47 protein-coding genes and 1 pseudogene (2 of these 48 cut by a window edge) are annotated in these 57,671 nt (G+C 40.4%); 18 read left to right on the forward strand and 30 right to left on the reverse strand.

All coding sequences use genetic code 11. The features are described 5' to 3' along the window. The 6 genes from dnaN to ALPR1_RS19060 form a co-directional block, all read right to left on the reverse strand. A protein-coding gene (gene dnaN / locus ALPR1_RS19035) for a DNA polymerase III subunit beta (RefSeq protein WP_008203126.1) crosses the window boundary here: on the reverse strand, positions 1-311 show its 5' portion. Its footprint begins 814 nt before the window's first position; 311 of the gene's 1,125 nt are visible here — the first part of the coding sequence; the start codon lies at positions 309-311; its stop codon lies off the left edge, out of view. 120 nt (positions 312-431) lie between these two features. Further along, positions 432-2,120 (reverse strand): gliding motility-associated ABC transporter substrate-binding protein GldG, encoded by a 1,689-nt coding sequence (gene gldG, locus ALPR1_RS19040; RefSeq protein WP_008203128.1) that lies wholly within the window; start codon positions 2,118-2,120, stop codon positions 432-434. Beyond that, positions 2,117-2,836, reverse strand: coding sequence for a gliding motility-associated ABC transporter permease subunit GldF (gldF, locus tag ALPR1_RS19045; protein WP_008203130.1), 720 nt, complete (start codon positions 2,834-2,836; stop codon positions 2,117-2,119). Before gldF ends, gldG begins: the two co-directional genes overlap by 4 nt. Beyond that, positions 2,833-3,738 (reverse strand): gliding motility-associated ABC transporter ATP-binding subunit GldA, encoded by a 906-nt coding sequence (gene gldA / locus ALPR1_RS19050; RefSeq protein ID WP_008203132.1) that lies wholly within the window; start codon positions 3,736-3,738, stop codon positions 2,833-2,835. The genes gldF and gldA overlap by 4 nt, the downstream gene beginning before the upstream one ends. Before the next feature lie 134 nt (positions 3,739-3,872). Beyond that, entirely contained in the window at positions 3,873-4,397 is a 525-nt protein-coding gene (locus tag ALPR1_RS19055) for a TlpA family protein disulfide reductase (RefSeq protein WP_008203133.1), read from the reverse strand. Positions 4,398-4,686: 289 nt separating this feature from the next. After that, entirely contained in the window at positions 4,687-5,385 is a 699-nt protein-coding gene (locus tag ALPR1_RS19060; RefSeq protein ID WP_008203134.1) for an SDR family oxidoreductase, read from the reverse strand. A gap of 146 nt (positions 5,386-5,531) precedes the next feature. On the opposite strand from ALPR1_RS19060, the gene ALPR1_RS19065 reads away from it, so the two are divergent. Continuing rightward, entirely contained in the window at positions 5,532-6,815 is a 1,284-nt protein-coding gene (locus ALPR1_RS19065) for an amidohydrolase (RefSeq protein ID WP_008203135.1), read from the forward strand. Between the two features lie 50 nt (positions 6,816-6,865). Here ALPR1_RS19065 and ALPR1_RS19070 read toward each other — a convergent pair whose 3' ends face one another. Next, positions 6,866-7,684 carry a purine-nucleoside phosphorylase gene (locus ALPR1_RS19070; RefSeq protein WP_008203136.1) on the reverse strand — a complete coding sequence of 273 codons (819 nt, stop codon included), beginning with the start codon at positions 7,682-7,684 and terminating at the stop codon, positions 6,866-6,868. Between the two features lie 94 nt (positions 7,685-7,778). Here ALPR1_RS19070 and ALPR1_RS19075 point away from each other — a divergent pair, with 94 nt between their 5' ends. Further along, the gene (locus ALPR1_RS19075) at positions 7,779-8,303 is read left to right on the forward strand and encodes an NADPH-dependent FMN reductase (RefSeq protein ID WP_008203137.1); all 525 of its coding nucleotides are present in this window, start codon (positions 7,779-7,781) and stop codon (positions 8,301-8,303) included. A gap of 3 nt (positions 8,304-8,306) precedes the next feature. Here ALPR1_RS19075 and ftsZ read toward each other — a convergent pair whose 3' ends face one another. From ftsZ to ALPR1_RS19150, 15 genes and pseudogenes are all read right to left on the reverse strand, one after another. Further along, positions 8,307-9,992, reverse strand: coding sequence for a cell division protein FtsZ (gene ftsZ / locus ALPR1_RS19080; protein ID WP_040303917.1), 1,686 nt, complete (start codon positions 9,990-9,992; stop codon positions 8,307-8,309). 106 nt (positions 9,993-10,098) lie between these two features. Then, positions 10,099-11,408 (reverse strand): annotated as a pseudogene (gene ftsA, locus ALPR1_RS19085) (cell division protein FtsA). Between the two features lie 10 nt (positions 11,409-11,418). Next, the gene (locus tag ALPR1_RS19090) at positions 11,419-12,177 is read right to left on the reverse strand and encodes a cell division protein FtsQ/DivIB (protein WP_008203140.1); all 759 of its coding nucleotides are present in this window, start codon (positions 12,175-12,177) and stop codon (positions 11,419-11,421) included. Further along, positions 12,174-13,586, reverse strand: a complete 1,413-nt coding sequence (murC, locus tag ALPR1_RS19095) for a UDP-N-acetylmuramate--L-alanine ligase (protein WP_008203142.1) — start codon at positions 13,584-13,586, stop codon at positions 12,174-12,176. The genes ALPR1_RS19090 and murC overlap by 4 nt, the downstream gene beginning before the upstream one ends. Beyond that, positions 13,583-14,665 carry an undecaprenyldiphospho-muramoylpentapeptide beta-N-acetylglucosaminyltransferase gene (gene murG / locus ALPR1_RS19100; protein ID WP_008203144.1) on the reverse strand — a complete coding sequence of 361 codons (1,083 nt, stop codon included), beginning with the start codon at positions 14,663-14,665 and terminating at the stop codon, positions 13,583-13,585. The genes murC and murG overlap by 4 nt, the downstream gene beginning before the upstream one ends. 28 nt (positions 14,666-14,693) lie before the next feature. Further along, the gene (locus ALPR1_RS19105) at positions 14,694-15,860 is read right to left on the reverse strand and encodes an FtsW/RodA/SpoVE family cell cycle protein (protein ID WP_008203145.1); all 1,167 of its coding nucleotides are present in this window, start codon (positions 15,858-15,860) and stop codon (positions 14,694-14,696) included. Further along, positions 15,857-17,209 carry a UDP-N-acetylmuramoyl-L-alanine--D-glutamate ligase gene (murD, locus tag ALPR1_RS19110; protein WP_008203147.1) on the reverse strand — a complete coding sequence of 451 codons (1,353 nt, stop codon included), beginning with the start codon at positions 17,207-17,209 and terminating at the stop codon, positions 15,857-15,859. Before murD ends, ALPR1_RS19105 begins: the two co-directional genes overlap by 4 nt. Positions 17,210-17,216: 7 nt before the next feature. Next, positions 17,217-18,428, reverse strand: a complete 1,212-nt coding sequence (gene mraY / locus ALPR1_RS19115) for a phospho-N-acetylmuramoyl-pentapeptide-transferase (protein WP_040303030.1) — start codon at positions 18,426-18,428, stop codon at positions 17,217-17,219. A 2-nt stretch (positions 18,429-18,430) separates the two neighbouring features. Then, entirely contained in the window at positions 18,431-19,894 is a 1,464-nt protein-coding gene (locus ALPR1_RS19120) for a UDP-N-acetylmuramoyl-L-alanyl-D-glutamate--2,6-diaminopimelate ligase (protein ID WP_008203151.1), read from the reverse strand. Then, complete coding sequence (locus tag ALPR1_RS19125; RefSeq protein WP_008203153.1) at positions 19,895-22,006, reverse strand: penicillin-binding protein; 2,112 nt, start codon at positions 22,004-22,006, stop codon at positions 19,895-19,897. Further along, the gene (locus tag ALPR1_RS19130) at positions 22,003-22,392 is read right to left on the reverse strand and encodes an FtsL-like putative cell division protein (protein ID WP_008203155.1); all 390 of its coding nucleotides are present in this window, start codon (positions 22,390-22,392) and stop codon (positions 22,003-22,005) included. The genes ALPR1_RS19125 and ALPR1_RS19130 overlap by 4 nt, the downstream gene beginning before the upstream one ends. Continuing rightward, positions 22,389-23,300: a 16S rRNA (cytosine(1402)-N(4))-methyltransferase RsmH gene (gene rsmH, locus ALPR1_RS19135; RefSeq protein WP_008203157.1), complete on the reverse strand. Its 912-nt coding sequence runs from the start codon at positions 23,298-23,300 to the stop codon at positions 22,389-22,391. The genes ALPR1_RS19130 and rsmH overlap by 4 nt, the downstream gene beginning before the upstream one ends. A gap of 4 nt (positions 23,301-23,304) precedes the next feature. After that, entirely contained in the window at positions 23,305-23,739 is a 435-nt protein-coding gene (gene mraZ / locus ALPR1_RS19140; protein ID WP_008203159.1) for a division/cell wall cluster transcriptional repressor MraZ, read from the reverse strand. 527 nt (positions 23,740-24,266) lie between these two features. Further along, positions 24,267-26,345, reverse strand: a complete 2,079-nt coding sequence (locus ALPR1_RS19145; RefSeq protein ID WP_008203160.1) for a M56 family metallopeptidase — start codon at positions 26,343-26,345, stop codon at positions 24,267-24,269. Beyond that, positions 26,345-26,734, reverse strand: a complete 390-nt coding sequence (locus ALPR1_RS19150; protein WP_008203161.1) for a BlaI/MecI/CopY family transcriptional regulator — start codon at positions 26,732-26,734, stop codon at positions 26,345-26,347. The genes ALPR1_RS19145 and ALPR1_RS19150 overlap by 1 nt, the downstream gene beginning before the upstream one ends. 215 nt (positions 26,735-26,949) lie before the next feature. Between ALPR1_RS19150 and ALPR1_RS19155 the strand changes: the two genes are divergently transcribed. The 3 genes from ALPR1_RS19155 to ALPR1_RS19165 are packed head-to-tail and all read left to right on the forward strand — an operon-like array spanning position 26,950 to position 29,848. Beyond that, positions 26,950-28,059 carry an alkene reductase gene (locus ALPR1_RS19155; RefSeq protein ID WP_008203162.1) on the forward strand — a complete coding sequence of 370 codons (1,110 nt, stop codon included), beginning with the start codon at positions 26,950-26,952 and terminating at the stop codon, positions 28,057-28,059. Between the two features lie 45 nt (positions 28,060-28,104). Beyond that, positions 28,105-28,893 (forward strand): NRDE family protein, encoded by a 789-nt coding sequence (locus ALPR1_RS19160; protein ID WP_008203163.1) that lies wholly within the window; start codon positions 28,105-28,107, stop codon positions 28,891-28,893. Beyond that, positions 28,874-29,848, forward strand: coding sequence for a YpdA family putative bacillithiol disulfide reductase (locus tag ALPR1_RS19165; protein WP_008203164.1), 975 nt, complete (start codon positions 28,874-28,876; stop codon positions 29,846-29,848). Before ALPR1_RS19160 ends, ALPR1_RS19165 begins: the two co-directional genes overlap by 20 nt. A gap of 7 nt (positions 29,849-29,855) precedes the next feature. Here ALPR1_RS19165 and ALPR1_RS19170 read toward each other — a convergent pair whose 3' ends face one another. Next, a complete protein-coding gene (locus ALPR1_RS19170; protein WP_008203166.1) occupies positions 29,856-31,043 on the reverse strand; it encodes a hypothetical protein in 1,188 nt (395 codons plus the stop codon). Positions 31,044-31,158: 115 nt separating this feature from the next. Between ALPR1_RS19170 and ALPR1_RS19175 the strand changes: the two genes are divergently transcribed. Continuing rightward, the gene (locus ALPR1_RS19175) at positions 31,159-31,896 is read left to right on the forward strand and encodes an RluA family pseudouridine synthase (protein ID WP_008203168.1); all 738 of its coding nucleotides are present in this window, start codon (positions 31,159-31,161) and stop codon (positions 31,894-31,896) included. Positions 31,897-31,913: 17 nt separating this feature from the next. Then, positions 31,914-32,411: a SixA phosphatase family protein gene (locus ALPR1_RS19180; RefSeq protein ID WP_008203170.1), complete on the forward strand. Its 498-nt coding sequence runs from the start codon at positions 31,914-31,916 to the stop codon at positions 32,409-32,411. On the opposite strand, the gene ALPR1_RS19185 is transcribed toward ALPR1_RS19180, so the two are convergent. Next, positions 32,408-33,169: a DeoR/GlpR family DNA-binding transcription regulator gene (locus tag ALPR1_RS19185; RefSeq protein WP_008203172.1), complete on the reverse strand. Its 762-nt coding sequence runs from the start codon at positions 33,167-33,169 to the stop codon at positions 32,408-32,410. The genes ALPR1_RS19180 and ALPR1_RS19185 overlap by 4 nt on opposite strands. Positions 33,170-33,294: 125 nt before the next feature. On the opposite strand from ALPR1_RS19185, the gene ALPR1_RS19190 reads away from it, so the two are divergent. The 3 genes from ALPR1_RS19190 (at position 33,295) to ALPR1_RS19200 (ending at position 37,167) form a co-directional block, all read left to right on the forward strand. Next, positions 33,295-34,860, forward strand: coding sequence for a glycerol-3-phosphate dehydrogenase/oxidase (locus tag ALPR1_RS19190; protein ID WP_008203173.1), 1,566 nt, complete (start codon positions 33,295-33,297; stop codon positions 34,858-34,860). A gap of 73 nt (positions 34,861-34,933) precedes the next feature. Beyond that, the gene (gene glpK, locus ALPR1_RS19195) at positions 34,934-36,436 is read left to right on the forward strand and encodes a glycerol kinase GlpK (protein WP_008203174.1); all 1,503 of its coding nucleotides are present in this window, start codon (positions 34,934-34,936) and stop codon (positions 36,434-36,436) included. Beyond that, positions 36,433-37,167 carry an MIP/aquaporin family protein gene (locus ALPR1_RS19200; protein ID WP_008203175.1) on the forward strand — a complete coding sequence of 245 codons (735 nt, stop codon included), beginning with the start codon at positions 36,433-36,435 and terminating at the stop codon, positions 37,165-37,167. Before glpK ends, ALPR1_RS19200 begins: the two co-directional genes overlap by 4 nt. 58 nt (positions 37,168-37,225) lie before the next feature. Here ALPR1_RS19200 and ALPR1_RS19205 read toward each other — a convergent pair whose 3' ends face one another. Beyond that, positions 37,226-38,365, reverse strand: a complete 1,140-nt coding sequence (locus tag ALPR1_RS19205) for an acyl-CoA dehydrogenase family protein (protein WP_008203176.1) — start codon at positions 38,363-38,365, stop codon at positions 37,226-37,228. Between the two features lie 496 nt (positions 38,366-38,861). On the opposite strand from ALPR1_RS19205, the gene ALPR1_RS19210 reads away from it, so the two are divergent. Then, complete coding sequence (locus ALPR1_RS19210) at positions 38,862-40,253, forward strand: alpha/beta hydrolase family protein (protein WP_008203177.1); 1,392 nt, start codon at positions 38,862-38,864, stop codon at positions 40,251-40,253. A 71-nt stretch (positions 40,254-40,324) separates the two neighbouring features. Here the strand turns inward: ALPR1_RS19210 and ALPR1_RS19215 are convergent, their stop codons facing one another. Beyond that, positions 40,325-43,357, reverse strand: a complete 3,033-nt coding sequence (locus ALPR1_RS19215; protein ID WP_153231841.1) for a hypothetical protein — start codon at positions 43,355-43,357, stop codon at positions 40,325-40,327. A gap of 184 nt (positions 43,358-43,541) precedes the next feature. Here ALPR1_RS19215 and ALPR1_RS19220 point away from each other — a divergent pair, with 184 nt between their 5' ends. Further along, positions 43,542-45,335: a heparinase II/III domain-containing protein gene (locus ALPR1_RS19220; RefSeq protein ID WP_008203179.1), complete on the forward strand. Its 1,794-nt coding sequence runs from the start codon at positions 43,542-43,544 to the stop codon at positions 45,333-45,335. Here ALPR1_RS19220 and ALPR1_RS19225 read toward each other — a convergent pair. Next, positions 45,328-46,029, reverse strand: coding sequence for a class I SAM-dependent methyltransferase (locus tag ALPR1_RS19225; protein ID WP_008203180.1), 702 nt, complete (start codon positions 46,027-46,029; stop codon positions 45,328-45,330). The two genes, ALPR1_RS19220 and ALPR1_RS19225, sit on opposite strands and share 8 nt — an antisense overlap. 204 nt (positions 46,030-46,233) lie before the next feature. Between ALPR1_RS19225 and ALPR1_RS19230 the strand changes: the two genes are divergently transcribed. The 6 genes from ALPR1_RS19230 to ALPR1_RS21040 all read left to right on the forward strand — a co-directional run bounded on the left by ALPR1_RS19230 (position 46,234) and on the right by ALPR1_RS21040 (position 53,170). Then, positions 46,234-46,815 (forward strand): RNA polymerase sigma-70 factor, encoded by a 582-nt coding sequence (locus ALPR1_RS19230; RefSeq protein WP_008203182.1) that lies wholly within the window; start codon positions 46,234-46,236, stop codon positions 46,813-46,815. Next, a complete protein-coding gene (locus tag ALPR1_RS19235) occupies positions 46,812-47,786 on the forward strand; it encodes a FecR family protein (RefSeq protein ID WP_008203184.1) in 975 nt (324 codons plus the stop codon). Before ALPR1_RS19230 ends, ALPR1_RS19235 begins: the two co-directional genes overlap by 4 nt. 9 nt (positions 47,787-47,795) lie before the next feature. Continuing rightward, positions 47,796-49,475 carry a hypothetical protein gene (locus tag ALPR1_RS19240; protein ID WP_008203187.1) on the forward strand — a complete coding sequence of 560 codons (1,680 nt, stop codon included), beginning with the start codon at positions 47,796-47,798 and terminating at the stop codon, positions 49,473-49,475. Between the two features lie 78 nt (positions 49,476-49,553). Continuing rightward, complete coding sequence (locus ALPR1_RS19245; RefSeq protein WP_008203189.1) at positions 49,554-50,747, forward strand: hypothetical protein; 1,194 nt, start codon at positions 49,554-49,556, stop codon at positions 50,745-50,747. A 75-nt stretch (positions 50,748-50,822) separates the two neighbouring features. Then, positions 50,823-52,850 carry a TonB-dependent receptor gene (locus tag ALPR1_RS19250; protein WP_237701598.1) on the forward strand — a complete coding sequence of 676 codons (2,028 nt, stop codon included), beginning with the start codon at positions 50,823-50,825 and terminating at the stop codon, positions 52,848-52,850. A 53-nt stretch (positions 52,851-52,903) separates the two neighbouring features. Continuing rightward, a complete protein-coding gene (locus ALPR1_RS21040; RefSeq protein WP_237701599.1) occupies positions 52,904-53,170 on the forward strand; it encodes a hypothetical protein in 267 nt (88 codons plus the stop codon). Between the two features lie 57 nt (positions 53,171-53,227). Here the strand turns inward: ALPR1_RS21040 and ALPR1_RS19255 are convergent, their stop codons facing one another. The 3 genes from ALPR1_RS19255 to ALPR1_RS19265 all read right to left on the reverse strand — a co-directional run. After that, positions 53,228-54,769, reverse strand: coding sequence for a long-chain-fatty-acid--CoA ligase (locus ALPR1_RS19255; RefSeq protein ID WP_008203190.1), 1,542 nt, complete (start codon positions 54,767-54,769; stop codon positions 53,228-53,230). A 98-nt stretch (positions 54,770-54,867) separates the two neighbouring features. Next, positions 54,868-56,985 (reverse strand): outer membrane protein assembly factor BamB family protein, encoded by a 2,118-nt coding sequence (locus ALPR1_RS19260; protein ID WP_008203192.1) that lies wholly within the window; start codon positions 56,983-56,985, stop codon positions 54,868-54,870. A gap of 69 nt (positions 56,986-57,054) precedes the next feature. Continuing rightward, positions 57,055-57,671 carry the 3' portion of an NAD(P)-binding domain-containing protein gene (locus ALPR1_RS19265; RefSeq protein WP_008203194.1) on the reverse strand. The gene runs 208 nt beyond the window's last position, so the window shows 617 of its 825 coding nt (coding positions 209-825); its start codon lies off the right edge, out of view — the gene reads right to left on this strand; the stop codon is at positions 57,055-57,057.

Below are 57,671 nucleotides of genomic sequence, written 5' to 3' on the forward strand. Positions count from 1 at the left end.
CCATTATCAGAACTGATCTCTACCGCGTAGGTATCGTGGTCTATACTAAAGGTAACTGGCTGCTCAGGAAGGTTTTTTAGTGTTTCAATCAAAATCCTAGCAGGAACCGCAATATTTCCATCTTCCTTGGCCTCCACTGCGATTTCGGTAATCATCGAAGTTTGAAGATCAGAAGCAGTAATGGTCAACACACTTTCCTGAATTTCAAAAAGGAAGTTTTCCAAAATTGGAACAACTGGGTTGGTAGTAACCACACCGTTGATCGCCGAAAGCTGCTTAAGTAAAGCAGAAGAGGAAACAATAAATTTCATATCGAAGGGCTTATTAATTTAAAATTTTGCAATGGGGGTAAATTTATAAATAAAATCGATTCAGAACTGACCCAAACTAGAAAGTCTCGAAATTATTATCAACAAATGCTGCTTTTTTACCTAGTTTGATTTCTTAGCGTAATTTTGTTTACGAATCCACCACACTGAAGTACCTATCAAAAGTAATATCAGAACCGGCACAACCACGTTGACAATTTGCCAAAATGTCCTTTGTTGAGCTACTTTCACCTTATTCAAAGGTCGAATTTGAAAAGTCCTGGTACGCGAAGCTATGATCCCTTCCGGATCTACCAAGTATTTCACCATATTCCTTAATAAAAGCTTATTTGCAAAGGTCATTTGACTAAATGGATCTTCTCCCAAAATTAGGGGACTGCCATCTACCAAATTTCTTTGGCTCTGAAAAACATCACCATCCCCAAAAACGACCACTTTCCCATTTCCGGTTTCTTTAAAATCTGCTTTATCAAATCCCTCAGGCAAAAATCGGTTTTTATACAATGAGGTAAATTCACCCTCTAGCAAGTATGCCAAGGGAAGATTTCTCAGAGAAAAACTCTCTACTGGAGGTTCTTGCTCCATATCACTAAAAGCAACTCTGACTGGTGCAGGCAAAATCCTTGAATTGTCAGATGTGAATATCAAAGGTGTCTTTTTAACACCCTCCGCCATCACGGTATCTAAACTACTGGCGAACCTAAAACTCACCACATCCAGTCCCTTGGTAATGGGATGCTGCTGCATGACACCCGCTTGAATGAAGAATGGCCATGGTAAAGGAACCATTTGATCTTGGTTTCCAAAATTACCCGCCATCACTGGGAAATATCCGAAATTCAAATCTTGAATTAAATCTTTATTAATCCGGATTCCATATTTAAACAAAAGGTTTTCAAGTCCTGAATCTACCGGCATTGCAAAGGTTCCTTCCCCTCCGGCTTGTTCCATATCCACTGCCACTCCATCTACCATCACTACCAAATTCCCGCCATTCATGACGTATTGATCCAAAAGGTATACTTCTCTATCGGAGTAAATCTCACGAGGCCCCTCTATAAAAATCAGTTTAAAATTAGCCAAATCAGCTGGGGTCTTTGCCTGCTCCAATGGTACCTTAAACAGTTCGAATTCTCCATCTAGCGCCTCCACCAAGCCGTAGCCTTCATCTTCAGCCATTTCACCATGCCCCATGATCATCGCCACAGCCGATTCCTCTGGATTGATCAGCTTCTTGATAGCATTACTCAATTCAAACTCCAGATTTTCAATAGACTGGTTTAAAATCTGATCAGGCCCCATTCCCCTTTCTCCTTTTAGAATCAAAGCTCCAGTTTCATATTCATCATCACTCACCAAAATCCCCGGGAAAATAAGTTGGGATTGCTGACCGGAATTCTGATTGACAAATAAATTGGTAGGGTTAATCCCATAAGTAGTCAAAGAAGTTATGAACTCTTGCTGCTGGGACTCTTCCACGCTTAAAGGATCAAAGTAAGAAAAGCTTATTTTCTCGGGACTATAGGCGTTGAATGTCCTTACTGTTTCTTCGATTGATTTCTGTAAACGACGCATTCCCCCCTGAAAATTTTCACCTACCAAAAGAATATCGACATGGATAGGTTTATCAAGAGATTTTAGGACTTCTTCTGTTGCAGGGTGTAGGGAATATCTTTTTTCCTCTGTCAAGTCTACTCGAAACCTTAAGAATAGAGCCAACAAGGAGATCACTATCATTCCAAGAAGTAGAATCCCCCAAGCCTTGAGTGTATGTATTGCCGGGTTTTTCATTTATTTCTCAAAGTCAAAACGCTCAAGCCCAAAAACAGCCAATTCATTCCAAGCATAAAAAATACATCTCCAGAGTCTATCACTCCCCTACTAAGGTTGATATAGTGAAAACTCAAGCTCAGCTCTTCCACCCAATAAGCGACATTGCCTACCTGTAAATCCGCCAATGCCGAGAACCCAAAGTATAAAACAAAACAAAGAAACACTCCTAGTACGAATGCCAATACTTGCTGGGAAGTCAGGGAGCTAGCAAATAAGCCTACTGAAGCAAACACAGACCCTATCATCAATAATCCTATCCAAGAACCAAAAAAACCTGCTTGATCAAGATTCCCTACAGGATCCCCTAATTGAATGATGGTAAAAAAGTATAAAAGCGTTGGGATCACTGCTAAAATGACCAAAAACAGTAAGGCCAAATATTTTACCAGAATGATTTGAATAAGTGATAATGGAGAGGTTCTAAGGAGTTCCCAAGTACCACTTTTCCTTTCTTCAGCGATGGATCGCATGGCGATAGCTGGCACCAAAAAGGTAAAAACGTAAGGAGTATAAGTAAATAAAGGCTCTAGATCTGCATAGCCATAATCCAAGACCGAACTCTCCGGAAATACCCAGACGATCAATCCTATGGCCACTAAAAACAAAGCTAAAATTAAATAGCCCAGCAAGCTGCCAAAAAACGCATTGATCTCCTTTAGGAATAAGCTTTTCATCGGGTGATATCTCTGAAAATTTGTTCCAAATTCTTTTTGTTCTGATTCATACTGATCAAGTTCAACCCTTTTTGCTGGATGATTTTCATCGCTTCTTTCCTAGTCTCATTGGGATCTTCACACGATATGATCAAGGAGCTACTCCCTTTTTTTCCAAATGAAATTTCACCCAAAGTCTCAAACCAGCTTAGCTCTAAAGCCTCTTCCGTTTCTATCAGCAATTGAACTTTTTGCTCTGCGATGCTCAGGTTTTCCAAGGCATCCGAAGCAAGGATCTTGCCTTTGTTGATGATGACCACATCCTGGCAAATCGCCTCTACCTCCTGCATGATATGCGTAGATAGGATCATGGTTTTATCTACCGCAATTTCAGCAATAAGATTTCTGATTTCCACCAATTGATTGGGATCTAAACCCGTAGTAGGCTCATCTAAAATCACCACTTTAGGATCATGGATTAAAGCTTTGGCTAAGCCCACTCTTTGACGATAACCTTTGGAAAGCTGTCCAATTTTCTTGTGCTGCTCAGGCCTCAGCCCTACTTTCTCCAACAACTCCTTAACGCGTTGGTTTTTGAGCTGCCCTGACATTCCATAAATCCCTGCTGAAAACTCCAAAAATTCACGAACATACATATCCAGATACAATGGATTATGCTCTGGCAAATACCCTATGAAAGGACTTACTTTTTTAGGAGCCTGCAAAGCATCTTCACCCATCACTTGTACGGAACCGCCATCTGCAGCAAGATAGCCAGTTATGATCTTCATGGTGGTAGATTTACCCGCCCCATTAGGACCTAAAAAGCCTAAAATCCTTCCTGGATTTGCTTCAAAAGTCACCTCGTCCAGCGCTTTTTGTGTTCCGTAAAGTTTGGTCAATTGGGATACTCGGAGTGACATGGGGATAAATTAGGCTAACAAAAGTACGGAAAAATTACAGTTTCGTTCAACCTACTCATCTAGCTTAATTGATTGCTTCCAGGTGAACATAATGCGAAATATTAGTTTTTTTCCATCTAATAAATTTCCAAAACTCAGATACCCCTTGCTAAATTCTCCAGCAGTAAATCAATTTTTGTGATTCCAACATACTCAGTCATTAATTCCTTTTTGGTGTTATAACAGAAAATGGAAGGAACACTTCGAATCTGAAGGTAACTAGCCACATTCATATCCGCATCCAACAAAAAATGGACATTTGATCGATCTTTAATTTCAAGTTCATTCACAAAATTTATCATTTCAGATTTTGGCTGAACAGTCGTGAAAATGAGATTATAGTCTTTAAACTCATCAATCCTTTTTGAAATCTCACCTAGCTCATCTTGACATAAATGGCAAGTCGAATTGAAATAAATAAAAAGTGTGGGTTTGTCACCAGCTAATTGGTGAATGGAACTTACTTTCCCATTAATATCATACAAATTATAATCAGGCAGCAGTTTTGGTGTTCTGACTTTTGTCACTTCTTCCATTTTTTCTGGCTGAAACGAATATCCCAAATAGGCTGTAGACCCTAATAACAAAGTGATCAAAATGATCAGATTCGATTTTTTCATAGTACGATATTAGTAAGAATAAGGGTCAATTTAACCACTATACTTACTGAAAACAATCTAAAAAGAGATTGATAGGTTTATAGCCAACTTGATTTAACCCTAAAAAAAGAGGCTGCCAGATCAACCTATCATTTGTTAGTCAAAGCAGCCATGGTCAGAATAGAGATCGAAAGCTTGAAAAAGCCAATCAAACCACAATCTTTTTCCTGCCTTCAGCAAGGCAAACTCTCCAAGTAACAAATAGGATTTTTAGACAGCCTCTTCCTAAAATAGGTCGATTCAAGCTTAATTATTTCTTACCCTTCGGTCTCAAAGGTCTGCACTCTACATCTGCAACAAAATAATTGGGATGAGTCTCTAAAGTCTGAACCATGGTCGTTGCCACATCGATGGGTCTCATCATATTTTCATGGGCATCTACACCTGGGATTTCATCAAAGAAATTGGTCTGGATTGATCCTGGATAGATCGTAGATACTTTGATTCCAAAATCTCTCAACTCCATGTATAAGGAATGAGAAATTCCTCTGACTGCATGCTTGGTCCCTACATATCCAGCAAATTTATTTACCCCATTTAGCCCTGCAATAGAAGCAACATTCAAAATATGCCCTTCGTCTGCTGCTTTCATTCCTGGGATCAATCGTTTTGTCACATAGAATATCCCATGCACGTTTGTATCAAACATGGCTTTCCAATCTTCCGAAGAGAATGATTCTGTTGGCCCAGCCACTCCAAAACCAGCGTTGTTTACCAATATTCGAATATCAGTCCCCAACTGAGCAGTGGTTTTTTGAAATGCATTTTCCACTGAACTTTCATCGGCTACATTACAGGTGAAAAAGTGGAAATTTTTATGATCAAGATCGGGCTTATTTCTGCTCCAGCCAGCTACCGTGACACCTTTTTCCAACAATTGTTTTACCACTTCAAGTCCTACTCCTTTACTCACGCCAGTGACTACTGCTACTTTATTATTTAAATCCATAAGGTTCATTTTTATGATACCTCTATTAAAGCCTTTCATTCAAAAATAGTTCTGCCAAATGCCGATTTTTAAACAAAGGTTCCAGCAAGCCAACAAACCTCAGCATTTTTTCTAAATTTACTAGGTACTGAAATCAACCACTAATCATGAAAAAATTATTACTCCCGCTATTACTTATCTCGGGTACTGCTTTTGGGCAGAGCGAACTTAGGCCCGCGATCGACGAGAAAGCCAATGCCATTGAATCAAAAGTTGTCGAATGGAGACGCGATATTCACATGCACCCAGAATTGGGAAACCAGGAATTCAGAACCGCTAAAAAAGTAGCGGATCATCTACGTTCATTAGGAATAGAAGTAACCGAGGAAGTAGCAGTTACGGGTGTTGTGGGAGTATTGAAAGGTGGTAAACCTGGACCTACAGTAGCCTTAAGAGCTGATATGGATGCTCTTCCCGTCACCGAACGAAATGATCTACCTTTTAAATCTGTCAACACAGCTACCTACAATGGACAAGAAACCGGAGTGATGCATGCCTGTGGACATGACACTCATGTTGCCATTCTGATGGGAGTTGCTGAAGTTTTGGCAAGCATGAAGGATGACCTCGAAGGAAATGTAAAATTCTTCTTCCAGCCTGCAGAGGAAGGTGTTTATGGTCAGGGAATGGCCGGTGCCGAATTGATGGTAGCAGAGGGCGTAATGGAAGATGTGGACGCAGTTTTTGGCCTTCATATCGCATCTCAAATGGAAGTAGGTAAAATAGGCTATCGATCAGGCCCTGCCATGGCCGCTGTAGATAATCTAGAAATCACATTAAATGGAAGACAGGCGCATGGTGCTTCCCCATGGTCAAGCGTAGATCCGATTGTGACTTCCTCTCAAATCGTCATGGGATTACAAACTATCCTTTCCAGAAGTGTTAACATCACAGAAAATCCAGCTGTTGTTACTGTTGGAGCAATCCATGGTGGAATCAGACATAACATCATACCAGAAAAAGTAGAAATGATCGGGACGATTAGAACTTTTGGAGACGAACAACAGGCTTTGGTTCATAAAAGAATCACAGAGATTGTCACCAACATTGCAGAAAGTGCAGGAGCTACGGTAGATCTAAAAATAGAGAAACTCTACCCCTCAACAGTGAATGACCCAGCACTCACCGCAGAAATGATCCCAACCCTACAGGCAGCAGCAGGAGAGGAAAATATTATCTCTATGCCTCCAATTACAGGAGCTGAGGATTTTAGCTTTTTCCAAAGAGAAAAGCCAGGCTTGTTCATCAATCTTGGAGGCATGAAAAAAGGCGGTGATCCCACGACCACCCCCTCACACCATACCCCTGGATTCTACATTGATGAAGGAGGTTTTACTTTAGGTGTCAGAACCTTAAGCTATTTTGTCGTGGACTATATGGGCAAACAATAATTTAGAAAACTATAAAAAAACAGGTCAATGAAATTCATTGACCTGTTTTTTTACATCCTTTTGATAAGTTCAGCCATGATTTTAGCCATGATAGGTTCAGCCATAGCTGCTGCTTCTAATACTTCTGCGATTGTGACTTTTTTTATCTTTCCTTCTACACCCAAATCGGTAATAGCAGAAATTCCAAAAACTTCTAAATTCATTTGTCTGGCCACAATGACTTCTGGCACAGTACTCATTCCCACTGCATCTGCTCCGATTGTGCGCAGGTATTTATACTCTGCCGGTGTTTCTAGATTAGGCCCCTGAACTCCGGCATAAACCCCTGTATGAAACATAAACTGTTGCTCCACTGCAATTTTTTCTGCCAATTCGATTAACCGCGGAGAGTAGGCATCGCTCATATCCGGAAATCTTATTCCCAACTCCTCAATATGTTTACCGCGAAGTGGATTTTCAGGGAATAAGTCTATATGATCCTGTATGATCATTACTTCGCCCACATGCTGAGAGGGGTTCAGACCACCACATGCATTGGACACCAGTAAATTACTTACTCCCAGCATTTTCATCACTCTTACAGGAAAAGTAACTTCCTGCATTGTATACCCTTCATAATAATGAAAACGACCTTTCATCGCCATCACTTTTTTGGAACCAATTTTCCCAAAAATCAGCTTCCCAGAGTGGCTTTCAACAGTCGAAACCGGGAAATGTGGGATTTCGCTGTAGTCGATTTCAATATCTACTTGGATTTGCTCCCCTAGCTTGCCCAAGCCTGTTCCCAGAATAATTCCGATATTCACAGGCTCAGAATATAGGTTTCTTATAAATTGAGTCGCCTCTTTGATTTGGTTAATGTAATTCATGCGCTTAAAATTGAAGGAGAATAAAGATATAAAAATTGACCTTTGTAAGAACAATTAAAGCAAAAGCTTGTAGTAGAAGATAAATACCTCTGAAATGATCAAAATAATTGTAGGAACGAATAGAAAAAATTCAGTTTCGAAGGTAATAGCAGAATTATACCAAAGTATTTTAATTGAGAAAGGTGCAGACGTTGAAATTCTTGAATTAGAGAATTTGCCTAATGATTTTGTTGAAACGGCACTTTACGAAAACAATGGTAAGAATGAGGAGTATAACAATTTCCATGAACGATTAGAGAAAGGAAAAAAGTTTGTATTTATCGTTCCTGAGTATAACGGATCCTTCCCTGGAGTCCTGAAAACTTTTATTGATGGGATGACTTATCCCAATACTTTTAGAAACAAAAAAAGTGCCCTAGTGGGCATCTCTTCTGGAATCGGGGGAGGTGGCATCGCTTTGAGCCACCTCACCGATATATTCCATTATCTGGGAATGCATGTCCTCGCTCTCAAGCCGAAGCTCGCTAAAATAGAGCAAAATATGTCAGATAACCTGCTCACCAACAGGCTGTATATGGACTTGCTGCAAACCCAGGCAGACATGCTGCTTGAGTTTTAGGACTTAGTCCACATTATCATGCAGGAATCTGTTATTGCCTAAAATCTCATTATCATCGTTCAGATTATACTTACTGATATTCTCTTCTGAACTATGCTGAGGTTCATTCAACTTTACATTCTTTCTTTGATAAGCTGGAACGTCCATTTTTTCCTTCAACTCTTCTGGAGTAGGATTAAATGTTCTGTTACCTCTTAGCTTTTCAAATCTTTCGTGAGCTCTCTGAATAGCTTTTTGCTTCATTTGCTCATAGTAATCATTTGCATAAGCAGGAGCTGGAGCTTCTTCCTCTTCCTTCACTTCTGGTTCTTTTTGCTCTTCCTCTTCATAAAGATCATGAACGATCTTTTTGGGCTCTGGCTTCACAAATTCAAACTCAGCTTTCTCCTCTTGCTTTGACTTTTCTTCGAAGTTAAACTCAGGTTCTACTTCCTCAACTTTAGCCTCTGGCTTTGTTTCTTCAACCTTCGCTTCTGGCTTTACTTCTTGAGGCTTTTCAACTGGCTTTTTCTCGCTTGGAGTCGCTTTTGGGAAAGAGAAAACAAAGGTAGAACCATTGTCAACAGCTTCTTCTTTCACTTTTTCACTCTTACCTGACTCTAAATTAATAACAGTCTTTACGCTTTCTGGCTCTGGCGCTTTTTCTGCAACGCTAGGAGCAATCACTGGCTTAGGAAGTGGCGTCTTAATCTCATTTGACTTCGCTGCACCTTCTAATCTATCCATTGCAAAACCTGTAGCAATCACAGTAACACGGATACCTTTAGCCAATTCTGGATCAATACCCTGACCGAAGATCACTTCAGCATTATCACCTGCTTTCTCCTGGATATATTCAGTGATTTCACTCAACTCATCCATAGAAAGCTCTTCGTCCTCACCAGACATAATAGAAAGCAAGATTTTCTCTGCTCCTTTGATATCTACATTGTTCAATAATGGAGAAGAAATAGCTGCGCCCGCTGCACGGATAGCTCTGCCTTCACCTTCCTCGGTAGAGGAGCCCATTACTGCAGCACCAGCATCCTTCATCACGGTTTTCACATCTTCAAAATCGACGTTTACATCTTGATGAATCGTGATGATCTCAGCAATAGATTTTGCCGCTGTGGTCAAAATATCATCTGCTTTTCCGAAAGCTGTTCGGATAGCCAAATTGCCATAAATCTCTCTCAGCTTATCATTCAGAATCACCAAGACAGTGTCGCAATTTTCTCTTAACGCTTCAATTCCTTGCTGCGCCACATTCATTTTCTTTCTACCCTCAAACATAAACGGCGCAGTAACAATACCTACCGTTAAAATATTGAGTTCCTTGGCAATTTTTGCAATAATTGGTGCGGCACCTGTACCGGTTCCACCACCCATTCCAGCAGTGATAAATACCATTTTGGTATTATCTGCTAGAAGCTCACGAATCTCTTCCTGAGATTCAAGTGCTGCATTTTTACCTTGCTCAGGATTTGCTCCTGCTCCCAAACCTTCTGTGAGGTTGGCTCCCAATTGAAGTCTCAAAGGAACTGGACTGGATTTTAATGCTTGCGCATCCGTATTGACTACGACAAATTCCACATCCTTGATTCCCTGGCTAAACATGTGGTTTACGGCATTAGAACCGCCACCGCCTACGCCAATCACTTTGATAATCGACTTCTGATTCTTTGGAAGATCAAATCTGTAATCTTTCATGTTATCTGACATATTTATTTTATTGGTGAATTAGTTTCATTGTTTGTTAAAGGAAATTCTAGGGAAATAGGCGGCAAAGCCACTTATCTCCCCTCAATCATAAGCCCTAGTAGGTAATATCATCTCCGATATCATCTGTGATCAGGCCTTTCAGCTTTGCACCGATGCTTCGGAAAATATCTTTTGATATGATTTCTTTATTTTCATTTTTTAAAATCGGGCCTGAGTTTGCCACTCGCTTTTTGTAACCTTCTTCTCTGTCATCCAAAGACTTAAAGCCAGCAAGTACCAATCCCACGGAAGTAGCGTACATTGGAGATTTCACCTCCTCCACTACTGATTTACCCAAATGCTCATTTGGATATCCAATACGGGTATCTAATCCAGTCATGTATTCAAACAACTGGCTGATAAACTGCATTTGAGAACCACCACCGGTCAGGACAATTCCCCCAGCCAATTTTTTATAATGGCCTGATTGCATGATCTCATTCTGAACAATCTCAATAATCTCCTCCATCCTTGCTTCGATAATGGAAGCCAGATTCCGGATAGAAATTTCTTTTGGTGGTCGATTTCTCAAACCTGGAATAGACACGATCTCATTTGGATTGGCTTCATTGGCAATGGCCTTTCCAAATCTGGTTTTTAGTAATTCAGCTTGATTTTGCATCACCATACATCCCTCTTTGATATCTGCAGTAATGATGTTACCACCCAAAGGAATGACTGCGGTATGGCGAATAATATTTTCATAAAAAATCGCTATGTCTGTGGTACCACACCGATATCAACCAGGCAAACTCCAGCTTCTTTTTCCTCATCACTGAGAACAGAAAGCGAACTTGCCAATGGCTCGAGAATCAACTGCTTGGAAGTGAGGTCAGCTCTACGAACACATCGGTTAATATTATTAATAGCGGTTGTTTGTGCAGTGATGATGTGGAAATCCGCTTCTAAACGGGCTCCGGACATTCCTACCGGATCTTTGATTCCACCTTCATAATCCACAGTATAATCCTGAGGCATCACATGGATAATGCTATTCCCCGGAGGAACCACGATATTCTCCATGTCACTGGATAATCTTCGTACATCTTCCACAGTGATTTCATCATCCGTCGGAGACCTCATGATACTACCATGAACAATCTTACTTTGTATGTGCTGGCCAGCAATACCTACGATAACTTCTCCAATATCCACATCAGCCATTTCTGAGGCATCTTCAACTGCCTTTTGAATAGCGTGCACGGTTTTGTCGATGTTAGTAACTACACCACGGTTCACTCCGTCAGAGACAGCTTTCCCCATTCCGAGCACTTCGAGTTTGCCAAACTCATTTTTGCGGCCGATGATCGCACAGATTTTGGTTGTCCCAATATCCAGTCCGACGATTAGTCTATCATTTTCCATTCCCAAGCTATTATTCACAAACAATTTGATCTTTAAACTTTACACTGACCCGCTCATAGGCATTCCAGCCTTTTCGCGGTAATATTTCTTGATAGAAGACTTCTATATTTTTGAATTTCTCTTCAATATTTTTAGCGTCTCCAAATTCTATTACTTGTTTTCCTACCTGCTGCATCATCTTGATATCAGTTTTGGAATTCACTTCCAATTCAGGAATCTGGGCCGACCAAAACTTGTCTTTCACGATGAAATTGATCAAGTCCATCAACTCCGGCATTTTCTCCATCACCTCTCCTTTTTCCATCAATTCCTCAGCATAAGAACCCTGTAGGATCAATACTCTACTGGTATAGGAAGGAGAAGTAGGAATCACTTTTCCTTCAATAGTGATATATCCATCTGCAGCATGTGGTCTGGCTATCCTAGCGATAGGTTCATGTTGTTGAATAGTCAAATTCAAAATGCCTTTTTGCCCGATGGAAGCCTGAACAGACTTGATAAAAGGATGTCCTTTCAACCGATCTTCTAAGGCTTTCAACTTTACTTCCTCTAGCATCAATCCGGCTCTCAGTTCTGGAAATGCCGCTTTTACTATATCCAGAACCTCTTTTTCTTCCACGAAATAAACTCCACTCACTCCCTTGATCGTCACCTCAGTTCCCTGAAATGTTTTATACATGGTCTGCTTTTCGACAAAGCCAATGAATGCCACCAGCACAAGGCTAAGCAGGAGAAAAACAAGCGTTTTTTTGATCCTTAACTTTTTCATACGGCGTTCAATTTTTGTCTTGAATTCATCCACTCTGCTATTTTTGGAACCAGACGATCAATATCACCTGCACCTAGAGTCACCAATATTTCAGGATTGGACTTCGCTAAATAATCCATCAACCCTTCTTTGCTGACAATCACCTTTTCCTTTGCCTGAATATTTTCAAGAAGCATTTCTGATGAAACACCGGGGATTGGTAATTCTCTGGCTGGGTAGATATCCAATAACACTACCTCATCTGCTAAGGATAAACTTTCGGAAAAGCCCTCCGCAAAATCACGTGTTCTGGAATATAAATGAGGCTGGAAAATCACGGTCAGCTTACTTGCCGGATACATGGCAATCACGGAACTCAAACAAGCTCTGATTTCCTCAGGATGATGTGCATAATCATCGATATAGACCAGTTGCTCACGATTCACATGGATTTCAAACCTTCTTTTCACACCTTTAAAACTGCCTAAGCCTTTTTTCACTTGTTCATCACTCACTCCCTGCTCAATGGCAATCGCAATGGCTGCCAACGCATTTTCCACGTTATGAAAGCCCGGAATAAACAATTCCAAACCTTTGATTACTTTGTCTCCATCGACATAATCAAATAAGAAAGACCCTGCTTTCGCTTGTATATTTTCGGCTCTAATTCCTTCAGACCTCAGGCCATATTTCCTTGTCACTATTTTGGGTAAACGGCTTTCACCAAGTCTATCAGCTGCATTGAATTGTATAAAAAGCTTTCCTTTTTTATCAATCAGTTTGGTAAACTCTCCAAAGCCTTCCAGAATAGTATTTTCATCCCCATAGATATCCAGGTGGTCCGCGTCTGTACTTGTAATGATCGCTTCATTTGGATGTAGCCTCAGGAAGGATCTATCAAATTCATCCGCTTCCACCACGACGACGCTTTTTTCTTTGGACTTCTTGTCTCCCAGAATCAAATTGCTCTGGTAGTTTTGCGTAATTCCGCCCAAGAAAGCTGCTACTGGCTTACCACCATCTTTCAGCAGATGTGCGATTAAGGAAGAAGTGGTCGTTTTTCCATGGGTTCCCGCCACTGCAATGGTGTAGAAATTACGGGTCACCATTCCCAATACTTCAGATCTCTTTTTCAGAGAATATCCCTTGCTGGTGAAGTAATTGAGCTGAATACTTTCCTTCGGTAGTGCAGGAGTCCAAACGATGAGGCTATTCTTTTGAGCATCTTTCAAGTCAGCTGGAATAGATTCCAGGGTATCCTCAAAAGTCACAGGCATTCCCTCATTGATCAGAGCGTCTGTCAATGCGGAAGGTGTTCGGTCATATCCCGACACTGCATACCCCTCGTGCTGGAACCAACGAGCCAAGGCACTCATGCCTATGCCGCCAATTCCTAAGAAGTAAACCCTATGTATCCCTTCGAAACTCATGCAACCAGTTTTTCTATTTCTTTTCGAATGGCATTTGCCGCATCCGGCTTTGCCAATTGTTTCATATTTATTCCCAATGTCTCTACCGTTTGAGGGTTAGACATCAGTTCATCAATTTTCATCTTCAACTCCCCTACAGCATCTTTATCCTTCAAAAGCCACGCAGCCTCGTGATTGACATAGGCCATGGCGTTTTTTGTCTGATGATCCTCTGCCACATTGGGCGATGGAATGAAAATCACTGGCTTTCCAACCAAGGAAAGTTCAGACACTGATAAGGCACCTGCCCGAGAGACGATTACATCAGCCACAGCATAAGCCAAATCCATTTCGCGGATAAACTCTCTCAAATGAATATGGGGTAATCCAGCAGCTTCTGTTTTTTCCAGCATATCCTTGAAATAATATTTCCCGCACTGCCATAAAACCTGATAACCTTCCTTCTGAAGCTTCTTCATGTCTTTTAAAACTGCCTGGTTTAAGGTCCTTGCTCCCAAGGATCCTCCCAAAACCAAAATGGTCTTCTTCCCCTCTTCCAGTTTGAAGTGACTACATCCCTTCTCTCGTTTCCCATCTAAATCCAAAATATCCTTTCGAACAGGGTTACCTGTATAGGCGATTTTTTCTCCAGGGAAAAAGCGATCCATCTCAGGATAGGCCACACAAATTTTATTGGCCTTTTTAGCCAAAATCTTGTTGGTAAGACCAGCATAGGAATTTTGCTCCTGAACGAGTGTAGGTATCCCCTTACTTTGTGCGGCATATAAAACCGGACCACTAGCATACCCTCCTACTCCTACAACCACATCTGGTCTGAATTCCTTCACAATCTTTCTGGCTTTCAACAAGCTTTGCAGCAACTTGAAAGGGAATTTTAGATTTTCTAAAGTCAACTTTCTCTGCAATCCTGCCACAGGCAATCCCACAATTTGGTATCCCTCCTCTGGCACTTTTTGCATTTCCATTTTGCCTAAAGCACCGACAAATAGAATTTCGCTGTCTGGATAAGACTCTTTCCAGGCATTGGCAATGGCGATCGCTGGGTAGATATGTCCCCCAGTTCCTCCTCCACTGATCATGATGCGATATGTTCTCTTGGTTTCGATATTAGGCTGTTTTTAATCTTGATTTATTGAGCGTAGACACGCTACCAATTTCTTCGTCCTGATGATCACCTCGGCTGACAGACAGAATAATCCCTAATGAAATTCCTGTAAATACCAGTGAGGTTCCCCCCATACTGAGCAGTGGCAACGGTAAACCTGTAATGGGTCCTAATCCAACTGCCACGGCCATATTGACCAATGCTTGAATGACCAGAGCAAAACTCAAACCTGCCGAAAGCAATCCACCAAATGCTTTGTTGGAATTGGCTACGATGCGCATGCCTCGGTAGAGCAATGCCAAATACAAAAACAATACTCCTACTCCCCCTACTAATCCGTACTCTTCAATAATGATGGCATAGATAAAATCAGAATAGGGATGAGGAAGGGAATTTCTTTGTTCACTATTTCCAGGTCCTTTTCCTGTCACTCCCCCAGTAGCAATAGCGATATAGGATTGTTCTGCCTGAAAAGGCACTTCCTCCTTATCCATAAATGCCTCAATTCTGGAAAAGAATGTTTCTCCTCTTTGTCCTAAAAAGACCGCCGCAGTCAGCCCGAGCATCCCTACCATGACCACCATGGCGAGATATTTTACTGGAACTCTACCCACAAACATGATCAGTAGGCAGGTCATCAATAACAAAATGGCCGTAGACATATTGGCCAGGGCTATCAACAAACAGATGATCCCAATGGCTATAATGATAGGAACAAAGGTGTTTTTGAAGTCTTTGATATTATTCTGTTTTCGAGCTAGCATGGCCGCCAAGGCAGCAATCAAGGCTAGTTTTGCCAAATCGGAAGGCTGGAAAGCTTGGTTGATCACAGGTATAGTCAACCAGCGATTGGCCTCATTGATATTGGAGCCAAACAAATACGTCAACAATAAAAGTGGTATGGAAAGGTACATAGCCAAGCGAGCGTACAGCGCGTAATTTTTGTATGGAATTTTATGTGCAAACCACATCACTACCAAGGATACAAGCACCAAAAAAGAGTGACGGAATAAATACACTTCTGTATTTCCCCCAGCATATTTATAGGCCAGCGAACCTGTGGCAGAGTAAACTACCAGAATACTAAATAGCGACAGCAAGATTACAATCCCCCAAATAAGAGGATCGCCCTTGAAGTGCTCATCTATCCATGCTTTAAACTGATTCATGCGATGGTTTCTGGTTTTAATTCCTTTACTGCGGATCTAAACTGATCTCCGCGATCTTCATAATTCTTGAACAAGTCAAAGCTTGCACAGGCAGGTGATAGAAGAACTACATCGCCTGGAACGGCAAGTAATTGTCCCCAACGCACAGCCTCTTTGATGTCCTGTGTTTCTTTGATTTCACCGACTAAGGGATGAAAAGCCTTCTTCAACTTTTCATTGTCTTTTCCCAAGCAAATCAGACATTTTACTTTCTCCTCCACAATACTTTTCACTGTCTGATAATCATTTCCTTTATCCACGCCTCCAGCAATCCAAATCAGAGGATTTTGAAAGGCGTCCAAAGCGTATGCTGTTGCCTCCACATTGGTCCCTTTACTATCATTGATAAACTTCACCCCCTCAATTTCTCTCACTAACTCCATCCTGTGAGGGGCATTGGTAAAGCTGCCCAACGACTGTTGTATCGTATCCTTTTTGACTCCTACAAGCAAAGCAATCAAGCCTGCGCACAAAGCATTCTGGATATTATGCTCCCCTTGAAGTGACATGGCACTCAATGGAATTTGGACAACTTTATCATCCAATTGCCAGTGCAAAAACTCCCCATTTAAGCTGCCACCATTATTGATATTGGAAGTACTAGAAAACCAATAGGTCTTTGGTTTGACAGAAAGAGTCTTTAACCCTATTTCAGTCAAAGGGTCAGTCTGATTGAAAATCACCTGATCTTCATCACTCATATTTTTAAACAGCCCAAATTTTGACTGTATGTAATTATCTACTTTGTATTCATACCGATCCAAGTGATCAGGCGTGATATTGGTCAACAATGCCACCGCTGGTTTGAAGCATACAAACCCATCAATCTGAAAACTGCTACACTCTATCACCCACCAATCATGATCTCCTTCTAGTAACTGGGCGGCCCAGCTTTTCCCGACATTTCCTGCAAGTCCTACATCTAGGCCTGCATTTTTGAGCAAATGGTAGGTTAGCAAGGTGGTAGTCGTCTTTCCGTTGGTTCCGGTGATGGCAATCACTTTCCCTGAACTGTAGCGGAAAGCAAATTCCAATTCGTCTATGACCGGGATACCATTCTCCAAAGCTTTCTTGACGATGTTTACAGAATCTGGAATTCCTGGTGATTTGATGATCAAATCTGAATTCAGGATTTCCTCTTGAGAGTGCACTCCCTCTTCAAAGGAGATTTTCTCTTCTTTCAGCTTAGCTTTTCTTGAGTCAGAAATTTTACCAGCATCGGAAACCCAAACTGCATAGCCTTCCCGTTTTGCGAGCAATGCTGCTCCCAATCCGCTTTCTCCAGAACCTAGAATGGCTATACGTTTCATTTTCTTACTATCTCAATTTCAATGTTGCCAAGGTCATTACTGCCAGCAGTATCCCGACAATCCAAAAGCGAGTGACAATTTTCGCTTCCGGTATATTTTTTTTCTGATAATGGTGGTGAAGTGGAGACATCAAGAAAATCCGTCTTCCTTCCCCATATTTTCTTTTCGTGTATTTGAAGTATCCTACTTGGAGTACCACACTTGCATTTTCAACTACAAAAATCCCACACATCAATGGGATCAAAAGCTCCTTTCTAAGGGCCAAAGCCAAAACGGCAATTACCCCACCGAGCATCAAACTTCCTGTGTCCCCCATAAATACTTGAGCCGGGTAGGCATTGTACCATAAAAACCCTATGCAAGCACCAATAAAGGCAGCAGCAAAAATCACCAGCTCACCAGAGTTGGGGATGTACATGATGTTGAGGTATTGGGAGAAAATCGCATTACCACTGATATAGGCAAAAATCGCAATGGTTAAACCAATGATGGCGGAGGTTCCTGCTGCCAGTCCATCAATCCCATCAGTAATATTCGCACCGTTGGAAACCGCCGTAATAATGAAAATCACTACGAAAATGTAGAGTACCGGCGTCATGGCTTCTCCTAAGAAACCCAGAAGCGATTCATAATTCAGCTCATTGTTTTTAACAAATGGAATGGTCGTTTTCGCCACTTTCACATCCTTAAATGCAGGCGTTTCTACTACGCCCTCTTCAATAGAGACCGGATTCTGAAATTCACGAATTACCACATCTTCATTGAAGTAAAGGGTTGCTCCAACGATGATTCCTATTCCTATTTGGCCTACAATCTTAAAACGTCCAGCTAAGCCTTCTTTATTTTTTCTAAAAACCTTAATGTAATCATCCAAAAACCCGATTCCACCTAACCAAACAGTAGTAATCAAAAGAAGGATGATGTAGATATTATTAAGGTCCCCAAAGAGTAAGGTTGGAATCAAAATAGCCGCAATCATCATCAATCCTCCCATCGTAGGAGTACCTTTTTTCTGCTTCTGTCCTTCCAATCCTAGATCTCTAACAGTCTCTCCGATCTGCTTTCTTCTGATCCAGTTGATGATTTTATGCCCAAAGGTGATCGTAATGATCAAAGAAAAGAGCGCAGCCATCCCTGCCCGGAAAGAAATGAATCGAAACACTCCTGTTCCAGGGATATCCAAGACCTTATCTAAATATTCAAAAATTGGATACAACATGCTTAGCTCTGGGTCAATTGCGTTAAATACTCTGTTACTATTTCAGCATCATCAAAATGATGCTTTACTCCCTTTATTTCCTGATAGTCCTCATGCCCTTTTCCGGCTATGAGAATGATATCTCCTTTATTAGAAAGCATACAAGCGGTTTTGATTGCTTCCTTTCTATCTTCTATTGTCAATGATTTTCTTATTTCAGATACACCAATCCCTGTTTGCATATCCTTCAAAATATCCATTGGGTCTTCAAACCGAGGGTTATCAGAAGTCAAAATCACCTTATCACTTTCCTGAACAGCAATTTTTGCCATGATAGGACGCTTGGTTTTATCTCTATTTCCGCCACATCCGACTATGGTTATCAATTGCTCTACCCCTGTTCTTACTCCATTGATGGTTTTCAAAACATTATCCAAGGCATCTGGAGTATGGGCATAATCCACTATCGCAGTAACTCCACCGATGGAGATCCTATCAAATCTCCCTCTCGCTCCTTTAATACCTGAAAGCTCTCGAAGCACTTCCTCCTCTTCCTCACCTAAGAGTACAGCAGTACCCAACACTCCTAATAAATTATAAGCATTGAATGCCCCGATCATCATAAACCAGATCAAGGTTCCATTGATATCCAGCTCCAGGCCTTCCAGCGTATTTGAAATGATTTTTGCCTTAAATTCTGCTGGAGTTTTCAAGCCAAAAGTCTGATGGCTACCCTTACAATTTTGAAGCATGACCATGCCTCTTTTATCGTCGCCATTGACCAATGCAAAAGCAGCTTTTGGCAACTCATCAAATAGCTTTTTCTTGGCTTTGATGTATTCATCAAAAGTCAAGTGATAATCCAAATGATCATGGGAAATATTGGTAAAAACTGCTCCCGCCAATTTCAATCCAGCGATCCTTTCCTGGACAATGGCATGGGAACTAGCCTCCATGAAACAATGGGTACATCCAGCTTCCAACATCTGCTTTAATAAAGCCTGAATGCTGACTGAATCCGGAGTGGTATGAGTGGCAGGAATAACCTCCTCGTTGATTTTATTCTCCACTGTAGAAAGCAGGCCAGTACTATAGCCCATTCTCATAAATAATTGATGCAATAGTGTCACCGTGGTAGTTTTACCATTGGTTCCGGTTACGGCAACTACTTTCAGTTTCTCTGAAGGGTTATCAAAATAATTTCCCGCCATAATCCCCATGGCTTTGGCAGAATTAACCACTTGTACATAGGTGATCCCTTTTTGCAATTCAGAAGGTAGCTTTTCAAAAATCACTGCTTTCGCACCCAGTGCTAATGCCTTATCAATAAAATCATGCCCATCCACCTGTGTGCCAGGTACAGCAACGAAGACCGAACCTTCTTTCACTTTTCGGCTATCAAAGACGATATCCTGAATCTGCACCTCCATATCACCAGTGGTACTGACCAAGGAAACTTTATATAATATGTCTTTTAATACTTTCATTTAGCCTAAAACAAGATTTATAGTGGCATTTGGGACTAATTTTGAACCGGGATTTATAGACTGTTTTCTCACCACACCTTTACCGGAGTAATTCACATTTAACCCCTTATTTTCAAGAATAAAGAGCGCATCTCTCAAGGGTAATCCTGAAACATCTGGTACCGATGGAGCATCCATGTCATTATTTTCCCATTGCACTGGCTCAGCATTTGAAACCGTTCTTACCCACTGTTCAGCATTCGCTGGATTCGCTTTCACTCCCAGCTCTTCAAATATTTCATTTAGCTCTTCTCCTCTACCCGCTCTCGTGAAGGGGTATTTAGGATTGACGTTGTCTTCAGCGATAAATATTTCCTTTTGATTATGAGGATTTAACTCTAAGTCCAAAGCGTATATTCTATCTGCGATTTCTTTGAAAACTGGGGCAGAGACATCCCCCCCATAGGCAGCAAAACCTTTTGGATTATCGATTACCACGATCATGGAATACTTTGGTCGATCTGCAGGGAAATAGCCTGCGAAACTCGTGTAATACTTACGAGTATATTTTCCATCCACCAATTTCTGTGCGGTTCCTGTCTTACCCGCTATCTTATAATCTGCATCGACAATATTTCTTGCTGTTCCTCGATCTACAACTCCTTCTAAAAGTTCCTGCAACTGCTTAATCGTTTTATCAGAAGCTATTTGCTGACGGATTACCTCGGTTTCATATAGTTTCTCGATGGTATTTCCACGAACTATGGATTTTACAATCATAGGTTTTACCATAGTACCACCATTTGCCACCGCATTATATAAAGAGAGGGTATGTATTGGATTAAGCTTAATTTCATAGCCAATGGAAATCCAAGGCAAGGATGTCCCATACCAGTTTTTATCTCCGGGAGTCTTGAAATAGGGCTTACCTTCTCCTATCAACTGAAATCCTAATGGCTCTTTTAAACCCACTTTATCCAGATAGGCCATAAATTTGGAAGGACTGGAACCAAAGTATTCATCCACCAATTTGGAAATTCCCACATTGGAAGACTTTTCGAAAGCTTCTCGAACGGTCAATGTTCCATAGCCTCCATTTTTGGCATCTCTCATGGTGCGATCGTAAAATCTATGAGCTCCATTTCCTGTCTCTACCTTATCATTCAGGCTTACTTTGTTTTCTTCCAAAAGAGCCAACATAGAAAGTAGCTTGAAAGTGGATCCTGGCTCTGTATTACCTTGATCACCGATCGCGTAATTGTAGTTCTCTCCGTAACCATTTCCACTTTTATTTCTTTGCAGGTTGGCGATGGCCTTGATCTCTCCGGTTTTCACTTCCATGACGATCACGGATCCAAACTCAGCTTCACGATCTTCCAATTGTCTAAGGAGTGCAGTTTCGGCTACATCCTGAATATTGACATCTAGAGTAGTTACCACATCAAAACCATTTTCAGGCTTTACATCTTCCGCATCAAAAACAGGTTTCCAGCTACCTCCAGCAAGTCTTTGAAATAAGGCTTTACCATCAGTACCTCTTAAAAATTCATTGAAGGAATATTCGATCCCTGCGCCATACTCGTCTTCATTTAAGAATCCAACCGTACGACTAGCTAGGGAATTAAAAGGTCTATATCTTTTCTCAACTTTTTCAAAAAGGACACCACCACCTAATCGGCCACCTCTGAAAATTGGCCATTTGGCCATTTGCTGCATATCCTGATATCCGATCTGTTTTCTATTTAAAACGATATAGCGTTTGTGATCCTTTCTTGCGTCAGTGATCATTCGCTTATACGCTTTTGCAGACTTGTCTTTATAAAACCCCGATAGGAAAACAGAGAGAGAGTCAATTTTTGCTTTGAAGCGATCTTCTTTGACAATGGTAGGATCCAGAGCCACTCGATAAAAAGGTAGACTTGTCGCTAACAAGCTTCCATCTCCGGCATAAATATTCCCACGCGTCGCAGCAACTTCCCTGTACTGAAAGTTGATAGTTTCTGCTTTTTCTCTCCACTTATCGCCTTTGTCCAATTGCAACTGGGCAACACGATATGGAATCGCGGCTGCAACCAGCGCTACAAGGATGAATACCACCCTCACTCGGAGCAATATGGAGCGTTTTATATTCACTTCTCTATTTCGATCTTTATCGGCGGTTCATTTAATTCCTCTATTTCCTGTGCAGCCACTTTTTTAGCCACTTCAGACTGCATGCTACTCAACATGTATTCTGCTTCCAGCGTAGTCACATCTGCCCGAAGGTCTTCTACTTCCTGCTGTGCTTTTTCTATTTTCCTGACCATGTTTTCAGCACGGTGATTACTCCATATATAGACTAGTGCCAATAAGACCACAAAGCCTATTGGCGGAACCAACTGCACAGGTACTCCCTCACCCAAAAGTCCGGTCACGTTCAATTTTTCCTCAATCCAAGTGAAAATGGTTTTTCGAGGACCACTCGCTTTTTTCTGAGTATTCGACTTCTTCAGCTTCTTTTTAAACGTATTTTGACTCATTTTCCTGTCTTTTTAGCTACTCTTAGCTTCGCACTTCTAGCCCTTGGATTTCTTGCCACCTCTTCTTCATCAGCGATGACCGCCTTTCTTGTCACTGGCTCCAATGGGCGAATCATATTTCCATAAAAGTCCTTTTCTACTTCTCCCTGAAACTTTCCTTTTTGGATCAAATTCTTCACAAGCCGGTCTTCCAAGCTGTGGTAACTCATCACCACAAGTCTTCCCTCAGGCTTCAATAGATCAACCGAGTCGAGCAACATCTCCTCCAAAGCACCCATTTCATCATTCACTTCTATCCTGAGCGCCTGAAAAACCTGAGCGTAATATTTAAAGTCTTTTCCCCTTGGGGCATATTTTTTTAGGAAAGCCGTAAATCCTTCCGTGGTCTCAAATGGTTGAGCAGCTCGCTCAGAAACAACCGCTTGGGCCAATGTCTTGGCATTTCTTATTTCTCCATAAATCCCAAAAACCTTATGTAGCTGATGTGCCTCATAGGTATTCAAAACTTCTTTTGCAGATAATTCGGCAGATTGATTCATCCTCATATCCAAGTCTCCACTAAAGCGGGTAGAAAATCCACGGCTTGGTTCATCAATTTGATGAGATGAAATCCCCAAGTCAGCTAAGATCCCGTCCACTTTTTTCACCCCATGTAATCTGAGGTACCTTTTCAGATCTCTGAAATTGGCCTGGACAAAAGTGAAGTTTTCGCTTTCTGGGATATTGGCAATGGCATCCTCATCTTGATCAAAACCATATAGGTGCCCTTTATCCAAATGTTTTAGGATTTCCCTTGAATGTCCACCACCACCAAAAGTGACATCGACATAGATTCCGTTAGGATCTATAGCCAAGCCTTCAGTGCATTGGGGTAGCATGACTGGGATATGGTAAACAGACTCTGTCATGGCTTTAGGAGAGGTATTTTTCCATTAATGCCGATAAGTCAGCCGGGTCAGGGATGACATGCTTGGCATGATTCTCAGGATTCCAAATTTCTATTCGTGAACCGTTACCAGCAACAACTACCTCTTTTTCCAAGCTGGCATAAGCCTGAAATGTCTTTGGTATCAAGAGCCTTCCAGCACTGTCAAGCTCTACATCGACTACTGTATTGAAAAATGCACGCTGAAGCGCTCGCTGTTCCGGATTATTGATGTTTAAGGACTTGATCTGATTCTCAAGCTTCCGGTATTCCACCATAGGATACAGCGCCAAGCAATGATCCTCGGCCATCCGAAGCATCAATCCAGTCCCATTCGCATCTGGAATCGCTGCCTTAATTTTTGCCGGCAGCGCCAGACGTCCCTTGGGATCTAGCTTACAATCGTAATGGCTGTTGAACATCGCTTAATTTTTCCTTGAGTATGTGGTAAAGACAAAAGTAATAAAATGATATACACATTCTACCACTTCCCCCCACTTTTTCCCACTTTCTCTTAAAAGTAGCCAAAAGATTCAAGCAAGCCAATATTTAATCAATTATTTCAAGGATTTTTTTGGGGATATTTCTATGATTAACAGCTCTTTATAAAATTCAAAAAACCTCCAATTCTGACATTTTGAAGTGTTTTTCTACTAAAAAAATGCAATTTTATTGAATCCTATTTAGAATTGGAGAAAGAAAGTGGGAAGATTTCCCAAATTTTTTTTCAGCTTTCTCAAAAATGTGGGATAATATCCCATGAAGTTTTCTCAAGCCCAAAATTCAACTAGTCAATGTAGAATATTCAAAATTATTGACCAATAGTCAATGACGTTTCTCTTTACTAGGTAAAACAAAAAAAAGACCTGCCCACCAAGCAAGTCTTTTTTGAAGCATCAACACACAATTACCTTTTCAGGTATTTACCGTATTAAGAACGAAGCTTATACTAGTTATCGTCTGATTTATTAAGCTGTTCTTCTAATTTTTTTTGAAATTCTTTGATTTTGTCAGCATTCTCCTTTTGCCAAACTTCCATTTTTCGCTGGTATTCTTCCATTTTAGGCTGCATCTCTTTCTCCCAAGCCTTCATCTTTTCTTCAAATTCCTTCAATTTTGGTTCGTTTGATTTTTGCCATTCTTTCATTTTCGCCTCAAACTCTTTCATCTTTGGCTCATAGGCTTTTTGCCACTCCTTCATTTTGGCTTCAAACTCCTTCATTTTAGGTTCATTGGCTTTTTCCCACTCTTTCATCTTCTGCTCGTATTCCTTCATTCTAGGCTCATTTTCCTTCTCCCAAGCCTTCATCTTCTCCTCGAACTCTTTCATTTTTGGCTCCATGGTTTTTTCCCATTCAGCTGCTTTTTTCTCCATTTCTGCAGCTCGCTCTTCCATCTCTTTTTTCCACTTCTCCTTCTCTGCTTTGGTCATTCCAATGGTATCTTTTTGCATAATTTCCCAATCATCTCCAAAGTCCCAGAAACTTTCCATTCCTTCAAATTCCATCGGAGGCATAGGAGCCATCTTAAATTCCATTGGAGGCACAGGTGCCATTTCAAATTCAAAATCTGGTGCTGGAGCCATTTCAAAGTCCATTTCAGGCGCCATCGCCATCTCAAAGTCCATCACCGGAGCCATAGCGCCTTCTGGAAATTCAGGTACAGGAGTTAGCTCTAATTCAGGCATATCTTCAAGCTTGATCGTCTTTCCATTTTTCTGGATTACATAAACTCCTTTTTCATGGTTTTTATGGATGACTGTATCTTTACCATAAATAATGGTATCGCTTTTAATTTGGATATGGAATTCTTCCGCATCCTTAAGATCAATCACCTCATTTTCAGCATTTACCATCACCGGCACACCATCTGTAATAATGATTTTTTCAGTTTTAGAATTAACTGTATCTGAAATTGCCTTGACTACTTTAGGGGAGACCACAGATGCCACTTGAACTTGCTCCAAAGGCTCTACTTTCTCTGCCTTCGCAGGCACATCTTGCTGCGCACTTGCCATTAGGCCCGCACTTAATAATAGGGTGAATAACATAGGGATAGAAATTATAGGGTTCTGAGGATAGGTTTGGGCTGGATACCCCATGATCCTCTTAATTCTTTGTAATGTTGGATTTCTTTTTTTGCTGGCAGCTAAGGCCAATTCTGGAGGATTTTGCTTTGCAAAATTCAACACTTCTGTCAAACCATAAGCCAGTTCTTTGGCAGAAACACCAGTAGAAACAGCCAGGTCATCGGAAGCATTTTCTCTTAATTCTTTTACTGTTTGACTGATCCACCAGAAACAAGGATGGTAGAAAAACACCACTTCCAATGAGGACTGAAATAGATTAGCCAAATAGTCATTTCTCTTGATATGAGCCAGTTCATGGGCTAATATTGCCTCCAACTGTGAGGAAGAAAGCTGGAATAATAAGCCAGCAGGTATTAAAATCACAGGCTTCAAAAAGCCAAATGTGATGGGAGATTGACCTAAATCAGTAATCCTTAACTGAACATGCTTACTAACTCCAATTTTGTCACCAATATTTTTTACCAATTGGTCTATACTCGAGTCTTCGTTGGCCCAAGAAGACTTCCTTAAAATTCGAATTTCTGAAAGACTTGTGACCAATCTAAACATGAAGAGCATGGCCCCTAGGAACCAAACGTTCACCAATACGGGCAATTGGATTTCAATCCAATGGATTACTCTTGGTATCAATGCCTCTGTACCCATACTTGCTTCGCTCGTCTGAGTCAATATCATCGCATCCAAAGCCACCTTATCGAATAGTGAAGCTGGAGCATTTACATCCAATTGATACATAAAGGTGACAAGGGCAACAAGAAACGTCAATCCTAAACTTGACATCGCTAATGTGTACTTAAATGCAGGACTCCTTTTGGAGAAGATCTTTAACAACAGCCAAAGTGCTCCACCAATAAGGATCAGTTGCCAAATAGAGTGAACCAAGGTCCAGCCTAAGGCAAAAAGGAAATTATCCGGGATCAAATCATTTAAAATTGTCATCAGGAATCTCGTTCTAATTGGTCTAAAAATTCTCTTATTTCATTCAATTCCTCTTTGGAAGGATTTTCTTGCCCAAGCGCCTGCATCACTAATTTTTTTGCAGATCCACCAAATGCTGTAGTCATCAAATTCTTCAATAAAGACTTTTGTGTCTCTCCTTGGTTGGTAGCAGGCATGTAGATATGCGTTCTACTTTTTTCGTTTCTACTTACCATACCTTTGGCATGCATGATCTGCATGATTTTCAGCGTAGTGGTATACCCGGTTTCTTTGGATTTAGAAATCTCTTCGTGAATCTGTCTCACACTGGCTTCCTTCTTTTCCCAAAGCAGGGATAAAATCTCTAATTCAGCTTCTGTAGGTTTGCTCATGGCTTTGTTATACGACATCTTTCGTACAAAGTTATACGAAGACAATCGTAATATCAAAATATCTACGAAAATAATCGTATTAAAAAGTGTTAAATATCAGTTATTCAGAGCTTTTACCCTCAAAATAAACTAGAACATAAGAGGGATATTGTTTCTAGATTCCAACAAGGAACTTTCTTGCTTAGACATTAGTTGTATAAACATTGAATTTTTAAACAAAACCAACTAATACCATGAGTACGAATCAAGCATTATTACGACCAATCACGGTCGGAAATAAGAAATTATCCAATAGAGTCTGGATGGCACCTATGACTAGGTCTAGAGCAGCAAATCCGGAAAACAAACCATTCGAAATTCACACTAAATATTATGAGCAAAGAGCCTCATCTGGCCTAATTATTACTGAAGGGTCTCAGATATCCAAAAGAGCCGTGGGATACATCAATACGCCAGGGATCTATTCTCAAGAACAAATTGAGGGTTGGAAGGAAGTAACTAAAGCAGTACATGAGGAAAATGGACATATTTTCATTCAGCTATGGCATGTAGGAAGAATTTCACATCCTGACTTCCATAATGGAGAATTGCCATTGGCACCTTCAGCAATCAATCCAAATGAAAAATCCTACACTCCAGAAGGATTTAAGGAAACTGTCACTCCGAAGGCGATGAGCATTGAAGAAATCAAACAGACCATCGAGGATTTCAAAAATGGAGCTAAAAATGCAATGGAAGCGGGTTTTGACGGAGTAGAAATCCACTCTTCCAATGGATATTTATTGCACCAGTTTTTCAGCGCAACAAGTAATGTAAGAACTGACGAATATGGTGGAAGCATTGAAAATAGAGCGAAAATTCTTTTTGAAGTGATTGATGCAATCAAAGAAGTGATGCCCGAGAATAAGATCGGCGTAAGATTGAATCCATCGCTGAATGGTGTTTTTGGAATGAAGGCTGACAAAGAAACCATCCCGACTTTCGATTACATCATCAATAAATTGAATGAATACGATTTGGCATACCTGCACTTATCAGAACCATTCACTGACGTTTCGGACATTCCATATTTGGAGCCAAACATCGCAAAAAGATATAGACCTATTTATAAAGGCACTTTGGTGATCAACAATCAATTTGATCAAGAAAAAGGTAACAAGATCATCGAAGAAGGACTGGCTGATGCTGTGGCATTTGGAAAATTGTTTATCTCCAACCCAGATTTACCAATCCGATTTGAAAGCGATGCAGCACTGGCAGAATGGGATCAGGATACTTTCTATACCCCTGGAGAAAAAGGTTACACAGACTATCCACTCCTCGAGGAATCTAAAGTTGGATAATCACCAATTGGGCCGGATATTCCGGCCTTTTTTTTACATTTAAAAATGTGTTTAGTAGCTATTTCCTGGAATATCCATCCTGGGTATCCACTGATAATTCGAGCAAATCGAGATGAGTTTTTCAATCGGCCCACCGCTAAAGTTCATTTGTGGGAATCTGGATTTTATGGAGGAAAAGATTTGAAGAGCGGGGGAACCTGGATGGGTTTTCACCCAAATGGAAGATGGGCTTTACTCACAAATTATAGAGATTTTAATAGTCCTAGGAAAGCCCAAATTAGCAGGGGGAAATTGGTGCAGGATTTTTTGGAGAGTACAGTATCTCCGAAGGATTATTTGGCTTCCGTGGAAGTTAATCAAGATCAATATGATGGATTCAACTTGCTCGTATCAGACGGAGAAAAACTCTTTTATTTCAGCAATTTTGGAAAAGGAATCTTGGAGTTAGCACCGGGAATTCATGGGCTAAGCAATGGCTTATTGAATGATCCCTGGCCAAAAGTTGAATTGGCTAAATCCGAATTAAAACAAGCTACTTCGGAACATTTCACGGTTGACTCCTTGTTAGAAACACTCAAATCCAAAAAGACCTATTCCATAGACCAACTTCCGGACACGGGAGTCCCTGAAGAAATGGAGATTGGACTTTCTGCTCAATTTATCCGATTGGGAGACAATTACGGAACTGTATCTTCTACTGCTTTGATTTTGGATAAAAGTGGAAAAGTATGGATGAAAGAGCGGAGTTTTCAACCTGATTACAGTAAATTCACCGATGAAACCTATTCGTTTCATCGCTCAAACCTAGAAATTGATGACCCAGAAAATATATGATGTCTTGATCGTAGGCGGAGGCCCTATTGGTCTTGCTTGTGGTGTTGAAGCTCAAAAAGCAGATCTAGACTATGTGATTCTTGAAAAAGGAGCTTTAACAAATTCCATTTTCAACTACCCCATCAACATGACTTTTTTCTCCACTTCAGAAAGACTGGAGATGGCAGATATTCCTTTTATGTCCATTGGGAATAAGCCTACGAGAACGGAAGCTTTGGAATATTACAGAAGAGTTTTCCTTCATTTTAACCTAAACGTCAAACTTTACGAAGGGGTAGAAACCTTGACAAAAAATGGTGAGAATTTCGAGGTTAAGACCTCCAAAGGAACTTATCAAACCAAAAAGATTATCCTAGCAACTGGCTTTTACGATTTACCAAATCTCATGAATGTTCCCGGTGAAGATTTGCCAAAAGTTCAACACTATTACAAAGAACCTTGGCCATATATCGGCCAAAAAGTACTGGTTGTGGGGGGAGCAAATTCTGCTGTCGATGCAGCTTTGGAAACTTGGAGAAAAGGAGCCGAAGTCAGTATTGTCCTTTTGGAAGATGAAGTAGACCAAAATGTAAAATATTGGGTTAGGCCCGACATCATGAACCGCATCAAAGAAGGTTCGATCACAGCCTATACAAAATCCAGAATCAAAGAAATCCGAGCGCATGAAGTTGTGATATCAACTCCAGAGGGTGAAGTGACCATTGAAAATGATTTTGTGTTAGCGATGACAGGATACAAACCAAACTTTGCCTTACTCGATCAACTGGGAGTAGAAATGAGCCAAGATGAAAAAAGACAACCCTGCTACGATGAATTAAATCAAGAATCTAACGTGCCGGGAGTTTATTTGGCAGGAGTGGTTTGTGGTGGACTGAATACAAGGGAATTCTTTATTGAAAACAGCATCATCCATGCAGAGACGATTATGAGTGATATTAAGGAGAAGTTGAGTTAATGCTGAATTAATTTGCCTGTAACTCTCCCCAGTAAACAGTAAATTCCTCCGCCTCTACATTGGGATCTGGTTTTTTCATCCAGACTATTTTGCCCTTTTCAACCATAAACCCGTTTTGGTGCATCTTAGGCAGATTAACAGGAATCATTTCTCCATTTGGCTTCCTTAGAATAGTTCGCATTTTAGCTTCTTCACTAAGCCTCTTTTTGGTTTCATCCGGTGCATCACCCGCCACAACCAAAGCAATAGCTTCTTTATCTTTTGGGCTTGGTGAATAGGTGATTAATAAATCTTCTCCGTATTGAGTTAAGTTAATAATGGAAGAAGGATAAGCTCGTTTTTCAAAACTATTAATTTTACCTAATTCAATCGCCCCTTCTTCAAAGCCGGGATGAGTTTCAAACCCCTCAAGTTCCAAGTCTATTGTTTCCACCAATTCGGGAGTTTCTTCGCCCCAATTGTAGATATATAAAGTGGGTTCACCCTTAAACATCAGGTAGAGCAAATTACTCTTCTGATCAAAATGAAAAATTGGCCTGAAGTCTCTAAAGTAAAAAACATTTCCATTCAGAAACTGAGAGCTTTCCGGGAATGGGATCAACTTTTTGGTTTCATTAGTTTGAATATCCGTCATCAAGATATTCTTTCTTTCCTTTAAAAATTCCGCATCATACTTCCCATCAAAATCTTCTATAATATCTAGAGAGTAAAGCAAGTATTCTTTCCCATTTTTCTCTATCAGCTGTTCATTATCAAATAAAGAAATCGCAGAACCCAAGCCAACCTGATCTTGAAAAATCCTAAAATCCTGAACAACTTCACCTTCTATCTTAAGAACTTTCACTCCATACATAATATCAACAATCACAAGATTCCCATTCTTGTCCAATAAGAAATTTGAAGAAGCCATGCTAAACCTGCCGGGAACATCACCCTCTTTATTCCATTGATTCTCTAGCTCCCCTTCTTTATTAAAAATATAAACCTGCGAGGAAGCCATATCTCTAAAAACATACTGACCTCCTTGCTCCCCTTGATATAAAAAAACTCTTGCCAGGATATCTTTTACCGTTAAAGAGTCAGTTTTTTGAAATTCGTAGCTTAACTCTTGGGAGTTTTCTGCTTCTGAAGATTTTGGGGTTTCACATGCAAAAAGCACAAATAGTAAGGCGTAAAAAGTTGAATAGTTTCTCATAAAGTCAATTTAAGCTTCCATAATACTAAATTTAGTTTAGTTAATAAACTATTGCCTAGTAGATTACTTATTCCTCTCGCTTACTCATTCTAATCTCTTATCTTTGTCCCTGATTATGAAAAAGAAGCCTCCATTTTCTGTTGTCTATGAAGACAACCACCTTTTGATAGTAAATAAAACTGCCGGAGTTTTAGTCCAAGGAGATAAAACCGGAGACAAAACTCTCACGGATTATTGCAAAGATTACATTGCAAAAAAATACGATAAACCGGGAGCTGTTTTCCTCCATCCTGTTCATCGTTTAGACAGACCTGTCAGTGGGTTAGTTGCTTTTGCCAGAACGTCAAAAGGCCTGGAGCGTATGATGGAGCTTTTTAGAAAGCGTGATATCCATAAAGTTTACTGGGCGGTTGTGAAGCGCAAGCCCAAAGAAAAATCAGGTAAACTGACTCACTGGTTAGTAAAAGATGAGCAAAGAAACGTTGTGACTGCTCATGATCATGAGGTACCAGGATCTCAAAAAGCGGAGCTGAACTACAAAACCTTAGGCTTTATGAACGATCATTGGCTTTTGGAAGTAAGACCCATTTCTGGTCGCCCACACCAAATCAGAGTTCAACTGTCTTCCATGGGTTGCCCTATTCGAGGTGACTTGAAATATGGTTTCGCTAAACCTAACCCTGATGCAAGCATCAACTTACATGCCTTCCATCTCGTGTTTGTACACCCTGTGAAAAAAGAAAAAATGTATCTCAGAGCGGCCTTACCTGAAGAAGAGTTTTGGGAGCAGTTTTTACAATATGAGTCTGTCAAAGCAAAAGATCAACATCTCGACAATACCTTTTCCGGATAATTAAATCTAACCTTCTTATGAAAAACCTAATTTTAATTCTAGTTGGTGTATTATTCCTGGCCTCTTGCTCTACTGCGCCAAAAGAAAAGACTATTTACATTGTAAGACATGGGGAAAAAGTATTGACTGGAGATGATCCTATGTTATCAGAAGTTGGTCAACTTAGGTCACAGAAATTGGCACAAATCCTATCAGACAAGGGAATCGAGCATGTTTTCAGCACGAATTACCGAAGAACAAGAGATACCGCCTTACCTACTTCTATGCAAGCTGGTGTGGAAACTCAAATCTATGACCCAAGAAATCATGATGAATTAGTGGAACAACTGAATTCATTAGATGGAAATATTTTAGTAGTGGGCCATAGCAATACTGTAGGTCAAATTGCTAATTACTTTGTTGGAGAAGGTGAAAAATATGGTGATCTATCTGATGATGAGTACAACTTCATCTATATCGTAGACATAAATAAAGATGGCTCTAAAGTGACAAGAAAAACTTTTAGAGATTATTAAACCAAGACCAACTCAATCCCTTTTTCTTCTAGTTTAGACCGATACAGTGCTGGTATCCCTGCGTCTGTGATAATCACATCTACATCTTCCAAATCGCAGATTTTCCCAAACCCCTTTTTTCCAAATTTCTTGGAATCTGCCAGTACGATCGTTTTTTGGACATTCTGGATCATTTGACTATTGAGATGTGCTTCCATCATATTGGAAGTGGTTAAACCGTGCTCCAAACTGATTCCATCCACACTTATAAATAGCTTGCTACAAGCAAAATTTTTCAGCATTTCCTCAGCATAATGCCCTACAGCCGAACTACTACTTTTTCTCACGACCCCTCCCAACTGTACTAATTCGATCTCCGCAGAATCTATCAAAGCCAAAGTCACATTCATAGCCGCAGTAAGTACTGTCAAAGGTTTATTCCTCGGAATAGCTTGAGCAAAAGCAACTACGGTAGTACCTGAACCAATTAATATGGCCTCGTTATCCTCTAAAAAAGCGAGAGCCCTGTCAGCAATTTTATTTTTCTCCTCTACCTGCTCTAACTTCTTCACATTGACCGAACGGTCCGAAACATAAGGCGAAACTGGAGTAGCGCTACCATGCGAGCGATAAAGCAAACCCTTGTCCTCTAAAAGTTTGAGGTCTTTTCGAATCGTTACCATCGTCACCTCCATACTTTTAGAAAGCTCAGAAACTGAAACAAACCCAGCCCTATTCAACTCATCTAAAATGTATTTATGTCTTTCTGCAATGGTCATTTTCTTTCTTTTCTAACCTAAAACTAATGAAACAATAGGAAAGAATAGCAATTTTTTGAATTTTTACTTTCTTATTGTTTCTTTTTCTTTCTTTTTCAATTACTTTTAAACCTATATAGAAAGAAATGAATAGAGAAGAAAATATAAAGCAAATCCAAGACAGTAAAAAAGTCTGGGATATTGCAGTGATTGGAGGAGGGTCCTCTGGATTAGGAGTTGCATTAGATGCGGTTTCCAGAGGTTTAGCTGTTGTTTTATTGGAGAAGGCGGATTTTGCCAAGGGCACATCCAGCCGAAGCACCAAACTGGTCCATGGCGGAGTTCGCTATTTAGCGCAAGGTGATGTAATGCTGGTTCTTGAAGCATTAAAAGAAAGAGGAAAGTTGCTTAAAAATGCCCCTCACCTTGCGCATGACCAGCCTTTTATTATTCCGATTTATTCTTGGTTTGATCGTGTGAAGTATAGCGTAGGGCTAAAGCTTTACGATTGGATGTCAGGAAAACTGAGCTTAGGAAAATCTGAGTTTATCTCCAAAAAAGATACTGTGAAGAGGCTTCCTGCCGTGCTACAGAAGGGACTATTGGGTGGAGTTGTCTATCATGATGGGCAATTTGATGATGCCCGACTCGCTTTAGACATTGCCAAAACTGCTGATGAGGCTGGAGCCTGCATTTTGAACTATACAAAAGTCAGCAAGCTTGAGAAAACCGAATCTGATAAAATATGTGGACTTGAAGTACAAGACTTATTAAATGGAGAAAAGTATCCCTTGAAGGCCAAAATGGTTGTGAATGCCACGGGTGTTTTTGCGGATAAAATTCTACAAATGGATAATCCAGGCGCTCCAAAAACCATTCAACCAAGTCAGGGAATCCATTTGGTCATGGACTTGGATTTCTTGGGGGGGGAAGATGCTTTAATGATTCCCAAAACCCGTGATGGAAGAGTTCTTTTTGCTGTGCCATGGCATGGCAAGTTAGTAGTAGGAACCACTGATACCTTGCGAGAAAAACCAAAATTAGAGCCTGAAGCCTTGAAAAAGGAAATTGATTTTGTTTTAGAAACTGCCGGAGGCTACCTCACTAAAAAACCTACTCGGGCAGATGTAAAAGCAGTTTTTGCCGGCTTAAGACCTTTGGCAAGACCAGAGGAAGGAAGCACCAAAACCAAAGAAATTTCGAGGTCTCATAAAGTCATTATTTCTGAAAGTGGCTTGGTCACTTTGACAGGAGGAAAATGGACTACCTTCAGAAAAATGGGGGAAGACACGGTAGATTATTTTGAACAAATTACCGGAGAAAAACCAGTGCCTAGCAATTCATTAGATATGAAAATTCATGGCCACACGGAAAATCTTCCCGAAGGACATTGGCATCTTTACGGCTCAGACGCAAAAGCCATCCAAGACCTCATTTTGGAGAACCCTTCCCTAGCTGAAAAAATACACCCAGACTTCCCTAATATTACCGCTGAAGTAATTTGGGCAGTAAGAAATGAAATGGCTGTCAAAGTGGAGGATGTTCTCTCCAGAAGAATTCGTATTTTGATCCTTGATGCTCAAGCTGCCATAGATGCTTCTGAAAAAGTTGCTGTCCTGATGGCCGCGGAACTTCAAAAAGATGAGAAATGGATCAGCAATGAATTGGCAGATTTCAAAAAAGTAGCATTGAAATACTTGATTAAAAATTAAGGAGCCTATGATGAGACAAGAGTCAATATTAATTTGATACAGGCGCCCCCATAGTAGGTAAAACAAAAAAAGAATGACCCAAAACAAACCTTACCTGATGGCCTTGGACCAGGGAACAACCAGTTCAAGAGCGATCATTTTTGACAAAAAAGGGCAGATTGTTTCTGTTGCCCAAAAAGACTTTAAACAATACTTTCCTCATTCAGGCTGGGTGGAACATGATCCAAGAGAGATCTGGACCAGTCAATCAAACGTCATGATTGAGTCCCTCGTCAACCAAGGGATCAAAGCAAATCAAATAGCAGGAATAGGAATCACCAATCAGAGAGAAACTACGATCGTCTGGGATCGAAAAACCGGAAAGGCAATCTATAATGCGATAGTTTGGCAGGATCGGCGAACAGCCAATTTCTGCGATCAGCTTAAAGAGGAAGGACACTCGGAGCTTATTGCATCCAAAACAGGACTTATCATTGATGCTTATTTTTCTGCAACCAAAATTCGATGGATTCTGGATAATGTCGAAGGGGCAAGAGAAAAAGCTGAAGCGGGAGAGCTTGCTTTTGGAACGGTAGACTCTTGGCTCATCTGGAATTTGACCGGAGGAAAAACACATATTACAGATATCACCAATGCGAGTCGCACCATGGTCTACAATATCCATAAGCAGGAATGGGATCAGGAGCTTTTGGATTTGCTGGAAATTCCTAATTCCCTTTTACCCGAGGTGAAGAGCTGCAGCGAAATTTATTGTGAAACTGCAGGTGATGTTTTAAGCACCAAAATCCCTATTGCCGGTATAGCCGGAGATCAACAGGCTGCACTTTTCGGTCAACTTTGCACCCAACCAGGAATGGCAAAAACCACTTATGGGACGGGGTGCTTCTTAGTAATGAACACAGGAAAAGAAGCGGTGAGATCTAAAAATCAATTGTTGACCACCGTGGCTTGGAAAATAGGTGATGAAATCAATTATGCATTGGAAGGTTCAGTCTTCATCGGAGGAGCTGCCATTCAGTGGCTTCGCGATGGCATTGAGATTGTAAAACATGCCAAAGATTCTGAGAAACTGGCGACAAGCCTTGATGATAATGACGGAGTTTACTTTGTTCCGGCGCTTACAGGACTAGGAGCTCCACATTGGGACCAAAATGCTAGAGGAGCATTTTTTGGAATTTCCAGAGGAACCACCACTGCTCATATGACTCGAGCGGCATTGGAAGCTATTGCTTACCAAGTTCATGATGTGCTAAAAGCAATGGAAAAAGATTCTCAAAAAGCGACCCAAGAACTGAGAGTAGATGGCGGAGCCACTGCCAATAATTTCTTAATGCAATTTCAAGCTGACTTATTAGATTGTGAAATTAAAAGGCCAAAAATCATAGAAACCACTGCTATTGGAGCTGCCTTTCTTGCAGGTTTGGCTGTGGGCTTTTGGAAAAATCAGGAAGAGATTCAATCTCTTTGGGAATCTGATAGGAATTTTCAGCCAGACATGGACAGCCAAAAACGAGAAAAATTGCTTCATTTTTGGCATAAAGCTGTTGAACGATCTAAAAACTGGATAGAATCATGAACCCATATGTAGCGGAAATTATTGGAACTGGACTTCTCTTGTTATTGGGTTCCGGTGTGGTAGCAAACATGCTGCTTCCTAAGACTAAAGGTCATGGAGGAGGAATCATGGAAATCAGTACGGCTTGGGCCCTAGCAGTCTTTGTAGGAGTTGTCGTTGCCGGTCCTTACAGTGGTGCACATTTAAACCCTGCCGTTACGGTAGGTTTAGCCATTGCAGGAAAATTCGATTGGGCCTTGGTTCCAGGATATATCGGAGCCGAAGTTTTAGGTGCCATGATAGGAGTAGGAATTGCCTGGCTTTTTTATAAAGACCATTATGATGCTTCAGATGATCCGGATTTAAAAGCCGCACCATTTGGCACTTCACCTGCAATAAGAAACCTTCCATTAAACTTCTTTTCGGAACTCGTTGGCACCTTTGTATTGATTATCGTTATCCTCTACAATGCAGGAGTGAAAATCGAAGATGCCGACCAAACCCCCATTGGGATGGGTTCACTTGGAGCAATTCCAGTAGCATTTTTGGTTTGGGTGATCGGTTTAGCTCTAGGAGGAACGACCGGCTATGCCATTAATCCTGCCAGAGATTTTGGTCCAAGATTAATGCATTCGATATTACCAATCAAAGGAAAGGGAAGTTCTGACTGGGGATATGCCTGGGTGCCAATTTTAGGACCTATTGCCGGTGCTGCTGTGGCAGCGGGTATTTACCTTTTGGCAGGAGCATAAAAAAAAGCCTGAAAAATCTAAATTTTCAGGCTTTTGCTTCTTTAATACTATATCTGATTTACTTCAAAACTTCTCTGGCGATAACTAATTTCTGGATTTCTGAAGTCCCTTCCCCTATTGTGCAAAGTTTGGAATCACGGTAATACTTTTCTACGGGATAATCTTTTGTAAAGCCATAACCACCAAAAATCTGAACTGCTTCATTTGAAACGGAAACGCAGACCTCAGAAGCATAGTATTTGGCTTGGGCAGAAGCCAAAGTCACTTTTTCACCCCTGTTTTTCATATCAGAAGCTTTCATAATCAACAGTTTGGCCGCTTCAACTTGAGTAGCCATATCTGCTAACTTAAACGAAATACCCTGAAATCTACTGATAGGCTTTCCGAATTGCTCTCTTTCTTTTGAGTACTGAATAGAAGCCTCCAATGCTCCCTCAGCAATCCCTAGTGACAAAGCAGCGATGGAAATCCTTCCACCATCCAAAACTTTCATCGACTGAATAAAGCCATCTCCAACATTTCCTAGTACTTGAGACTCATGAATTTTACAATCTTCAAAAATCATTTCGGCAGTTTCAGATGCTCTCATCCCCAGCTTATCTTCCTTCCTGCCTCCTTTGAACCCTGGTGTACCTCGCTCCACAATGAAAGCGGTCATTCCGTGTGAATCTCCAACCTCTCCTGTTCTTGCTATCACCACAGCCAAATCCCCCGAAACACCATGAGTAATGAAATTTTTTGCTCCATTTAAGATCCAGTAATCACCATCTTTTACAGCAACAGTTTTCATATTTCCAGCATCTGACCCCGTATTTGGTTCGGTTAGTCCCCATGCGCCAAGCAATTCACAAGTTGCTAATTTTGGAAGGTATTTTTGTTTTTGCTCCTCCGATCCAAACAGAAGAATATGTCCTGTACAAAGAGAATTATGAGCCGCTAATGACAGCCCAATAGAAGGATCCAATTTAGTTACTTCCACAATGGCCGTCACATATTCATCATAACCAAATCCTGCTCCTCCGAAATCGGTAGGAACCAAAACTCCCATGAGACCAAGCTCACCAAGTTTCTTGAATAAATCCTTTGGAAAAAATTGAGTATCATCCCACTCCTTGCGAAAAGGGGTAATTTCTTTAGCACCAAAATCACGAATCATATCCGCAATCATTCGCTGGTTTTCGCTTTCATTAAAATTCATAGAAATGTTACTTGGGTTTATATATCATTTAACCCTAAGATTCAGAATAAGTTTGGATTCCACAAATCAGTATCAACCGCATAAAATTTGCATTCAATTCATTTATTCATGCTATTGATTCATTCTTCTCACCACAAACCTCATATTTAGGGAGTTACAGATGAATTAACCATCTAATATTTCTTTTCATAAATAAAAAATAAATGATTTATCAGCCTCCAAATCAATAATTTACGACCCAAAAGGCACTCAATGGATCAAATCTCTTATTTTTTCTAAAAAATTGATACAAAAGATTTTTTTGGCCAAGACAAGTCTTATGTTTCGGAAAAGCATTTTAAATAGCCTCTATTCTAATTAAATCTGAACCTATAACTTTAGAGAATTGAGAGTAGTATTCAATTGATCCAGAAAACATGGGTGGAAAAAATACCTGAATCTTCATTGAATAAACCAACAGAATAATACACCCTTGGGTTAGAAAAATAAACCAATTATGAAAAAAATAGCACTTTTATTGTCAACAATATTGGCACTTCATTTTACTCAGGCACAGGATATTTCTGGGCAATGGAAGGGAGTTCTTAAAGTTCAAGGAGTCCAATTACCCTTGGTTTTCAATATTGAAAAAACTGATTCCGGTTATAAATCAACCATGGACAGTCCTCAACAAGGAGCTTTTGGAATTCCAGCTACTTCAACCAACTTTGAAAATAGCACGCTGACGATTCAGATAACCAATGCCCGAATTAAGTATGAAGGCACTTTAGGGGAAGATGAAGTTGTCATTGGAGTCTTTGATCAAGGTGGTCAAACCTATCCTATGAATCTCAAAAAGAACACGGAAGGATCGGATAAGCCTACTAGACCTCAGGAACCAAGCAAGCCTTATCCTTACCTATCTGAAGACATTACTTTTGAGAATTCAAGTGCAGGAATAGACTTAGCAGGAACTTTGACTATGCCTTCTACTGGAGAAGCTTTTCCAGCAGTAGTCCTCATTTCCGGGAGCGGCCCTCAAGACCGAAATGAGGAATTGATGGGGCATAAGCCATTTTTAGTACTCTCGGATTTTTTAACGAAAAATGGAATCGCAGTATTAAGATTTGACGATAGAGGTACTGGTAAGTCCACAGGTGATTTCAGTGCTGCAATTACCCAGGACTTTGCTACAGATGTCGAAGCAGCAGTCAACTATTTAAAAACTAGATCAGAAATTAATGCTGACAAGATCGGCTTGATTGGTCATAGCGAGGGAGGAATGATTGCTCCCATAGTTGCTGTGAATACTGATGACGTTGATTTTATAGTGCTTCTGGCTGGCACAGGAATCCCAGGAGACCAATTACTGCTCTTGCAGCAACGTTTGCTTGGTAAAGCTTCTGGCATGTCTGATAGCCAATTAGAAGAAAATGATGTCATCAGCAAAAAAGCCTTCGAAATAGTTAAAACATCAGAAAACCCAAAAAGGGATCTTACAGATCTTATGATAGATGTTTTCAGAAATCTTCCCCAAGACAAAATCCCTCAAGGCATGACAGAAGCTGACTTCGTCAATGCTCAGGTCAATCAAATGAGCAATCCCTGGATGATGAATTTCATTCAATACGACCCAGCCCCTACACTTCAAAAAGTAAGCTGCCCTGTGTTGGCAATCAATGGATCTAAAGACCTTCAAGTAGCTCCAAAAGAAAATCTGGAAGCAATAGAAAGTGCAGTTTTAGCTGGTGGAAATAAAGAGATTACGATCAAAGAATTACCAGGTCTAAACCACCTTTTCCAAGAGAGCACAACTGGAGCTCCAAGTGAATACGGAGCCATTGAACAAACAATTTCTCCTATTGCTTTGGATGAAATTTTAAACTGGATCCAAAAGCAAGTCAATTAAATTTTATAGATCAACAAAAAAAATAGTCCAGAAATCTGGACTATTTTTTTTGATTTTCTTAAAAGGAAAAATCACTTAATATCATCGTATTGCTTCTTCAACTCATCAAAGGTTGATTTCAATTCATTAAAACGCTCGTAGGCATCCTGCCCAGGCTTTTGATCAGATCTGCCGAGCATAGACCCCAAGTATCTTGCTTGATCTTGAAGCATGGGTTTCATGTAAGTCCCGTCTGGAGTGACTAATTGATAGTAAATTGACTCCAGCTGCTGCTTTTTCACATCTACATTTTTAGGAGAGTTTTCCTTTTCCAGTACCAATTCCAAGGCTTCCTTCTTTTTCTCAATCTCTACAATCAATTTTTCTATATCATCTCTAAAAGATTGAATCTCGAGAGAAAGCTTTTCTTGCTCTGCCACATCAGCATCCGAAACCAAAGTGACTCTTGGATCCAACACCACGTCAAACTCCTGCTCCAACACCTGATCTCCTGACATTAATCTGGCTTTATATTTCCCTGTAGATACCAATGGACCATTCCCCACATACGCTCTTTTAGGATCTTTATTCCAACCACCCTGGTGTCTCATATTCCAATCAAATTGATTAATCCCAGGCTTATTGGGAAGTCCTTTGGAAGCAGGTGCTTCGGTAAATTCAGTAGACATGTTTCTGGTGGTATCTGTCTCCGGTTCTTTTGGCCCATCAGCGATGTAGGAGTGAACTACTTCACCTTTTTCATTCAGTATTTCTAAGCGAAGGTTTTCCTGCTTTTCAGCTAAATAATAATTAAGATTTGCTCCTGCTCGAGGGTATTCAGGTCCATTAGTTTCACTTCTTGCATAAAGGAAATTTCGAATAGCAGGCTTGGTATCAAAAAACACCAGCTTTCGATCTCCAATGGAAGGGATTTCTCTCAGGCTAAGTAAATTATCTAAAATCCAGAAACCTCTTCCCATGGTAGACATTACCAAATCATCTTCATGTATCTTAATATCTGTGATTGGGGTAACTGGTAAATTACTCTTAAAAGCAGTCCAGCTTTGTCCATCATTCATAGAAATAAATAAACCAAACTGCGTTCCTGCATATAACACACCCTCTTTCTTTGGATCTTCTCTCACAACTAATGTTGGGAAATCCTCTGGAATACCATTTTCACTTGTGGTCAACAAAGTCCAAGTTTGACCATAATCCTCCGTCTTATAAATGTAAGGTTTCTCATCGCCTAAAAGATATCTAAGAACAGCTACATAAGCTTTTGCTGGATCATGGGGCGATGGCTCTACTGCATCTACACGGCCTCCTTTTGGCATATTAGGCGTTACATCCTCCCAAGTTTCGCCTCCATCTTTGGTCACATGGACTGGACCATCATTAGCACCTACCCAAATCAATCCAGCCTGAATAGGTGATTCCCGAATAGAATAAATCGTGCTGTAGTATTCCTCTCCTGTCACATCCCGAGTAATAGGGGAACCCGATGCCATTTGATTTTCCGGGTCAAATGCAGTTAAATCAGGTGAAATAATTTCCCAAGTTTTCCCATCGTCTGTAGTTTTATGAACATACTGTGAAGTATGGTAGACCATATTTGGGTTGTGTGGAGAAACATGAACAGGCGCTACACGCTGAAATCTAAATTTCAGATCTTTCGGATTATGTCCGTAAATATTTGTTGCCCCTACATAATACTGCAACTCTTGACCAGACCTTTTATCATATACACCAAACCTACCCTTACAATTTGTGTAAACTATATGAGGCTCGCCCGGCTTTGGAACAGCAGGTCCTGTTTCGCATCCTCCCACATTAATGATGTAGGAATTGCTCCCTGACTGGACGCTGGCCGGTGGCATACTTGGAACTGCAATTGCGCTATAATTATCCTGCTGACCTGAATACAAGTAGTAAGGATATTGATCATCTACTTCCACTGAATACAACTCAGCTGTAGGCTGGTTAAACTGAGTAGACCAGCTTTCACCAGAATTTAGAGTCACATTAGCTCCTCCATCATTTGATTGTATCCAGATGGTGGTATCATTTGGGTTAATCCAGATGTCGTGATTATCTCCATGGGGAGTAGAGAGAGACTTCCAGGACTTTCCACCATCATAGGATCGCAAAAAGCGCAAGGAATTGTTGTACACTGTGTTCGCATCCTTTGGATTTGCTTCAATATTCGTGTAGTAAAATGGTCTATTGGTCAAATTGGAATTATCAGAAACGAACTCCCAGCTTTCTCCACGATCTGAAGACCGATAAAGACCTCCTTGATCATCTGAAGCCTCAATGTTAGCATAAACGACATTTGGATCAGCTGGAGAAACAGCAAAGTCAATCTTCCCTGTCAACCCTGTTGGCAATCCATTACTTAATTTATTCCATGTTTTTCCCGCATCGGTAGACTTATATACTCCGCCCTCGGAAGCACCAGAAATAATCGTCCAAGGCTTTCTTTCTCCACGCCAAGCACCTGCATAGATGGTATTCGGATCATCTGGAGCGAGCTCTAAATCAGAAACCCCGACACTGTCTGAGTGGTAAAAAACTTTTTCCCAAGAAGCTCCACCATCTGTGGTTTTAAATACTCCTCTTTCTTCATTTTTAGAAAAAGCCTGACCAATTGCCGCGACATAAACTATGTCTGGATTATCGGGGTGAATTTCTACAGCACCGATCTGCCCTGCTTTTTTAAGTCCAATAAACTCCCAAGTCTTTCCCTCATCCGTTGACTTGTACATTCCTTTACCTGTGATCACATTGGAGCGAAGCCCATCTGATCCAGTACCTACATAGATAATTTCAGGTTGATTTTGATAAACAGAAATAGCTCCTATTGATGGAGTTGAAAAGTATCCATCAGAGATGTTCTCCCATGACATCCCAAAGTCTTTGGTTTTCCAGACTCCTCCACCGGTTGCTCCCATATAAAAAAGTGAGGGTTTGGTAGCTACTCCAGCGACGGCTGTCACACGACCTCCTCGCAGCGGTCCTACATTTCGAAATTTATAAGACTCTAGAAGTGTGGGAAGATCTTGGGAAAACCCAGAAAATCCCAAAACAAGTATGAAGGCGGTGGAAAGAAGCTTCTTCAGCATATGAAATAAATAAGGTATCGATTGACGAAATAGCCATAAAGATACAGTATTAAGAAATTTGAGAATTGCCATCCAAATAATTGTTTCACCATACCCAAAAGTCTTAAAGCTTTAATATTCTTTTTGTTAAGAAGAAAAACAAAGGATACTTTAGAATAGAAATGCTTCTTCAACACCCTTACCCATGATAACTCTAATTAGAAATGCCACTTTAATACTTTGCCTTGCTACTTTTTTGATTCCTCAGGCAATGGCCCAAAAGACCATACCTTCTCTTTTTATTACTCAAAAGCCTAAAACATCCGATCCCTTTTTAAAGGAGATTCATGGCGAGTTCTTGAAGGTTGCAGATGATATTTCAGAGTTACCTGCCCCAGCTAGACAGATGACTGGCAGGAGGCTTTTAAGCATTAGCAGAGCCTATTTGAAGCGAATTTCCTATTTGGCTTACGCCTATCAGCTGACTGGAGATGAAAAATATCTCAGAGCAACAGAAAAGTATCTTTTAGCGGCGGCGGCGTTCGAAGATTGGAACCCCTCCCATTTTCTCGATGTAGCAGAAATGACGATGGCTATGGGGATAGGATACGATTGGGTGCATGCTGACCTTTCACCCGAGTCATCAAAAATAATTAGAGAAGCCATTCTTGAAAAAGGGTTGAAACCTTCAATGGCGGAAGATTATTGGTGGATTACGACTACTAACAATTGGAACCAGGTTTGCCATGCTTCCTTGGCAATAGGCGCTTGGGCAATTGAGGAATTCTACCCAGAAATCTCCTCTGAAATTGTGGCTAGATCTAAGGAAAAAATTCGGATTCCTGAAGCCCAATACAACCCTGATGGGGTTTATCCAGAAGGGACTTCCTATTGGGAGTACGGCACCACGTTTCATGTACTTTTTCTAGACGCTTTTGAGAAAAAATTTCCTGATGTATCCGTTCCTGTTTCTGATGGTTTTCTAAATACCGGCAATTACTTTCTCCATGCACATGGGCCCACAGGAAGCTTTAATTATTCAGATTCCCGCCAAAATCAGGTGATGTCTGCAGGTATGTTTTGGTTTGCCTCTAAAACAAGTAATCCTAGTCTCTTAACGGACCAAGTACCTTTTTTACAAAAATTTGTAGATCAGGAAAAGCAGTTGAACCCAGAAAATAATGGGGATAGGTTTTTTGCCTTTCTATTGATCTGGCTTTCGGAAATGGAACTGGACAATATCCCTCAACCAGATCAACTTTCCTGGTCTGGAAGAGGCGAAAACCCCGTAAGCTTCCAGCGAAGTAGCTGGGATAAAAATGCCATTTATCTAGGCACCAAAGCAGGATCTCCTGAGGTAAGCCATGGCCATATGGATGTAGGAAGTTTTGTCATGGATGCCAATGGAGTACGATGGGCTATAGATCTAGGAATGAATAATTATAATTCTTTGGAATCGCAGGGAGTTAATATTTGGGATGGGAAACAGGACGGCGAACGATGGTCTGTATTTCGATACACAAACTACGCCCATAATACACTTTTGGTAGACAGTGCTTTGCAGGATATCCATGGAAAAGGAGAGATTATCAAAGTTAAGGATCGAAAAAAAATAAAATCGACTCGCGTGGACATCAGTTCTGTCTATTCTGAACAGTTAAAAAGTGCCATTAGGACAAACCTTATCCGAAAAAACAAAGAAGTCAGGATCATCGATCAAGTTCAAAATAATGAAGCCAATTCAACTATCCGATGGGCGATGATGACTTATGATTCTATTGAAATGCTGCAGGACAATGAATGTATCATTTCTCAAAATGGAGAAAAATTAAGGCTAAGGATTGTCTCTCCAAAAAACAGCACGCTCAAACAATATCCTGTCGACCCAACGGCTGCAGGCGAGGAAAAAAATGAGGGTTTGGTATTGCTTGGTTTTGAAACTGAATTGGCCCCTAAACAAAAACAAAAATTAGAAGTAAGGCTAATTCCAATCAATTGACCTTTTCGAACACTAAAAAGTGTTGGATTTTTAAAAACTTCCCGTTTTCCACCAATCGAAAACCATTATCCTCCAGTTCCTTCTTCGCTTGTCTTTCCGTCATTTTATGAAGTGGCTTGATGGGTATCGTAGGGTCTTCTCCCCGGTACTCCAAAAGGATAATTTTTCCATTTGGTTTCAAAGATTTCCAGATGGCTTGAAGCATCTCTTTTGGATAGGATAGTTCATGATAGACATCCACCATAATGGCTAGATCAATGGAGTTCAAGGGTAAATTTGGACCTTTTTCACCTCCTTTTATGGCCTCCACATTTTCAAATCCCAAGTCCGAACTTTTATCATTTAAATATTTTACTGCAGCCTCTTGAATATCTACAGCGTATACTTTCCCCTTTGGAACTTTTGGAGCGATTCGAAAAGTGTAATATCCTGATCCTGCCCCAATATCTGCCACCACACTGGAAGAATTAATCGGAAGCTTTTCAATCGCCAATGAAACATTCTCTTCCTCCTCTCTAGTATCTCGTTCCAGCCAATTTTTCCCAGCAAAGCCCATTACTTGAGAAATTTCTCTTCCCATAAAATACTTTCCCGTTCCATCCCGGCTTGGGTTTTTGAAGGTATATGTATCCTTTTGAGCTTGGCAAGAGATAAAAATGCCGCAGGCAAAAACAAAACTTAGTAAATATCTCATGAGGGATTTTTTTTTATACAACCGAATAATGGACGCACAGGTTTTCAAATAAATTGATTTCAGCTCCTAGGGCATTTTCGAAAGAAGGTTATTCAGGTCTTTTTAAAAAAATTTCAAATCATGATAGGGGTAAAATGGCTTTGACTTGTCTTATATAAAAACCCAATCAAACTATTATCTTGCAGGAACAGCTAATATGCCTCCATGCAATTAACGGATCAAATGATTTTTCAGTCGATTAAATCAGGTGATGAAAAAGCACTGGAGATGTTATTTAAAGAATATTATCAACCCTTATGTCGCTACGCCAACTCCTACCTCCCAGATCCTGATGAGGCTGAGGAAGTCGTACAGAGCTGTTTTATCAAGTTTTGGGAAAAGCGTGAAAAAATTGACATCCAGAGCTCTGTCAAATCCTACCTGTATCAAATCATTCGAAATGCCTGTCTGAATGAAATTAAACACCAGAGAGTCAAAAGGAATTACAGTGAAATGGTGATTCAAAAAGGGGAGGATTTTAGCGGGGCATCTGATGAGAAAACGATCCATGATGAATTGGAGGATAAAATCAGAAATGCCATCCAGAAATTACCCCAGCAATGCAGGGTCATTTTCACAATGAGTAGGTTTGAGGAATTGAAATACCAGGAAATAGCTGATCAGTTAAATATTTCCATTAAAACTGTGGAAAATCAAATGGGAAAAGCTTTGAAGATGATGCGTATTCAATTGCAGGAATACCTTCCATTTATCATCTTATTTATTCAGTTTTTAACAGAAAAATGAGAGATCAGGAAGAACTAAATATCGACAATCTAATCGCCAAATACATTGTAGGTGAGATCAGTCCTTCTGAAGAGAAAGAGCTGATGGACTGGTGTGCTCAATCTCCACAGAACCAAAAAACTCTGGATGATGAATTGTTGATTTTTAAAAGAGCTAACCTACCAAGTCAACAAAAATTTGATTCCGAAAAGGCTTGGCAGAAAATCCAACCGCAGATCCAAAAACCAAAAGCTGGAAAATCAGTCCTATTTCCAATATGGAGAATCGCAGCGGGCTTTGCCTTAATTGCAGCAATTTCTATTCTCATCTACCAGCAAATCAATGCTCCAAAAGAATTTGAGTATCTCAGTGCGAGTAATGTAGAAACCCAAGTCTTGCCTGATAATACCAGCATCTCACTAAATCGGGATTCGGAAGTTCAAGTGGCCTACAATGAGAGAAAGAAAACTGGCTTAATCAAGCTTAGCGGTGAATCTCTTATCACTATCCCTGAGACCAAAAAAGTTACTTGGCAAGTACAGGTAGACCAGCTTTTAATAGAAGATATAGGAACAGTATTTAATGTAAAAGCGTATCCCGACAGCCCAATTGTGGAAGTTTCAGTGCTCGAAGGATTGGTGAAAATGTATTTACCCAATCAAGAGGGCATAGAACTAAGTGCAGGTGAAAAAGGGATCTTTGATAAAAGCGACAATACATTTTCTAAAACCATCTCTGATCAAAATGTGGTTGCTTATGCCTCACGATCTTTCTCCTATAATAATGATGATTTGACTACTGTCATCAGCCAACTTAGTGAGGTTTATCAAAAAGATATTCGTCTGGAAGGGCCGATAGGAAATTGTAGGCTAACAGTGAATTTTGAAGAAGAGGAATTGAATACGATATTGATGATTATTTCCGAAACTTTAAATTTGGAACTTCAACAAGAAGGGGACGAATTCCTACTTTCAGGCACGGGTTGCAATTAATTTTTTAAGATGAAAAATGTTTTAACAAGGTACCTTTTTCCGGTATTCTTTTTTCTGGGATTTAGCCAAGCTGCTTTCTCCCAGCAGAATTCTTTACTTGAAAAAAACATCAGCATATCCGCTGAAAACGAACCCTTAGAACAGTTTTTAAATCGCCTTTCCAAAGAAATAGGTGGTGTGTTTTCCTATAGCCCTTCAGCATTGGATGTTTCATTGGATGTTTCTAAAAACTATGAAAACAACTCTTGTCGAGAGGTTTTAGAGGATGTCTTTAATGGGGAAGTAAATTACAAACAACGAGGTAATTACATTATTCTAACTCCAGCTCCATCCACAGACAAGGAAATCACTATCAGCGGCTATTTGGTGGATGAACAATCCGGAAATCGAATCAAAAATGCCACAGTTTATAACCCGATTACCCTGCAATCTTCCACCACGGATGAATTTGGTTTTTTTGAGTTTCAGATAAAAAATCCTGCAGAAGAAAACTTCCAATTGGTCATAAATAAAAAAGACTATGCAGATACCCTGATAGTGGATAATCAGAAATCCAGATTCAAGAAAATCTTCTTGAAAGCTGAGGGAGAAAATGTTGCCCCGATAGTTCAGAGCCTTACTGAACCCATGAAGAACTTCTGGATATGGACCAAAAACTCTGTGGGCTTCACCAACCTTGAAAACGTCCCTGATACGCTTGAAAGGGGCTTTCAGATGTCATTTGTTCCTTTCCTTGGAACCAATAGAAAGCTTTCAGGTTCTGTAGTTAATAACTTCTCCCTAAATATTTTAGGTGGTTTTTCCGGAGGCACAAACAAAGCAGAAATAGGTGGACTTTTTAACATCAACAGAAGAAATACGCAATATTTTCAAGTAGCAGGGTTATTCAATCAAGTGGGAGGAACTGTACGAGGATTGCAAATTGCCGGGCTTACCAATATAAATTTAGACACAGTCAGAGGAGTACAGTTTGCTGGAGTTTCGAACTTTAGCTCAGGGCCAGTGAAGGGATGGCAAACCGCAGGAGTTCTAAACATTTCTACTTCAGACATGGATGGATTACAACTAGCAGGAGTAGCAAATTACACGCATCATGATGTCCGAGGCGCCCAAATAAGCCCTGTCTTAAACATCGCTAGGAATGTCAAAGGCATGCAACTTGGCCTATTTAATTATTCAGATAGTATCTCTGGTACTCCTATTGGACTGATCAGTTTTGTAAGGAAAGGATACCATAAAGTCGAACTGTCAGCAGATGAGATTTTACCTTTAAATGTATCCCTTAGAACAGGTACAAGGGGATTCTACACCATGCTTTTTGCTGGAATGAGACCTGAAAAAGCAGACTCAGTTACCTGGGCTTTTGGCTACGGGATAGGTAGCTCGCCAAGACTTGCCAATAAGCTTTTCCTGAATGTGGAGCTAAGTTCGCAACAACTCATCAAAGGAAATATTCAGGCTTTAAACTTAATCAACAGGGGATTCATTGGCCTGGATTATCAGTTGGCCAAGGGGATTGGAGTTTTTGCAGGGCCAAGCATCAATTTGAGGGTATACGATAATTCTTTTACAGATCATCCGGAATTATTCACTTACTCATCGCCCAAAATCATCTCAGAAGAAGATTATACAGATGGTTTCAAAAGTCAATTATGGTGGGGCTGGAGAGCAGGAATACGCTTTTTCTAAAAATTTTAATTTTTTTCAATTTTTCATAGGGGTCGTTTGAATTTCGATTGTCTTAGAATCGAAATCTAATCCAAGACTATGAAAACGTTTAACAAATTAATCGGGGCTTTCTTACTATTTACCCTGAATCCACTATCGGGAATTTCACAAACAACAAATGACAATGAAGCTGGAATTTCTACCAGTAATTTCCAAATATCTATTGTCCCTTATTTAGGAACCAACGGCACTCGCTCAGGAACCACTATCAATGATTATTCTTTTAACCTTTTTGGTGGCTACTCAGCAGGAACCAATAAACTAGAGATGGCTAGTTTATTCAATATCAATCGATATGATGCCAAGCATGTACAATTAGCTGGCTTATTTAATCAAGTAGGTGGCAAATTCAACGGAGTTCAACTCGCTGGCTTAGTGAATTCAAGTTTAGATTCTGTTCAAGGCCTTCAAGGGGCTGGGCTAGTCAATTTCACAGCTACTGGATTAAGAGGTGCTCAGATGGCAGGTCTGGTAAACTTTTCCGGGCAGCAAGCACATGGATTCCAAGCTGCTGGGCTAATCAATTTCTCAGGAAAAGAATTCAATGGTTTTCAAGGAGCTGGTCTTGGAAACTTTGCTATAGGTGATGTCCATGGCACGCAGGCTGCAGGGTTGATCAATTTTACTCCAAAAGACCTCCATGGTGTACAGATAGCAGGAATTTTGAACTTTGCTAGAAATGTTCATGGATCCCAAATAGGACTAATTAATTACTCAGATAGCACTTCTGGAGCACCTATTGGATTGATTAGTTTTGTAAAATCAGGTTATCATAAAATAGAGCTTAGCACTAATGAAAACCTTCCTATCAATTTTGCTTTCCGCACCGGAACCAGAAGCTTTTATAATATCGTCATGGTTGGTTTTCGTCCAGAATTTACCGAGTTCACCACTTGGGCATTCGGATACGGAATAGGAACATCTCCCAGACTAGGGAAAAAGTCCTTCTTAAATATTGAACTCAGTTCCGAACAACTTAATCGCGGAAATGTAGAAGCTCTCAATATGATCAATCGCCTGCATGTTGGTTTAGACTTACAGGTTGCTAAAAAGTTTGGGATTTTCGCAGGCCCAACGCTTAACTATCGATTGTACGAAAACAACTATGACCGTCATCCTGACTTATTTATTTACGACGGTTTCAAAGTCATCTCCGAAGGCACTTATAAATACAACTCAGACCTTGGAGGCCAATTATGGTGGGGCTTCCGCGCAGGTTTAAGATTCCTATAAACACATTCATTCTACATCTTTCTTTCACTGAGAATTACTCAGAATGGAAGACCCATGTCTAAAAATTGAAATGCTATGAATTCTCTTTTCAAAATCTATCTCTTTTTATGTCTGTTCTTGATTCAAATATCCGCTCAAGCGCAGGAAATAAGTCAAACGGTTCGGGGGAAAATTGTTGACCAGGTCAGCAAATCACCCCTGATAGGTGCTTCTATTATGATTCTCAACACAGATCCTTTGATCGGAGGAGTCACCAATGAATTGGGAGAATTCAAGCTTCAAAATGTACCCCTGGGTCAGCATTCTTTACGCGTAAGTTATGTTGGATACCAAGAGTCTATCTTGCCAAACGTACAAGTAAACTCAGGGAAAGAGGTTGTATTAGAGGTCTTCATGGAAGAAGACATCACACAGATTCAAGAATTTGTAGTGACTGCTACAGAAAAAGATAGAACTATCAATGATATGGTGGTGGTCAGCGGTAGAACATTTTCGGTTGAGGAAACAAAAAAGTTTGCTGCTGCTGTTAACGACCCAGGCAGAATGGCTGCCTCCTTTTCAGGTGTGGTGAGTACTGATGATGGCAATAACAACATTTCTATTCGAGGAAATAGTCCAAATGGATTACTTTGGAGAATGGAGGGAATAGAAATTCCCAACCCAAATCATTTCATTAACCCAGGGAGTTCGGGCGGTGGTGTATCTATCTTAAGTGCTCAACTTCTATCCAATTCAGATTTCCTAACAGGAGCTTTTCCTGCTGAATATGGGAATGCCCTTTCGGGAGTTTTCGACCTAAATCTGAGAAAAGGAAATAATGAAAATCAAGAGTATACTTTCCAAGCTGGATTTCTAGGTATAGACGTAGCTGCGGAGGGTCCTATTGCCAAGAATTACCGGGGTTCATATTTGGTCAACTACCGATATTCCACGCTTTCACTTTTATCAAAACTTGGGTTACCCTTAGGAGATTTTGCAACCAATTTCCAGGATCTTTCCTTCAATATTTATCTTCCTACTAGTGCTAAAAGCAGTTTTTCAATATTTGGCTTCGGTGGGCTTAGTGACCAAGATAGTGAGGCGGAATCAGATTCATTGAAATGGGAGAGCGATGGCGACAGGTACAGCTCTAATTTCCTTTCCAATACTGGAGCAATTGGGTTAAAACATTCTTTGACTGTAAACAAGTCAAATTTCCTTCAATCCACTATCCTGTTTTCTGGCAATACCATTGAATTCAATGAGTTTAGATTAAATCAGGAAATAGTCAATGAGAATCGCTATCAAGAGCAGTTTGGCAATTCTAAAATAACTCTGAGTACGGTCTTGAATTCTAAATTATCTGCAAGATCCAGTCTGCGAACAGGCATTTATCTCAACCAGCTATATTATAATTTGTATCAAAACAATTATGATGAAGACCAGGGAATCATGGTACGTGAGATTGACTCTAAAGGCAATACACAAAGTATTCAGGCTTTCTCACAATGGAATTATAAGGCAAATGACCGTCTTACGTTGAATGTTGGTTTGCATTATTTGGAGCTACTTCTGAATCATTCAAGATCTATTGAGCCCAGGCTGAGCGCTTCCTATGAACTCGATGAGGTACAACGAATTAATTTCGGGTATGGCCTGCACAGTCAGATCCAACCATTGGGAACCTATCTTGCAGAGCAAGAAGTGAATGGTACCATTTTACTTCCAAATGAAAACCTTGATTTTAGTAAATCGCATCATTTTGTCTTGGGTTATGACCGTTCCCTCAATCCTTTCCTACGATTAAAGCTAGAAGCCTATTATCAGCATTTATTCCAAATTCCAATCAAGGAAGGGGTTGATGAGACTTATTCTATTATCAACCAGCAATGGACATTTGCTACAGATCCATTGATCAATGAAGGGTTTGGAAAAAATTATGGTGTAGAGCTGACTTTGGAGCAATTCACCAATAATAACATGTACTTCCTGCTTTCAACCTCACTCTATAATTCGCTTTATAAGACTCAGGAAAACGTCTGGAGAAATACTCGGTACAATGGGAATTTGAACGTCACATTTACAGGAGGAAAAGAATTTGCCTTGAAAAAAATCGAGCCTTAGGAATCAACCTTCGGGCAATCTATGGAGGGGGCTTTAGGACGAACCCAATCCTTTTGGATGAATCCATTGAAGCAGAAGAAACTGTTTTTGATGAGAACCGAGCCTTTGAAGAGCAAAACCCTGCTTATTTCAGAACTGATTTGAGAATCAGCCTGAAGAAAAATAAACCAAAATCAACTCGCACCTGGGCTTTGGACATACAAAACGCGACCAACAGAAAAAATGTCTATGGAAGCTATTATGATCCAACAGAAGGAGAGATCATGACTTCTTATTTGACTCCATTAATCCCGATCCTTAGTTATCGAGTAGAGTTCTAAAAATAAATGCCTGGCCTAATGAAATTTCCTCATTAGGCCGGGTATTTCCTTGCTCCTCTAACTCAATTCTTTCTTAAGAATTTTACCTGTTGCGGACATGGGTAAAGCATCCAAAAACTCGATAATCCTTGGGTATTTATATGATGCAATATGTGCTTTCGTCCATGAAATCAACTCCTCTTCACTAATATCAAAACCATTATTGCGTACCACACAAGCTTTTATTTCTTCACCTAAGCTTTCAGCAGGAACACCTATGACAGCTACCATCGATACCGCCTCATGCTTCATCATCACTTCCTCGATCTCTCTAGGGTAAACATTCAAGCCCTTCCTGATGATCATATCCTTAGTCCGGTCCACAATGAAAAAGAACCCATCCTCATCTTTTATGGCGACATCCCCTGAATACAACCAGCCATCCTGAATGGTTTTTTCGCTAGCTTCTAGATTATTGTAATATCCTTTCATCACATTATGCCCGCGATAGATTAATTCACCCTTCTCTCCTACAGGAAGTTCTTTTCCCTCTTCATCCACTATTTTAACTTCTACTCCCCAGATTGGAACCCCAACTGATCCTGCCTTGGTCCCAAACTCTTTTTGGTTAAAAGTCACCACAGGAGACCCTTCAGACATACCGTACCCTTCTAAAATATCTACATTAAATTTTTTCTTAAAATTTTCCAGAACATTGACGGGCAAAGCAGCTCCTCCTGAAACACAAGTTTTTAAATTCTTTGCGATACCTTTTAGGTCAAATTGTTCTCCCTCAAAATTCAATAACCCCCAATACATGGTAGGAACCCCAGCAAAAATGTTTACCTGATGTTTTTGCATCAAACCAAAAACCTGGGATGCATCAAACCTAGGTAATAATACGCTGGTTGCACCGACATAGAGTCCTGCATTCATTAATACCGTCATAGCAAAAATGTGAAAGAGAGGCAATACGATGAGTTGGGTATCTTCCTTTTCCAAAGAGAGGATTTTCACCGAAAGCATCGCATTCAGCAATAAATTAGAATGTGATAACTCAGCTCCCTTTGGCTTACCCGTGGTACCAGAGGTATAAATAATAAGTGCTGTATCATCCGATTTTGTGACTACCGTAGAAAAAACAGGAGGTTCATCTTTCATCAGCATCCCTAAAGCCTTAACCCCATCAATAGGTGAAGGATCGGACATTTGGGGGCTGATTACAATAAATTGTTCACAACAATCAGTGTTGCAGAATCCCTCATAGCCCTCTTTTGCCATGGGCAAGTCTGGAGTCCCCTCAAAACAAAAGTAGGCTTTCGCACCTGAGTTTTGAAGATGATATTCTATTTCATCATGTTTGAGTAGCACGGAGAGCGGAACAACAATGGCTCCTGCTTTTAAAATCCCGAAATAGACCATTGGGAAATAAGGTAAATTAAGACAGCTTAGTGCTACTCGATCACCTTTTTTGATTCCTAATTTTTGAATGCTGTTTGCTATTTGATTGGCCGCTCCATTTATCTGAGCAAAAGTCAAGCGCTTATCCATAAAAATAAAGGCGTCCTTATTGGGATATTTCCGAGCACTCTCTTCCAACAATACTGAAAGATTCATCATGATTCTATCGATTAGATGGGTGTAATGTTAAATTCTTAGGCACTACATCAATCTAACTATTTTTTAGCTTTTTATAACGATTCAAGTCAATCAACCTATTAGTCTGGAAGCGCGAAAGCCACATAAGAATCTCCACTTTTGGTCCCTTTTCCCCCTCCACAAGCGATCACAAGGAATTGTTTGCCATCATATTCATACATTGCTGGGGTAGCATGCCCTGCCGCTGGCAACTTAGCTTCCCAAAGCTTTTCTCCCGTTTCCTTGTCAAAGGCTCTGATTTTCTCATCCTTCGTCGCAGCAATAAAAAGTAGACCTCCTGCTGTTACCACTGGACCTCCATAATTTTCAGTCCCAGTAGGCTCAAACCCTTGTGCGCTTAATGAATTAATCTCACCCAAAGTGACTTGCCATTTTTTCTTGCCGGTATTCATATCAATGGCTGTTAATAAGCCCCAAGGTGGATTGGAGCCATAAACCCCATCTTTCGTTAGCAATTTTTTATATCCATTCATATAGTACCCAGGGGCTAAAGGAACATTCTCTCCCTCCATATCCTTTTTATCACCTTCCTCCAAATTTTTACCAAGTAAAAAGGCTGTTAAAATCTTTCTATTTTCTTCACTAATATGATCAAAAGCGGGCATAGCCCCTCTTCCTTTTATAATCAATTGATTCAAAGAATCTTGGGAGTACTTTTCAGCAAGCCCTATTAATGAAGGTATTGCAGGCAAATCCCCTTTTCGTGAAAGCCCATGACAATTACCACAGTAACTGCTGTAGATAGATTGCCCAACATTCTCAAATTCAGCATTGGGTGTCATCTCAATAAGCCATGGGATCTGATTGGCATTCACATATAATGTTTGATTACTTGGATCAAAAGAAGCCCCGCCCCATTCACCGCCACCATCCATTCCTGGAAATAAAATAATTCCATGCTCCGAGCTTGGTGGAGCCCAGGTATCACCATACTGAACATTCACCAACTGACTTCTAATATCTTCTTCCCATTCTGGTTTTAAACTCAAAATATCGGAGTCCTCAAAAGTCATGTTCATAAATGGCTCTGGCAATGTTGGGATCGGCTGTGTGGCAGAAGTAATCTCACCAGGCAAATTGGATTGAGGGACATTGGTCTCTACAATAGGCCAGATGGGTTCACCAGATTCTCGATCAAAAACATAGGTCATCCCCTGCTTTGAAATCTGAGCTACCGCATCAATCCATTCTCCCTCTTTCTGTATTCTTATGAGGTTAGGATTGGCAGGAAAATCCCTATCCCAAACATCATGATGAACCGCCTGAAAATGCCATATTCTCTCTCCGGTATTAGCATCTAAAGCCACTAAGGAATTTGCATATAAGTTGTCTCCGGTTCTATATCCACCCCAGAAATCATAGGTGGCAGAACCAGTAGGGACGAAGACGATTTCTCTTTTTTGATCGACTACCATTCCTGCCCAATTATTGGCCCCTCCAATTTTCTGAATAAACTCCGAGTCCCAGGTATCATAGCCGAATTCACCTTTTTGAGGGATGGTATGAAAAATCCATTCTCTTTTACCAGTTTTCACATTATAGGCCCGAATATGGCCTGGGGCAGCATCCAGCCCCTCAGAAAGCCGCATCCCAATGATGATCTTATCCTTGAAAATTACTCCCGGAGCATTGGCTACAATCAAAAAATCGTCTCTATCGGTATCTAAATTTTTCCTTAGATCCACTTTACCTCCATCTCCAAATTCAGAAATAGGATTACCTGTCAAAGCATCTACCGCCATCAACCAGTTTCCAGCCCCAAAAAGGATTCTTTTATCTTCTGCTTCTGCCCAATAACTCACACCACGATTTGTTCCTGCCCAAGAATTTTCTCCTCCTAAAATATCAAATGGATCAAATCGCCAAATTTCTTTGCCTGTTGCTGCGTCCAAAGCAAAAACATCAAGTGATGGGCTGGTACCATACAAAATGCCATCAATCACGATCGGTTGACACTGGATTTGGGATCTTTCTGTCGCATCGCCTGTATGGTAAACCCAAGCTTGTGCAAGTTGACTTACATTATCCTTGTTGATTTGTGTTAAAGATGAATAACGGGAACCATCTTCCGGACCTCCATAATGTGACCAATCTGTATAATCAATATTATTTTCTTCGGACGTACATGCAATAAGAAAAAATAGAAATACCAGAAAGCTTGAAGGAATTACTTTCATATTCTTGGGTTTAAGGAAATTGATTCTAAAAATATCGGCTTTTTTAAAGCCCCTTCAAAATCCTAAGGTCTACTTCACATAAGTAAAATCAAGGGGGTCAGGAAAGTGGAACTCAAAACCTGTACTAAGAAGCTTTTCTGGAGAAATCAATCGGTCCTCGCCCTCCTTTGGCGGAGCATAACTTTTAGGAGGCTTTATGCCCAGTTCATGAGAGTTTTTTTCATAAATCTCTTTTCTAACTGCATGAACTGGAGCAACAGCATTGAAGGTTTTTCCCCAAAGTTCCTCCTCTAGAATCCATGCCATAACCCTGACAGCATCCTCTTGATGAATAAAATTAACTCGGGTATGTCCGACCACCTGATCTTTTCCTGAAAAGTATCTTCCAGGAATCCTGTCCACACCTAATAACCCTCCAAACCTGATGATGGTGGTATCGAAATTATTTTCACTTAAGACCATTTTTTCTGCGGTAAGCAAGGTAGGATTACCTGCATTTTCCTTCGTCAGAACAAAATCCTCTGTATAAGTCATTCCATTTTTTTCGGATGGATAAACTCCTGTGCTGGAAACAAAAACAACTTTTTTTACCTCAGATTTGCCCAGCATACTCATTAGGTATTTCAATTGTTCTATGTAAAAACCTGATGACTGAGAACGGGATTTGGGGGGTATGTTAATCACCA

The sequence above is a fragment of the Algoriphagus machipongonensis genome (genome assembly GCF_000166275.1).
GTDB classification, from domain to species: domain Bacteria; phylum Bacteroidota; class Bacteroidia; order Cytophagales; family Cyclobacteriaceae; genus Algoriphagus; species Algoriphagus machipongonensis.

Coding starts and splice junctions, on each gene's coding strand:
- gldG (WP_008203128.1), bottom strand. CDS start 2,120: ATGAAAAACCCGGCAATACATACACTCAAGGCTTGGGGGATTCTACTT.
- gldF (WP_008203130.1), bottom strand. CDS start 2,836: ATGAAAAGCTTATTCCTAAAGGAGATCAATGCGTTTTTTGGCAGCTTG.
- gldA (WP_008203132.1), bottom strand. CDS start 3,738: ATGTCACTCCGAGTATCCCAATTGACCAAACTTTACGGAACACAAAAA.
- ALPR1_RS19055 (WP_008203133.1), bottom strand. CDS start 4,397: ATGAAAAAATCGAATCTGATCATTTTGATCACTTTGTTATTAGGGTCT.
- ALPR1_RS19060 (WP_008203134.1), bottom strand. CDS start 5,385: ATGGATTTAAATAATAAAGTAGCAGTAGTCACTGGCGTGAGTAAAGGA.
- ALPR1_RS19065 (WP_008203135.1), top strand. CDS start 5,532: ATGAAAAAATTATTACTCCCGCTATTACTTATCTCGGGTACTGCTTTT.
- ALPR1_RS19070 (WP_008203136.1), bottom strand. CDS start 7,684: ATGAATTACATTAACCAAATCAAAGAGGCGACTCAATTTATAAGAAAC.
- ALPR1_RS19075 (WP_008203137.1), top strand. CDS start 7,779: ATGATCAAAATAATTGTAGGAACGAATAGAAAAAATTCAGTTTCGAAG.
- ftsZ (WP_040303917.1), bottom strand. CDS start 9,992: ATGAAAGATTACAGATTTGATCTTCCAAAGAATCAGAAGTCGATTATC.
- ALPR1_RS19090 (WP_008203140.1), bottom strand. CDS start 12,177: ATGAAAAAGTTAAGGATCAAAAAAACGCTTGTTTTTCTCCTGCTTAGC.
- murC (WP_008203142.1), bottom strand. CDS start 13,586: ATGAGTTTCGAAGGGATACATAGGGTTTACTTCTTAGGAATTGGCGGC.
- murG (WP_008203144.1), bottom strand. CDS start 14,665: ATGATCAGTGGAGGAGGAACTGGGGGACATATCTACCCAGCGATCGCC.
- ALPR1_RS19105 (WP_008203145.1), bottom strand. CDS start 15,860: ATGAATCAGTTTAAAGCATGGATAGATGAGCACTTCAAGGGCGATCCT.
- murD (WP_008203147.1), bottom strand. CDS start 17,209: ATGAAACGTATAGCCATTCTAGGTTCTGGAGAAAGCGGATTGGGAGCA.
- mraY (WP_040303030.1), bottom strand. CDS start 18,428: ATGTTGTATCCAATTTTTGAATATTTAGATAAGGTCTTGGATATCCCT.
- ALPR1_RS19120 (WP_008203151.1), bottom strand. CDS start 19,894: ATGAAAGTATTAAAAGACATATTATATAAAGTTTCCTTGGTCAGTACC.
- ALPR1_RS19130 (WP_008203155.1), bottom strand. CDS start 22,392: ATGAGTCAAAATACGTTTAAAAAGAAGCTGAAGAAGTCGAATACTCAG.
- rsmH (WP_008203157.1), bottom strand. CDS start 23,300: ATGACAGAGTCTGTTTACCATATCCCAGTCATGCTACCCCAATGCACT.
- mraZ (WP_008203159.1), bottom strand. CDS start 23,739: ATGTTCAACAGCCATTACGATTGTAAGCTAGATCCCAAGGGACGTCTG.
- ALPR1_RS19145 (WP_008203160.1), bottom strand. CDS start 26,345: ATGACAATTTTAAATGATTTGATCCCGGATAATTTCCTTTTTGCCTTA.
- ALPR1_RS19150 (WP_008203161.1), bottom strand. CDS start 26,734: ATGTCGTATAACAAAGCCATGAGCAAACCTACAGAAGCTGAATTAGAG.
- ALPR1_RS19155 (WP_008203162.1), top strand. CDS start 26,950: ATGAGTACGAATCAAGCATTATTACGACCAATCACGGTCGGAAATAAG.
- ALPR1_RS19160 (WP_008203163.1), top strand. CDS start 28,105: ATGTGTTTAGTAGCTATTTCCTGGAATATCCATCCTGGGTATCCACTG.
- ALPR1_RS19165 (WP_008203164.1), top strand. CDS start 28,874: ATGACCCAGAAAATATATGATGTCTTGATCGTAGGCGGAGGCCCTATT.
- ALPR1_RS19170 (WP_008203166.1), bottom strand. CDS start 31,043: ATGAGAAACTATTCAACTTTTTACGCCTTACTATTTGTGCTTTTTGCA.
- ALPR1_RS19175 (WP_008203168.1), top strand. CDS start 31,159: ATGAAAAAGAAGCCTCCATTTTCTGTTGTCTATGAAGACAACCACCTT.
- ALPR1_RS19180 (WP_008203170.1), top strand. CDS start 31,914: ATGAAAAACCTAATTTTAATTCTAGTTGGTGTATTATTCCTGGCCTCT.
- ALPR1_RS19185 (WP_008203172.1), bottom strand. CDS start 33,169: ATGACCATTGCAGAAAGACATAAATACATTTTAGATGAGTTGAATAGG.
- ALPR1_RS19190 (WP_008203173.1), top strand. CDS start 33,295: ATGAATAGAGAAGAAAATATAAAGCAAATCCAAGACAGTAAAAAAGTC.
- glpK (WP_008203174.1), top strand. CDS start 34,934: ATGACCCAAAACAAACCTTACCTGATGGCCTTGGACCAGGGAACAACC.
- ALPR1_RS19200 (WP_008203175.1), top strand. CDS start 36,433: ATGAACCCATATGTAGCGGAAATTATTGGAACTGGACTTCTCTTGTTA.
- ALPR1_RS19205 (WP_008203176.1), bottom strand. CDS start 38,365: ATGAATTTTAATGAAAGCGAAAACCAGCGAATGATTGCGGATATGATT.
- ALPR1_RS19210 (WP_008203177.1), top strand. CDS start 38,862: ATGAAAAAAATAGCACTTTTATTGTCAACAATATTGGCACTTCATTTT.
- ALPR1_RS19215 (WP_153231841.1), bottom strand. CDS start 43,357: ATGCTGAAGAAGCTTCTTTCCACCGCCTTCATACTTGTTTTGGGATTT.
- ALPR1_RS19220 (WP_008203179.1), top strand. CDS start 43,542: ATGATAACTCTAATTAGAAATGCCACTTTAATACTTTGCCTTGCTACT.
- ALPR1_RS19225 (WP_008203180.1), bottom strand. CDS start 46,029: ATGAGATATTTACTAAGTTTTGTTTTTGCCTGCGGCATTTTTATCTCT.
- ALPR1_RS19230 (WP_008203182.1), top strand. CDS start 46,234: ATGCAATTAACGGATCAAATGATTTTTCAGTCGATTAAATCAGGTGAT.
- ALPR1_RS19235 (WP_008203184.1), top strand. CDS start 46,812: ATGAGAGATCAGGAAGAACTAAATATCGACAATCTAATCGCCAAATAC.
- ALPR1_RS19240 (WP_008203187.1), top strand. CDS start 47,796: ATGAAAAATGTTTTAACAAGGTACCTTTTTCCGGTATTCTTTTTTCTG.
- ALPR1_RS19245 (WP_008203189.1), top strand. CDS start 49,554: ATGAAAACGTTTAACAAATTAATCGGGGCTTTCTTACTATTTACCCTG.
- ALPR1_RS19250 (WP_237701598.1), top strand. CDS start 50,823: ATGAATTCTCTTTTCAAAATCTATCTCTTTTTATGTCTGTTCTTGATT.
- ALPR1_RS19255 (WP_008203190.1), bottom strand. CDS start 54,769: ATGATGAATCTTTCAGTATTGTTGGAAGAGAGTGCTCGGAAATATCCC.
- ALPR1_RS19260 (WP_008203192.1), bottom strand. CDS start 56,985: ATGAAAGTAATTCCTTCAAGCTTTCTGGTATTTCTATTTTTTCTTATT.